49 protein-coding genes (2 of these 49 cut by a window edge) are annotated in these 57,671 nt (G+C 38.3%); 26 read left to right on the forward strand and 23 right to left on the reverse strand.

Annotated elements, in window-relative coordinates:
* A protein-coding gene (locus ACH63V_RS00595) for a hypothetical protein (protein ID WP_002118942.1) crosses the window boundary here: on the forward strand, positions 1 to 71 show its final stretch. Its footprint begins 109 nt before the window's first position; the window shows 71 of its 180 coding nt (coding positions 110-180); the start codon falls outside the window, past its left edge; its stop codon occupies positions 69 to 71.
* A 32-nt stretch (positions 72 to 103) separates the two neighbouring features.
* Here ACH63V_RS00595 and ACH63V_RS00600 read toward each other — a convergent pair whose 3' ends face one another.
* Positions 104 to 1,540: a diguanylate cyclase domain-containing protein gene (locus ACH63V_RS00600; protein WP_396462442.1), complete on the reverse strand. Its 1,437-nt coding sequence runs from the start codon at positions 1,538 to 1,540 to the stop codon at positions 104 to 106.
* A gap of 143 nt (positions 1,541 to 1,683) precedes the next feature.
* Positions 1,684 to 2,475: a hypothetical protein gene (locus ACH63V_RS00605; protein ID WP_396462443.1), complete on the reverse strand. Its 792-nt coding sequence runs from the start codon at positions 2,473 to 2,475 to the stop codon at positions 1,684 to 1,686.
* A 179-nt stretch (positions 2,476 to 2,654) separates the two neighbouring features.
* Between ACH63V_RS00605 and uvrB the strand changes: the two genes are divergently transcribed.
* From uvrB to proB, 8 genes are all read left to right on the forward strand, one after another.
* Positions 2,655 to 4,676 (forward strand): excinuclease ABC subunit UvrB, encoded by a 2,022-nt coding sequence (gene uvrB / locus ACH63V_RS00610; protein WP_016804922.1) that lies wholly within the window; start codon positions 2,655 to 2,657, stop codon positions 4,674 to 4,676.
* 93 nt (positions 4,677 to 4,769) lie between these two features.
* Positions 4,770 to 5,357: a lipocalin family protein gene (locus ACH63V_RS00615; RefSeq protein WP_396462444.1), complete on the forward strand. Its 588-nt coding sequence runs from the start codon at positions 4,770 to 4,772 to the stop codon at positions 5,355 to 5,357.
* Between the two features lie 106 nt (positions 5,358 to 5,463).
* Positions 5,464 to 6,411: an EamA family transporter RarD gene (gene rarD / locus ACH63V_RS00620; RefSeq protein WP_396462445.1), complete on the forward strand. Its 948-nt coding sequence runs from the start codon at positions 5,464 to 5,466 to the stop codon at positions 6,409 to 6,411.
* A gap of 216 nt (positions 6,412 to 6,627) precedes the next feature.
* Positions 6,628 to 8,085, forward strand: a complete 1,458-nt coding sequence (locus tag ACH63V_RS00625) for a glyceraldehyde-3-phosphate dehydrogenase (protein WP_263614343.1) — start codon at positions 6,628 to 6,630, stop codon at positions 8,083 to 8,085.
* A 150-nt stretch (positions 8,086 to 8,235) separates the two neighbouring features.
* The gene (locus ACH63V_RS00630) at positions 8,236 to 8,970 is read left to right on the forward strand and encodes an MFS transporter (RefSeq protein ID WP_263614342.1); all 735 of its coding nucleotides are present in this window, start codon (positions 8,236 to 8,238) and stop codon (positions 8,968 to 8,970) included.
* 11 nt (positions 8,971 to 8,981) lie between these two features.
* A complete protein-coding gene (locus tag ACH63V_RS00635) occupies positions 8,982 to 9,656 on the forward strand; it encodes a hypothetical protein (protein WP_396462446.1) in 675 nt (224 codons plus the stop codon).
* Between the two features lie 164 nt (positions 9,657 to 9,820).
* Positions 9,821 to 11,041, forward strand: a complete 1,221-nt coding sequence (gene cgtA / locus ACH63V_RS00640; RefSeq protein ID WP_191010286.1) for an Obg family GTPase CgtA — start codon at positions 9,821 to 9,823, stop codon at positions 11,039 to 11,041.
* Between the two features lie 15 nt (positions 11,042 to 11,056).
* Complete coding sequence (proB, locus tag ACH63V_RS00645) at positions 11,057 to 12,190, forward strand: glutamate 5-kinase (RefSeq protein ID WP_022575289.1); 1,134 nt, start codon at positions 11,057 to 11,059, stop codon at positions 12,188 to 12,190.
* A gap of 25 nt (positions 12,191 to 12,215) precedes the next feature.
* Here the strand turns inward: proB and ACH63V_RS00650 are convergent, their stop codons facing one another.
* Together ACH63V_RS00650 and ACH63V_RS00655 are read right to left on the reverse strand one after the other, a co-directional pair.
* A complete protein-coding gene (locus ACH63V_RS00650; protein WP_396462447.1) occupies positions 12,216 to 12,872 on the reverse strand; it encodes an HAD-IB family hydrolase in 657 nt (218 codons plus the stop codon).
* Positions 12,839 to 14,047: a DUF1615 domain-containing protein gene (locus ACH63V_RS00655; protein ID WP_191010284.1), complete on the reverse strand. Its 1,209-nt coding sequence runs from the start codon at positions 14,045 to 14,047 to the stop codon at positions 12,839 to 12,841. Before ACH63V_RS00655 ends, ACH63V_RS00650 begins: the two co-directional genes overlap by 34 nt.
* Positions 14,048 to 14,129: 82 nt before the next feature.
* On the opposite strand from ACH63V_RS00655, the gene dusB reads away from it, so the two are divergent.
* Entirely contained in the window at positions 14,130 to 15,155 is a 1,026-nt protein-coding gene (gene dusB, locus ACH63V_RS00660; protein WP_004707580.1) for a tRNA dihydrouridine synthase DusB, read from the forward strand.
* Positions 15,156 to 15,198: 43 nt separating this feature from the next.
* Here dusB and ACH63V_RS00665 read toward each other — a convergent pair whose 3' ends face one another.
* Positions 15,199 to 16,245: an NAD(P)H-dependent flavin oxidoreductase gene (locus ACH63V_RS00665; protein WP_396462448.1), complete on the reverse strand. Its 1,047-nt coding sequence runs from the start codon at positions 16,243 to 16,245 to the stop codon at positions 15,199 to 15,201.
* Between the two features lie 111 nt (positions 16,246 to 16,356).
* Positions 16,357 to 17,058, reverse strand: a complete 702-nt coding sequence (locus ACH63V_RS00670; protein WP_049066550.1) for a VIT family protein — start codon at positions 17,056 to 17,058, stop codon at positions 16,357 to 16,359.
* A 249-nt stretch (positions 17,059 to 17,307) separates the two neighbouring features.
* Here ACH63V_RS00670 and ACH63V_RS00675 point away from each other — a divergent pair, with 249 nt between their 5' ends.
* The gene (locus tag ACH63V_RS00675; RefSeq protein WP_396462449.1) at positions 17,308 to 18,528 is read left to right on the forward strand and encodes a tetratricopeptide repeat protein; all 1,221 of its coding nucleotides are present in this window, start codon (positions 17,308 to 17,310) and stop codon (positions 18,526 to 18,528) included.
* Positions 18,529 to 18,530: 2 nt separating this feature from the next.
* Positions 18,531 to 19,667, forward strand: coding sequence for a non-hydrolyzing UDP-N-acetylglucosamine 2-epimerase (gene wecB / locus ACH63V_RS00680; RefSeq protein ID WP_311069407.1), 1,137 nt, complete (start codon positions 18,531 to 18,533; stop codon positions 19,665 to 19,667).
* A gap of 7 nt (positions 19,668 to 19,674) precedes the next feature.
* On the opposite strand, the gene ACH63V_RS00685 is transcribed toward wecB, so the two are convergent.
* The 9 genes from ACH63V_RS00685 to ACH63V_RS00725 form a co-directional block, all read right to left on the reverse strand.
* Positions 19,675 to 20,580, reverse strand: a complete 906-nt coding sequence (locus tag ACH63V_RS00685; RefSeq protein WP_396462450.1) for a hypothetical protein — start codon at positions 20,578 to 20,580, stop codon at positions 19,675 to 19,677.
* The gene (locus tag ACH63V_RS00690; RefSeq protein WP_396462451.1) at positions 20,558 to 22,402 is read right to left on the reverse strand and encodes a hypothetical protein; all 1,845 of its coding nucleotides are present in this window, start codon (positions 22,400 to 22,402) and stop codon (positions 20,558 to 20,560) included. Before ACH63V_RS00690 ends, ACH63V_RS00685 begins: the two co-directional genes overlap by 23 nt.
* The gene (locus ACH63V_RS00695) at positions 22,403 to 23,653 is read right to left on the reverse strand and encodes a glycosyltransferase (protein ID WP_004700031.1); all 1,251 of its coding nucleotides are present in this window, start codon (positions 23,651 to 23,653) and stop codon (positions 22,403 to 22,405) included.
* Positions 23,640 to 24,536, reverse strand: coding sequence for a hypothetical protein (locus ACH63V_RS00700; RefSeq protein WP_396462452.1), 897 nt, complete (start codon positions 24,534 to 24,536; stop codon positions 23,640 to 23,642). Before ACH63V_RS00700 ends, ACH63V_RS00695 begins: the two co-directional genes overlap by 14 nt.
* Positions 24,536 to 25,276, reverse strand: a complete 741-nt coding sequence (locus ACH63V_RS00705; protein ID WP_263614331.1) for a hypothetical protein — start codon at positions 25,274 to 25,276, stop codon at positions 24,536 to 24,538. The genes ACH63V_RS00700 and ACH63V_RS00705 overlap by 1 nt, the downstream gene beginning before the upstream one ends.
* A gap of 193 nt (positions 25,277 to 25,469) precedes the next feature.
* On the reverse strand, positions 25,470 to 26,912 hold the full coding sequence (gene phrB / locus ACH63V_RS00710) for a deoxyribodipyrimidine photo-lyase (RefSeq protein WP_396462453.1): 1,443 nt from the start codon (positions 26,910 to 26,912) through the stop codon (positions 25,470 to 25,472).
* A 102-nt stretch (positions 26,913 to 27,014) separates the two neighbouring features.
* Complete coding sequence (slyD, locus tag ACH63V_RS00715; RefSeq protein ID WP_002052512.1) at positions 27,015 to 27,497, reverse strand: peptidylprolyl isomerase; 483 nt, start codon at positions 27,495 to 27,497, stop codon at positions 27,015 to 27,017.
* A 135-nt stretch (positions 27,498 to 27,632) separates the two neighbouring features.
* A complete protein-coding gene (locus ACH63V_RS00720; protein ID WP_396462454.1) occupies positions 27,633 to 28,919 on the reverse strand; it encodes an NAD(P)/FAD-dependent oxidoreductase in 1,287 nt (428 codons plus the stop codon).
* Positions 28,920 to 29,017: 98 nt separating this feature from the next.
* Entirely contained in the window at positions 29,018 to 30,337 is a 1,320-nt protein-coding gene (locus ACH63V_RS00725) for a D-alanyl-D-alanine carboxypeptidase PBP6B (protein ID WP_396462455.1), read from the reverse strand.
* 171 nt (positions 30,338 to 30,508) lie between these two features.
* Here ACH63V_RS00725 and ACH63V_RS00730 point away from each other — a divergent pair, with 171 nt between their 5' ends.
* Positions 30,509 to 32,212 (forward strand): M61 family metallopeptidase, encoded by a 1,704-nt coding sequence (locus ACH63V_RS00730; protein WP_396462457.1) that lies wholly within the window; start codon positions 30,509 to 30,511, stop codon positions 32,210 to 32,212.
* Between the two features lie 401 nt (positions 32,213 to 32,613).
* The gene (locus ACH63V_RS00735) at positions 32,614 to 34,851 is read left to right on the forward strand and encodes an NADP-dependent isocitrate dehydrogenase (protein ID WP_263614325.1); all 2,238 of its coding nucleotides are present in this window, start codon (positions 32,614 to 32,616) and stop codon (positions 34,849 to 34,851) included.
* Positions 34,852 to 34,967: 116 nt separating this feature from the next.
* Here the strand turns inward: ACH63V_RS00735 and ACH63V_RS00740 are convergent, their stop codons facing one another.
* Complete coding sequence (locus ACH63V_RS00740; RefSeq protein WP_396462458.1) at positions 34,968 to 35,756, reverse strand: rRNA large subunit pseudouridine synthase E; 789 nt, start codon at positions 35,754 to 35,756, stop codon at positions 34,968 to 34,970.
* Between the two features lie 200 nt (positions 35,757 to 35,956).
* Between ACH63V_RS00740 and icd the strand changes: the two genes are divergently transcribed.
* Positions 35,957 to 37,213: an NADP-dependent isocitrate dehydrogenase gene (gene icd, locus ACH63V_RS00745; protein WP_396462459.1), complete on the forward strand. Its 1,257-nt coding sequence runs from the start codon at positions 35,957 to 35,959 to the stop codon at positions 37,211 to 37,213.
* A gap of 613 nt (positions 37,214 to 37,826) precedes the next feature.
* On the opposite strand, the gene ACH63V_RS00750 is transcribed toward icd, so the two are convergent.
* The 3 genes from ACH63V_RS00750 to ACH63V_RS00760 form a co-directional block, all read right to left on the reverse strand.
* Complete coding sequence (locus tag ACH63V_RS00750) at positions 37,827 to 38,237, reverse strand: hypothetical protein (protein ID WP_396462460.1); 411 nt, start codon at positions 38,235 to 38,237, stop codon at positions 37,827 to 37,829.
* Between the two features lie 227 nt (positions 38,238 to 38,464).
* Positions 38,465 to 38,590 (reverse strand): hypothetical protein, encoded by a 126-nt coding sequence (locus tag ACH63V_RS00755; protein WP_396462461.1) that lies wholly within the window; start codon positions 38,588 to 38,590, stop codon positions 38,465 to 38,467.
* Positions 38,587 to 39,765 carry a YbfB/YjiJ family MFS transporter gene (locus ACH63V_RS00760; protein ID WP_396462462.1) on the reverse strand — a complete coding sequence of 393 codons (1,179 nt, stop codon included), beginning with the start codon at positions 39,763 to 39,765 and terminating at the stop codon, positions 38,587 to 38,589. The genes ACH63V_RS00755 and ACH63V_RS00760 overlap by 4 nt, the downstream gene beginning before the upstream one ends.
* Positions 39,766 to 39,861: 96 nt before the next feature.
* Between ACH63V_RS00760 and ACH63V_RS00765 the strand changes: the two genes are divergently transcribed.
* From ACH63V_RS00765 to ACH63V_RS00780, 4 genes are all read left to right on the forward strand, one after another.
* Positions 39,862 to 40,743, forward strand: coding sequence for a LysR family transcriptional regulator (locus ACH63V_RS00765; RefSeq protein WP_396462463.1), 882 nt, complete (start codon positions 39,862 to 39,864; stop codon positions 40,741 to 40,743).
* Positions 40,744 to 40,940: 197 nt separating this feature from the next.
* On the forward strand, positions 40,941 to 42,335 hold the full coding sequence (locus ACH63V_RS00770; RefSeq protein WP_396462464.1) for an L-cystine transporter: 1,395 nt from the start codon (positions 40,941 to 40,943) through the stop codon (positions 42,333 to 42,335).
* A 149-nt stretch (positions 42,336 to 42,484) separates the two neighbouring features.
* Positions 42,485 to 43,321, forward strand: coding sequence for a PhzF family phenazine biosynthesis protein (locus ACH63V_RS00775; protein WP_396462465.1), 837 nt, complete (start codon positions 42,485 to 42,487; stop codon positions 43,319 to 43,321).
* Between the two features lie 101 nt (positions 43,322 to 43,422).
* Entirely contained in the window at positions 43,423 to 46,185 is a 2,763-nt protein-coding gene (locus tag ACH63V_RS00780) for a M16 family metallopeptidase (RefSeq protein WP_396462466.1), read from the forward strand.
* Positions 46,186 to 46,246: 61 nt separating this feature from the next.
* On the opposite strand, the gene ACH63V_RS00785 is transcribed toward ACH63V_RS00780, so the two are convergent.
* A complete protein-coding gene (locus ACH63V_RS00785; protein ID WP_209048400.1) occupies positions 46,247 to 46,636 on the reverse strand; it encodes a DUF3144 domain-containing protein in 390 nt (129 codons plus the stop codon).
* A 103-nt stretch (positions 46,637 to 46,739) separates the two neighbouring features.
* Here ACH63V_RS00785 and ACH63V_RS00790 point away from each other — a divergent pair, with 103 nt between their 5' ends.
* Positions 46,740 to 47,372 carry a hypothetical protein gene (locus ACH63V_RS00790; RefSeq protein ID WP_001149998.1) on the forward strand — a complete coding sequence of 211 codons (633 nt, stop codon included), beginning with the start codon at positions 46,740 to 46,742 and terminating at the stop codon, positions 47,370 to 47,372.
* A gap of 35 nt (positions 47,373 to 47,407) precedes the next feature.
* On the opposite strand, the gene ACH63V_RS00795 is transcribed toward ACH63V_RS00790, so the two are convergent.
* Entirely contained in the window at positions 47,408 to 48,871 is a 1,464-nt protein-coding gene (locus ACH63V_RS00795; protein ID WP_396462467.1) for a CHAD domain-containing protein, read from the reverse strand.
* Between the two features lie 165 nt (positions 48,872 to 49,036).
* On the opposite strand from ACH63V_RS00795, the gene ACH63V_RS00800 reads away from it, so the two are divergent.
* The 6 genes from ACH63V_RS00800 to rapA all read left to right on the forward strand — a co-directional run bounded on the left by ACH63V_RS00800 (position 49,037) and on the right by rapA (position 56,006).
* Positions 49,037 to 49,420, forward strand: a complete 384-nt coding sequence (locus ACH63V_RS00800) for an Mpo1-like protein (protein ID WP_396462468.1) — start codon at positions 49,037 to 49,039, stop codon at positions 49,418 to 49,420.
* 114 nt (positions 49,421 to 49,534) lie between these two features.
* On the forward strand, positions 49,535 to 50,146 hold the full coding sequence (gene thiE / locus ACH63V_RS00805; RefSeq protein ID WP_396462469.1) for a thiamine phosphate synthase: 612 nt from the start codon (positions 49,535 to 49,537) through the stop codon (positions 50,144 to 50,146).
* Positions 50,147 to 50,188: 42 nt separating this feature from the next.
* On the forward strand, positions 50,189 to 51,487 hold the full coding sequence (gene hemL / locus ACH63V_RS00810) for a glutamate-1-semialdehyde 2,1-aminomutase (protein WP_396462470.1): 1,299 nt from the start codon (positions 50,189 to 50,191) through the stop codon (positions 51,485 to 51,487).
* Between the two features lie 61 nt (positions 51,488 to 51,548).
* Positions 51,549 to 52,253, forward strand: coding sequence for an acyl carrier protein (locus ACH63V_RS00815; protein WP_396462471.1), 705 nt, complete (start codon positions 51,549 to 51,551; stop codon positions 52,251 to 52,253).
* A 132-nt stretch (positions 52,254 to 52,385) separates the two neighbouring features.
* On the forward strand, positions 52,386 to 53,024 hold the full coding sequence (locus ACH63V_RS00820) for an RluA family pseudouridine synthase (RefSeq protein WP_004700090.1): 639 nt from the start codon (positions 52,386 to 52,388) through the stop codon (positions 53,022 to 53,024).
* Between the two features lie 144 nt (positions 53,025 to 53,168).
* Positions 53,169 to 56,006: an RNA polymerase-associated protein RapA gene (gene rapA / locus ACH63V_RS00825; RefSeq protein WP_209048392.1), complete on the forward strand. Its 2,838-nt coding sequence runs from the start codon at positions 53,169 to 53,171 to the stop codon at positions 56,004 to 56,006.
* Positions 56,007 to 56,061: 55 nt separating this feature from the next.
* Here rapA and ACH63V_RS00830 read toward each other — a convergent pair whose 3' ends face one another.
* Both ACH63V_RS00830 and fabR read right to left on the reverse strand, forming a co-directional pair.
* Entirely contained in the window at positions 56,062 to 57,078 is a 1,017-nt protein-coding gene (locus ACH63V_RS00830) for an AI-2E family transporter (protein WP_263614318.1), read from the reverse strand.
* Between the two features lie 168 nt (positions 57,079 to 57,246).
* Positions 57,247 to 57,671 carry the 3' portion of an HTH-type transcriptional repressor FabR gene (fabR, locus tag ACH63V_RS00835; RefSeq protein WP_002052794.1) on the reverse strand. The gene runs 271 nt beyond the window's last position, so 425 of the gene's 696 nt are visible here — the last part of the coding sequence; its start codon lies beyond the right edge, outside the window — the gene reads right to left on this strand; its stop codon occupies positions 57,247 to 57,249.

The following is a 57,671-nucleotide window of genomic DNA, read 5'->3' on the forward strand; positions in this document are numbered from 1 at the left end:
AGCCAGAGCAATATGCAGATAGAACTTGGATGCCACCTCGTGGTACGCGCCGTTCTATGGGTAAGCGTTAATTTAAAAAAACAGGCAATATGCCTGTTTTTTTTTATTGTTGTGGAACTTCTTGATAATAACTTTTTTTCTTTTGATACATACTGTGATCTGCACGTTTTAGCATATCTTCCACTTGTTCATTTTCTTTTGTGGTTGCATGTCCAATAGCAATACTAATTGGATGGCTTGAGTAATATTGATTATCTATATTGAAAAGCTCCTGAATAGTTTGCAGCATCATTAAAACATTCGCTTCATCAGCGCCAGGCATTAAAATCACAAACTCGTCGCCACCGATTCGAGAAGCTGTATATGCAGTATTTGTGATTGCCTGATTTAAAATATTACCTACACGCCGCAATAAACCATCACCAATATCGTGACCAAGTTGATCATTGGTTTCTTTTAAACCATTCATGTCTAAAAAAATTGAAGAAACAGGACGAATAATACTGCGGTTTAAACGATTAAGCTCTTCTGTAAAGAAAGCACGGTTATAAAGCTTAGTCAGCACATCATGCTGGCCTAAATATTCTAAATAATTTTCAGCTTTCTTTCGTGCAGTAATATCTGTAAGTGCAACTTGTACCAATCCCCAAGTCTCTTCATAGCCGGGGAATACGGTAAATTGCAGTAAGACATTTCTAATTTGACCATCTAATGCATAGTTAACGGCTTCACGCTTGTGGTGAATATTTCCTTGCCAGAGTTCAATCAGCTGTTCTCTAAAAGTTTCCACCATCTCTTCAGCAAAAATTTTATGGGTATTTTTTAAGAGAGTCGTTTTGTCAGGTGCTTTAAATAAATCGAGAGTCGACTGGTTAACATCTAAAATTAGAATATCTTCTATACATTGACGCACAAACTCAGGATGTACATCTAGAAAAGTCCTAAAGTCTTCAATACCTAATAGCCTAAGCTGATCAATTCTATTTTTAATACGGCTAAAATCTTCAACCCAAAGCGAAGTCGGGGAGTAAATAAACATTGACTCTGCTAGGCGTCGATTTTTCTCTTCCTGACGAAGTGCATTTTGATAAGGCGTAATGTCTTCGGTGGTAATTAAAATACGGTCAAATGTAGTTTCAGAACCCGGTAAAATTGCTCCACGCAGTTGTACATCAATACGTTTACCAGAGAGCGTGTAATTTATAGTGGTACTCGAGAAATGAGTTTTACCATTCCATAACGCTTCGAGTTCATGAATATGGGCTTCAAACATTTCTTTTTTAAAAATAAGATTTAAGTTGGCACATAATTCTTCTTGGTTTTTTGCTTCAAAAAGTTCTAATACTTTTTGGTTGACCTTAATAATTTTAATTTTATGGGCACATTCAACAATCAAATTTTCATTTTGACTTAGAAATTCATATAGGTCTTCGACCCCTTGATTTCTCCATAGGTCAAATAACTGCTTAACTTCACTGAAGTCTTCAATCCACATTGGAATTGGGGTTAAGTCAAAAATTGAAGAATCTAAAGTTTCCATTTGTTTCTTTAAGTATTCAGTTCGTCTTAAAGTATAATGAGAAAAATTAGGATTTGGGGAAATAATCAGTTTAAATCTTTAGAATAATTAAAATAATGAGAAAGCAGAATTTATCTGCTTTACTCATAAAATATCAAAATAAATTAACGGTTAATTGGGTGGTCGATATTTTTCTCGCCGCGCCATAATTTAATGAAGTCTTGTTCATCGAAATCGTAAAGTTCCATCAGTGCCACAATGACACTGACAAAAATCATTGCGCCTTCTGAGTTACCATGAATATTGAAAATCTTGCCATTGAGCTTACCTAAAATATCACTCAATTCGTGGTCTCGGCCTCTGCCATAGCGGTCACGAGGGTATAACTCTTCATTTAAAACAATCAGTGCTATCGCTTTTTCAGCATTTGATAAATCAGTTTTATCTAACGCGTCTTCAAAAGAGTCACTGCCGTGATTAAAGTAAAAAATAACTTCATCATTAATGAAACTTTGAACCATTTTTTGAGTGAGTGTCGGAAACTGTGAAACAGCATTATCTTCAACATACGGTTTAAATGATTCTGGAAAAATCACGTTGTGATATATGCCTTTAAAAAGCGGAGCGATTTCAGAAACTTTATAACCTGCGATCCCACATCCTAAAGCAGTCACAAAGTATTTCATCTTAGGGTGATTTTTTACATAAATTTTAAAGTCTTCAACATAATGCTCAATTTGGGAGAGTGGCATTTGTTGAATATGTTCATTTAAAGTTGGAATTGCAAAGCTTTGTCCAGCCCAGCCACGTCCTACACCTTCTACAGCCCCAAAATGCTGACTGGCAACACGTGCGGCTCCACTACCATGTTGCCCAGCCATATTACTACCGAAGACAAACACTGTATCTTCAGGGAGTTCAGTTACAATACTTTCATCATGATATTGATAGGTCATGGTTATGCTTTTTATCTAATGGATAAGTCCATGTTGCAACCGTTTAAAGCATTGGTCAAGTATCAAGATGCTTAATATTTTCGCTGTAGATTAATCTGGCTACAGACTTTAAATTAGGGAAAAAATCCCCATTAAGTTGCTAGACGATAAATTCAAATTTTTTATAAAGAGAGAGAACTGTGAACGAAAATCAACCTTTCGATTTGGTCACTCATTACCAGCCAGCGGGTGATCAGCCACAGGCAATTGAAAAGCTGGTGAATGGTGTCGAAAAAGGTTTTCGTAATCAGTTACTGTTGGGCGTGACTGGTTCAGGTAAGACCTATACCATGGCAAACGTGATTGCCCAAACACAACGACCAACCATTGTGATGGCGCATAATAAGACTTTGGCAGCCCAGCTGTATGGTGAGTTTAAAGCCTTCTTTCCAAATAATGCAGTTGAATACTTCGTAAGTTATTACGACTACTATCAACCAGAAGCTTATGTTCCATCTTCAGATACATTCATTGAAAAAGACGCAGCAATTAATGACCATATTGACCAGATGCGTTTATCGGCAACACGTGCTTTGTTAGAGCGCCGTGATGCAATTATTGTTGCTTCTGTATCTGCTATTTATGGTTTGGGTGATCCAAATGCTTATATGCAAATGTTATTGCATGTGGTGCAGGGTGACCGAGTGAGTCGAGACGAAATTATTCGTCGTTTGGTTGAAATGCAATATACGCGTAATGAGCTTGAATTCTTACGTGGTACTTATCGAATTCGTGGCGAAATTATTGACATTTTCCCAGCTGAATCTGACCAACACGCAATTCGTATTGAGCTTTTTGATGATGAAGTAGATTCAATTCGCTGGTTTGATCCACTCACCGGTAAAATGGTACGAAAAGTACCACGTGTCACGATTTATCCGAAAAGCCATTATGTGACGCCAAAAGACAACTTAACGCGTGCTATTGATACCATTAAGGATGAACTTCAAGACCAGCTTAAGTTCTTCCGTGAACATGACAAGTTACTTGAAGCTCAGCGTATCGAGCAACGTACTCGTTATGATTTGGAAATGATGCAGCAGTTAGGTTATACCAATGGTATTGAAAACTACTCTCGTCATTTATCAGGTCGTCCAGCAGGTGAAGCACCACCAACATTATTTGATTATGTACCGGATGATGCTTTACTTATTATTGATGAGTCGCATGTAACGGTTCCTCAAATTGGCGCAATGTATAAAGGTGACCGTTCACGTAAAGAAAACTTAGTGAATTATGGTTTCCGTTTACCAAGCGCGCTTGATAACCGCCCTATGAAATTTGAAGAGTGGGAGCGTATTGTTCCGACCACTATTTTTGTCAGTGCAACGCCTGCTAAATACGAATTGGAAAAATCAGAGCAAGTGGTTGAGCAGGTCGTTCGTCCAACAGGTTTGATTGATCCAGAAATTGAAGTTCGCCCAGTACTTACTCAAGTCGATGATGTTCTTTCTGAAATTAATATTCGTAAGAATTTAAATGAACGTGTGTTGGTGACCACTTTAACTAAACGTATGGCGGAAGATTTAACGTCTTATTTAAAAGAATATGGCGTTAAGGTTGCTTATTTGCACTCAGATATCGATACAGTTGAGCGTGTCAAAATTATTCATGAGTTACGTACAGGTGTATTCGACGTTTTAGTCGGTATTAACTTGCTTCGTGAAGGTCTCGACATGCCAGAGGTTTCTTTAGTTGCTATTTTAGATGCAGATAAAGAGGGTTTTTTACGTTCTGAGCGTTCGCTTATTCAGACCATTGGTCGTGCTGCGCGAAATGTGAAAGGTAAAGCAATTTTATATGCAGATAGAATTACCGATTCTATGCAAAAAGCAATTGATGAGACTGAGCGCCGTAGAGCCAAACAAATTGAGTTCAACGAACTACATGGTATTACACCTCGTAGTGCTGTTCGTCAGGTCATCAAAGAAATTGATGCAGGTGAGGTACTTTCAGATGATCAAATTGATGAGAAGGTATTAGAGCAGGCACAAGCTTTAAGTGCCGATGATCGACATATTCTTTCTGATCCTAAATTGTTTAGTAAGCATATTACTAAGCTTGAGAAAGAAATGTTAAAAGCATCTAAAGACTTACAGTTTGAGCAAGCGGCACGTATTCGTGATGAAATTGTTCGTTTAAAAGCGCAAATGTTGCAATAAATGGATACATAACACTACATGATTTGTTTAAAAAACAAGCTAGTGTAGATATTTAAGTTATTTTGTATTCACAACTAAAAGTTGAGGGCAACAATGGCATTTCGAAATAATGTTCCGCAAGCCAGTTGGCGCTTGGCAAAAATTGCATTGGGCGGGATTGTTCTGACTGGTTTAGCCGTTGGAACATATGCCTATGCTCAGCAAAAATCGTTACCAACTGTCGATAAAGTTGAATTAGACCGTTATTTAGGTGTGTGGTATGAAGTCGCACGTAAACCAGCTTTTTTTCAAAAAAAATGTGCTTACAACGTATCTGCAACATATACCTTAAATGAAAATGGAAATATTGTTGTAGATAACCGTTGTTATGATAATCAAAAACAATTACAGCAATCTATTGGTGAAGCATTTGTGGTGAATCCACCATATAACACTAAACTAAAAGTAAGTTTTTTACCTGAAGCTGTGAGATGGATACCCGTAATTCGTGGTGATTATTGGATCTTAAAACTGGATGAAGACTATCAGACGGTTTTAGTTGGAGAGCCTTCTCGTAAATATCTTTGGGTATTATCTCGAACGCCACATCCTAAAAAAGAAGTAGTTGATGAATATCTCAATTATGCAAAAACATTAGGATTTGATATTCGAGATATTATCCACTCTGAGCACAAAGAATAAAAAATTTGCTTAAGAAAAAACCATGTCTTCACATGGTTTTTTCTTTTGTATAGTGGATAAATCAAGTATTGTATCGCTTCATTTTTATTGAAGTATAAAGAGGTTGGTGATGTTAAAAGGCGTGATTTTCTCTGTCATGGCATCATTAACTTTCGGTGTGCTTTATTTCTATACTCAACTACTCGGCCAGCTTGATAGTGAGCAGACGTTTGGGTGGCGTATTATTGCGACTTTGCCATTTTTAACTGTGTTTATGTGGTGGAGTGGTGACTTAAGTCATATTAAAAATATCTATCAGCGTATTTTGGCAAAACCTTCTTTTCTCTTATTACTCATCACAACCTCCATTTTAACGTCGGTACAGTTATGGCTCTTTTTATGGGGACCAATGCACGGCCGTGGTCTACAAGTGTCTTTGGGATATTTCCTTCTACCGCTTGTTTTAGTGTTAGCTGGCAGTGTCTTATATGGCGAAAAAATATCAAAATTTCAATGGGTCGCTATTGTTCTGGCAATAGTGGGTGTAGGTCATGAGATTTTTCGTCTAGGAAGCATTGCTTGGGAAACTGCTTTGGTAGCCATTGGTTATTCAGCTTATTTCTTGTTACGTAAGAAAATTAAAACGGATAATTTAGGAGGCTTTTGGTGGGACCTTCTGATTATTATGCCAGTTGCAATCTATCTGACACATACAGGGTTATTGCCATATAGTAAGTTCTTCGATCAGCCGACACTCGGGTTGGTTATTGCAGGATTAGGTGTGCTTAGTGCTATAGGCTTGGGATGTTATATATTGGCAAGCCGTTATTTACCTTTAGTTGTGTTTGGACTCTTAGGATATTTGGAACCTGTATTGCTTGCTTTGGCATCGTTGGTTTTAGGTGAAAGCATTGGTCACGAGGAGTGGTTTACCTATATTCCAATCTGGTGTGCTGTTTTTGTATTGGTTTTAGAAGGTGCATTCCATCTATATCAACAGCAACAAAAAGCCAAAAATTTGCAGTTAAATATCGAAAAATATCAAAAAAGATTAAAAAATGATGCTCACGATTAGAGCATCAGAATCTAAAAAGTAAGAAAAAGCAAAAATTTAGCTGCTTTAAACAATAAGATAATAAAAAATAATTATAGGTATTTTATGAATTTATGATGAATTTTAGGAAAATCTAGCCACTAACGTCAGCTTTTGATTCATTCTTGCTAATAATTCCATTACAATTACGGGGTTTTAAAAATCACGCCTAGATATAATTAATTAGAGGACGTATCTGTGAGCAAAGACACTATCATCGCCCTGCACGCTGAACACCAAGGCCGTTGGAAAAACCGTGAAGAAATCGCGGAACGTATGATTGCAGTAATCGGTCAATTATACCGTGAAAAAAATATTGTCGTATCTGTTTACGGTCGCTCTTTAATTAACCGTTCTGTTATTCAAATTTTGAAAACTCACCGTCGTACACGTGTTGTAGATGTTGAGCTTTCTGTTGTAAATACATTCCCAATTTTAGAAGCTTTAGCAAAAGTTGAAAACATTGGTTCTGCAGAAGTTGATATCGGTAAACTTGCAGTTGAATATAAAGAAAAAGGCGGTGATGTTGACGCGTTTGTTGCTCAAGCTGTTGAGTCAATTAAAGGTAGCGCAACTTCTGAACAACCTAAAGACGTAGTTCTTTACGGTTTTGGTCGTATTGGTCGTATCTTAGCTCGTTTAATCATTAGCCAATCAGGTTTAGGTCGTGGTTTAAGCCTTAAAGCGATTGTTGTTCGTAAGTCCTCTGACGGTGACTTGGCAAAACGTGCTTCTTTACTTCGTCGTGACTCAATTCACGGTACTTTCGCTGGTACAATCTCTGTTGATGAAGAAAACGAAGCAATCATTGCGAATGGTAACTTCATTAAAGTGATCTATGCATCTAGCCCAAGCGAAGTAGACTATACACAATACGGTATTGAAAACGCGCTTTTAATCGACAACACTGGTAAATGGCGTGATGCTGAAGGCTTAAGCCAACACTTGAAATGTCCAGGCGTTGCACGTGTTGTATTAACTGCACCAAGTAAAGGCGAAATGAAAAACGTTGTATTTGGTGTAAACAACACTGACATCTTAGATGAAGACAAAATCATCTCTGCTGCAAGTTGTACAACAAATGCAATCACTCCAATTCTTAAAGTATTGGATGACAAATATAAAGTTCTTAACGGTCACGTTGAGACAGTTCACTCATTTACAAATGACCAGAACTTAATCGATAACTACCACAAAGCTGATCGTCGTGGTCGTGCAGCTACATTGAACATGGTTATTACTGAAACTGGTGCTGCTAAAGCTGTTGCTAAAGCATTACCTGCATTAAAAGGTAAGTTAACTGGTAACTCTGTACGTGTTCCTACACCAAACGTATCTCTTGCGATTTTAAACTTAACGCTTGATAAAGAAGTTGATCGTGAAGAAGTGAACGAATACATTCGTCAAATCTCGATTAACTCTAACCTTCAAGGTCAAATCGGTTATACAAACTCTACAGAAGTAGTATCAAGCGACTTTATCGGTTCTCGTACAGCTGGTGTATATGATGCTCAAGCAACGATTACTTCTGGTAACCGCTTAACTGCTTATGTTTGGTACGATAACGAAGTAGGTTATAGCTGCCAAGTATTACGTATCGCTGAACAAATGTGTGGCGTAAGCTATACAAAAATTCCTGCAGAAACTAACGCTTAATTCCATTTAACGTTAGATAAAAGTATGTGACAAAAAGACCCAGTTTAGACTGGGTTTTTTTACAACCGTACAAAATATATGCTGATTATTTTTTAGAAATCAATGAGAATAGAACTTAAGGAACAAAAAGAAATAGTAAAGGGATTGGAATTGCAGCAGTTTAAAAGATTATTAATCGTCTTCTTTTTTATCATCATTGCGAATATATGTGGTGTACTCATCGCCATTTGGGTTTTCAAGCATTTTAATATTTATATTCCGCTGAAAAACCAAGCTGTAGCGATTGATTTACAAGAGCCATTGCAGGTACAAGTTAAAGTAAAAGATGCTTTAAATGTCGATGTAAAAGGCCGAGTAAATGCGAATATTCCTATTAATGAAAAGTTAACGATTCCTCTTACACAGACGTTAACTCCACGTGTCTATTTCGATAATATGGTGCCAATTAGTACCGTTATTCCAGTTAAAGAAACGTTAAAAGTTGATCAAAGCCTACCAATAGACACAAAAGTTCAAGTCAGAGTATTAGGTAGGGATATTACTTTGCCATTAAAAGGTAATATCCCATTAAAGCTTGATGTACCTATTGATATTCAAGTCCCGCTCGATCAAAAAGTTCATTTGAAATTTGATGCTCCAGTAAAAACTGTTTTAAAAGAAAATCTTCATATTCCATTAAATGCTCAGTTAAAAACAAACATTCCAATTCAGGGGAGTTTGAATGTACCTGTAAAAACTGCTTTAAATGCTTCGGTAGATGTGAAAAACACCTTGCCAGTTAGAATTGAGCATGGTGAGTTAAAAATACCTCTATCGAGCATGAGCCTTAATCGAGTTAAAGATGATAATGCTACATCTTTACCTGCTCAGAACCAGAAAAAGTAGGTGGATGGCTTATGTTGGGTTCAATAAAAAGTATGCTCATCAGTTTCTTTCTGATTATGGTACTCACGGCAATTTTATTTTGGCTCTATTTAAACATACAGGCTTCAGTGGTTGTTTCTGCACACGAGTCAGATATTCGATTACCGGAGTCATTAGAAACTAAAATCCATGTTGGTAATAACTTACAGGTACAATCTATAGGTAAACTAGATACATCAATTGATATTGACCGTCAGATTTCGGTGCCATTAAAGGGGAGATATTTGGCTGATTTAGAGTTTGAAGTTGAGACTCCAATTACAGTAAGTGTTGATTATGCCACCACGCTGAAAGTTGATCAGGTGATGCCTTTGGAAACAACCACCGATTTAATTTATCAAAATAAATTACTTCCTAGATTTCCGTTAAAATTAAATATTCCCATCAATCTAGATATTCCATTTCAGTTAAAACGTAGTTATACCATTCCCGTTAAAATTGCTTTTAATGGTCCGGTTTATTTTGAGTTTGATGAGTCGGTAAATTTACCAATTAAACATCAGTTTAATCCAACTTTAAAAATTAACGATGCAATGGAAATGGGTAATATCTCAAGCTTTAATGCGATTATGTATAACTCGGTACAGCACACCAAAGCTAATTTAGATATGAAGATGGATTTGCCCTTACGTAATGTTCATCCTTAAGGGATAAACACATAAAGAGAGGCAATGATCTGCTGTAAATTTTTATCAATATCAAAAGAAATAAAATAAGACCTATGAAAGTAGAATTCTCTCGATTTTCTATTCGAGAATTTTATGAAAATATGGCAGAATAGGCGGTTTTAGAGTTTTTAGAGGATTGGCAAATGCGCTTTGTTGATGAAGCAGTCATTACCGTAGAGGCTGGCGACGGTGGCAATGGCGTAGCCAGTTTTCGCCGTGAAAAATTTGTACCATTTGGTGGCCCAGATGGTGGTGATGGCGGACGTGGTGGAAGTATCTATATTCAAGCTGATGATGATACAAGTACGCTAGTCGATTACCGTTACACCCGTAAATTCCGCGCTGAGCGTGGTAAAAACGGTGCAGGTGCTAACTGTACCGGACGCGGTGGTGAAGATGTGGTTTTAAAAGTACCTGTTGGTACAACAATTGTTGATACAGATTCTGGCGATATTATTGGCGACTTGGTTGAAGACGGCCAAAGAATTCTGGTTGCAGGTGGTGGTGAAGGTGGTTTGGGGAATACTCACTTTAAATCATCAACTAACCGTGCTCCGCGTAAATGTACTACGGGTACTAAAGGTGAATTTCGTGAAATTCGTCTTGAGTTGAAAGTATTGGCAGATGTTGGCTTATTAGGTATGCCAAATGCGGGTAAATCTACTTTCATTCGTGCTGTAAGTGCTGCAAAGCCAAAAGTGGCAGACTATCCATTTACAACCATGGTTCCAAACTTGGGTGTTGTAGATGCTGACCGTCATCGTTCATTTGTAATGGCCGATATTCCGGGCCTTATTGAAGGTGCGGCAGAAGGTGCAGGTCTAGGAATTCGCTTCCTTAAACATTTGGCCCGTACTCGTATTCTTTTACACATCATTGATGTACAACCAATTGATGGTTCAGATCCAGCACATAATGCAAAAGCTATTATGAACGAGCTGGCTAAGTTTTCACCTACTTTGGCGAAACTACCAGTTGTTTTGGTGCTGAATAAACTGGATCAAATTGCTGAAGAAAGCCGTGAAGAGTGGTGTCAGCACATTCTAGATGAATTAGAGTGGACTGGTCCTGTCTTTAAGACATCAGGCTTATTAAGCGAAGGAACAAAAGAAGTTGTATATTACTTGATGGATCAGATTGAACAACAACGTGAACGCGAAGTTGAAGATCCTGAGTACGCAGCAGAAGTAAGAGCTTTCCGTGAACAACTAGAAGTTGAAACACGTGAACAAACCATTGCGGCAAAAGAAGCATATCGTGCGATGCGTCGAGCACAACGTCTCGAAAGTATGATGGACGATGATGACGATTTTGACGATGATGAAGACGACAATGATGTAGAAAGCATCTACGTTCGTGACTAAAAAACCGAGGAAAACATGATAGAAGTGGTCGATGGGCAACGTAAGCTCAGTGAGTGTAAACGAATCGTTGTTAAAATCGGATCATCTTTACTCACAGCAAATGGGCAGGGGCTAGATCTGGAAGCTATTTCGCATTGGGCGAAACAGATTGCAGATTTACACAATGCTGGACACGAAATTATTTTAGTGTCTTCAGGAGCTGTAGCAGAAGGTATGGTTCGTATGAAGCTTGCGAGTCGACCCACCGATCTACCCAGTTTACAAGCATGTGCCGCAATTGGGCAGATGGGCCTAATTCATACATGGTCTAGCGTGCTTGAAAATCATAGTATTCGAACAGCGCAAGTGTTATTAACACATGACGATTTGGCAGATCGCCGTCGTTATTTGAACTCATGCGATGCGTTGCAGAACTTGATTGACTGGCGTGTTATTCCGGTTATCAATGAAAACGATACAGTCTCTACTGACGAGATTCGTTTTGGTGATAACGACACCTTAGCAGCAATGGTTGCTGGTCAAGTACATGCTGATTTACTGATCATTTTAACAGATCAGCAAGGTATGTTTGATTCAGACCCACGTCATAATCCAGATGCAAAGTTGTTATCAACTGTGCGTGCCATGGATGATGTTTTATTTGAAATGGCAGGCGGTGGTGGGCTTCTTGGACGAGGTGGCATGGTCACTAAAGTTCGTGCTGCACGTTTAGCTGCCAAGTCAGGTTGTCCAACACTGATTGCTAGTGGTGAAAGTGACAATGTGTTGTCACGAGTAATGGCTGGTGAAATGTTAGGTACATTATTCACAACAGATAAAGACCGTATGACAGCACATCAACAGTGGCTTGCTGCACATTTACAAACAGCAGGTCGCTTGGTAATTGATGATGGCGCGGTTGACGCGATTAAATCAAAACATCGCAGTTTACTCCCTGTTGGGGTCAAAACTGTTGAAGGACATTTTGATCGTGGTGATGTGGTTGAATGTGTGGATAAACAAGGCAAACGTATTGCGGTTGGACGAGTAAACTTTAGTTCTCGTTCAGCTGAAATTATTAAAGGTCTTTCTTCAGACAAGGTTTACCAAGTACTTGGAGAAGCCCGTTCGCTTGAAATGATCCATCGTGACCATATGGCAATTTATTAGGTTGTGTTCAATTAAAAAGCTCGCTTTATGCGAGCTTTTTTTGTGGTGTTAATGAAGGCAAGATTCGATCTTCACCAACCATAAAAGGATGGGTGGCAAGACTTAGCATGTCTAAATCTTCTGAAGTATTCCCATAAGCATAAATTTGATAATAATCCTGCAAAGAATATTGTTCATGTATTCTTAACTTCTTTTGTTCATTACTACAATCTGGCGTTGAATAGTAACCTGTCATCATGCCATTTTTAACTTGAGTTTCAGTACAAATTAATTCGATATCAAGTAATTTGCAAAGTGGAGCAAGATAGATATCAATTGAAGCTGAAACTAATACCACTCGGTCACCAAGTAATTGATGTTGTTGTAACTGTGCAAAGATTTCAGGTGAAAGCGTCGAGACGAGCTCTTGTGCATATTCTTCACCTAATCTTTGCAGCTCAATTGCTGGGGTATTGCGAAACATGCTTCGGAACAGCTTAGCACGCATCGCATGGGCGGGATAAAAATTAAGATAATAGGCTTGAATCCATGGCAGGATTTTCAAGCCTTGCTTAACGATGTGGCGCTTAGATAACGCATAAAAGATGAACCCTGTAAAACTATCTTTGCTGCACAAGGTCCCATCAAAATCGAACAGGGCGAGATTTTTTATTGTCTTATTCGTTTCGCTCGTTGCATACATGATTCATATCGTCCGTTTACGCGGGTTGCATACCAGTTAGTATTGTAGTCACGACTTAATTTAGGCCCAGAAATTACCACTTGAGGCATAATGGCATAGATCGGTTCTTTGCCAGTTTTCGCCTTATAGAGTTTAGTTAGTGCAATATAAGTTGTTGTACTTTCAAACTTTTTCTCTTTTTCCAATTTCAGGTCATCGCGAAGTTGTCTTGGAGTAATTAAAACATTATTTGCAGTAAATAATTTCATTAACTCTTTTTCTGACTGACTCTGAACTGCGAGTGGATCACCAGATTTATTGTAAAGTAATAAATCACCATCTAAAGTAAGTTTAGTATCAGTAAGGGCATCGAGCATGCTTTGAAAAGCAGCATTACGACTAGAGTACATACCTGAGTTATAATCGGCAAAACGGTAAATCGCCTTATCATAGTCTGCTGGATATACCATCAAGCGATGAATACCATAATATAGACCGCCATATTGCGTATAAAGATCATTTCTAAGGTCTGCAATATTCATGCTAGAACGCTTATGAGCTTTGGCATAATTAATATGAACTTGCATTGAACCTAAAGTCGTAATAGGGTTCATTTTCTCGCCAATATCTTGTCCAACCAGTTTGGCTGCACCTGTTAAAGCACTGACATGATAATGTTGAGTCATAAAATCAAAAATTTGACGATAAAGTAAGTCGAGATCTTTTTCAGTTTTTACTTTACGCATCTGACTCATGTAATTGTTGTCAGGGGAAGGCTGGGTTTTTAATACTTCTTCGAAGTAGCCTGCGACAGTACCGCCAACTTTCTCACCAAGTTTGTCTTCAAACTTTTCATTTAAACGGGTACTGACTTCATCAACTGCTTTTTTACCAAGACCCGGTACCACAGGATTGGCAACAAAGTTAGATTCCTGATCTACAATCGCGACAATACTGCAGACATTTTGCTTGGTTTTAGGAATTTTTAATTCCTGCATAATATCGTCAATATCTTTGGCCCATGACTCACGATCATGCACGCGCGATGGAATTAACTTTTTAATTTGCTGGCTTTCTAAATCGGGCTCATCATTTTTTGACCACCAGGCTTTATCTCCACAAGCAGCTAAACTCATGCATACGGTGACTACACCGAATGATTTTAATAAAAAACGGGAAGACAACGGTTTGTTCATGGAGAGGAAAGCACCTGCAAAAAAGATGAGCTGATCAAGCGGATGAAGTATACTATGTTGATCATCAATTGTATGAATATATATGTATATTGGTCCCTATCAACTGTCAAATAATTTAATTGTTGCCCCTATGGCCGGCGTCACAGACCGTCCATTTAGAACACTGTGTAAGTATTTTGGTGCGGGTCATGCGGTAAGCGAAATGATGACTGCTGACAAAACTTTGCGGATGACTAAAAAAAGTCTTTATCGTGCGAATTTTGATGGAGAGCTCGCTCCTATTTCTGCACAAATTGCAGGTTCTGATCCAGAACAGTTAGCTGAGGCTGCCCGTTATCAAGTTGCAAATGGGGCGCAAATTGTTGACATCAATATGGGATGTCCTGCAAAAAAAGTATGTAATAAATTAGCAGGTTCAGCATTATTACAAGATGAGGACTTGGTAGCTCGAATACTAGATGCTGTTGTTGCAGCAGTTGATGTTCCTGTGACGTTAAAAACCCGTTTGGGATTTTTAAATGGCCAAGAAAATATTTTACGCGTGGCTAAACGTGCTGAAGAGGCGGGGATTGCTGCGTTAGCATTGCATGGACGTACACGTGAAGACATGTATTTAAATACAGCACGTTATGAATTAATCAAACATGTTAAGGAGTTAATCAATATTCCAGTAATTGCCAATGGTGACATTGATAGTCCTGAGAAAGCAAAATATGTACTGGACTATACTGGCGCCGATGCAATTATGATTGGGCGGGCCGCACAAGGTCGTCCATGGATTTTTCGTGAAATTGCCCATTATTTAAAAACTGGTGAGCATTTAGCTGCTCCAAATATTGAAGAAGTCAAAGATGTACTTTTAGGACATTTGTCTGAGTTATATCAATTTTATGGTGAATATTCCGGATGTCGTATTGCTCGTAAGCATATTGCTTGGTACACCAAAGGCTTACGTTCAAGTAACGAGTTCCGACAAAATATGTATAAAGTTGAAACCACTGCTGAACAAGCATTAGTGGTCGAGAGTTATTTTAATCAATTGCTTGCAGAAGGTAATTTGATGAGTGATGTTCAGGTTGAACAAGTTAATTTATTAGCTACTCACTAAAATAAAGCAACCAGTACACAGGCTGGTTGCTTAAAATCTTTATCTATTCATTATCTAGCATTTCAACAACGAGTTGATTGACCAGATCAGATGCGCCTAATTCACGTATTTGTGCAACATTACTTCCTGCCCAAAAAGCACCAAAACCATAGTCATGGTGTTTACTCGCAAGAGCATTGAGTTGCTTTGCTAAATCGTAAGCGTATGGATATTCTGGTTGGGCAGGTCGAGTAGGTGAATCGATTTTGGTATGCCAATGGTTGAATAAACCGCGAGCAGGACGCCCAGAAAGGCTAGCGCTAATTTGCGTTACAGGTTCAGTAAATAATGCTTTGCGATATTCAGCAGAAGCATTTGAAGTTTGGCATTGAACAAATGCTGTACCTAACTGGACTGCGGTTGCTCCTAAGCCCAGCATATGTTTGGCTTGTAAGCCAGTCATGATGCCACCTGCAGCCACAACAGGAAGCTTACAATGCTTCACAATCAATTGGACCAAGTCACTGGTTTTAATCGATGCGTCAAAAGTCTGGTTGAAAATTCCTCGATGTCCACCAGCTTCAATACCTTGAGCAACAATAATATCGATACCTGCTGCCTCAATCGCTTGGGCTTCAATCAGGTTGGTGGCCGAAACCATGGTCAAAATACCAGCTTCTTTCAAAGCTTTAATTTGATGCGGATGCGGAATACCAAAATGGAAGCTCACCGCTTTAGGTTTAGCTTCTAAAACAACATTTAAAAAGTCATCATTGTCTAAAAAACTTGGATAAATACAGTGCAATTCTTGAGGTGGTTGAACACCAAATTTTTCGAAATGAGGACGTAGATATTCAATCCATTGTTTTGCTTTTTCTAGATTAAGTTCTGTAGATTGATGACAGAAAAAATTAACCTGAAATGAGTTTTCAGTGAGTGCGTGAGTTTTTAAAATTTGTTCACGTGCACTTTGCGGAGTATTTGCTCCCAAGCCTAATGATCCAAAGCCTCCTTGATTTGAAACCTCGGCTGCTAGTTCTGGTGTAGAAACCCCTGCCATGGGAGCCAGAAAAATTGGATGTTTAATTGCAAGTTGTTGTAATAGGCTCATTTTATTCACCTCACTTCTTTCACTTCACCATAACGTGAAAATAGAATGAAGAGCAAATAATATTGGCTATTTAATTTTTAAATATTCTAGAGGACTATTTTAAAAATCTTTTTATAAAGGAGTGACGTTAAATAAAGAACCGATCCAGCTTGAAAAAGCCATTGCTAAAATTCCCCATAACGTAATACGTAAACTACCTTTAAGTTTAGATGTACCTGCAAAATAACTAGAAAGTGCACCTAAAATCGCTAATGAAAGAATACCGGTAGCCAAAACCACAGGCATAATCCATTGATTCGGGCTCAGTAATATAGCGAGCATGGGGAAAAAAGCCCCAAAAGAAAATGATGCAGCAGATGATAATGCAGCTTGTACAGGATTGGCTGCCGTATTTTCATGGATACCTATTTCATCACGGGCATGTGCACCCAATGCATCATGAGTGGTTAGCTGCAAAGCAACTTCTTGAGCCAATTCTTTAGACAAGCCTCTAGAAATATAAATTTGAGTTAATTCATCTAATTCTTTTTGTGGGTGCTTTGAGAGTTCTTTTGCTTCAATAGCTAGATCAGCTTTTTCAATATCTTCCTGAGATTTCACGGAAATATATTCGCCGGCGGCCATTGATGTAGCCCCAGAAATTAGTCCAGCAATGCATGTAATTAATAGAGTATGTGAGTTGGCTCCACTTGCTGCCATGCCCATAATTAAGCTAGTGACAGAAATAATTCCATCATTGGCTCCTAATACCGAAGCTCTTAACCAACCTGAACGGTGAATTGCATGATGCTCTGTATGATGTGGAAAAGCCATGTGTTTTGCCTTATAAATGTTTTATAGATGCTATGAAATTTTACAATTTATTGATCAAAAAATATGTCATCATTATAGGAAATTTAGGGATACTAAAGAATAGATCAATAATAAAGATGGAGACTAAATTATTTATATTAAACCATCCTTAACCTAACTTAACGATGTAAATCATTATTTTTAATTATGATATTTATTGATTATTCCAAAAATTGCTCCTAATAACTCTAATTTACTGCAGAGGTGAAAATGAAAAATAGCAAAAAAATAAATTCTATAACGCATTCAATATTACTTATGGGAGCAGTGATCTCTTCTTTAACGGTAGTGAGTATGGGCTGTGTTTATGCACAGGACCAAGTAGCTTCAGACTATAAACCTGGAAACCTCATTTATGATAAGTGGGACAGATTTTATAAAATAGAGCAGTCTCAACCTCAAGAAGCAGAAAAAATATTAGTTGAGCTGAGTAAGTTGACCCCTACAGATATTAAAGTCTGGAAAAGCCTTACTTATTTACAAATTCGGCTCGAAAAAAGAGATGAGGCTTTACAAAGTTTAAGACAAGCAAGAGCTTTAGCTCCTCAAGACGACAATTTAAAATTACAAGAAGCATATTTGCTGAATCAGCAGAAAAAAGATCGTGATGCATTGGTTTTATTTAAAGAATTAACTTCATCTTCAGATCCAGCAATTGCAGCAAAGGCAACTCAAGCGGTTAAAAATTTAAGTGGGGGTGAGGTTAAACCATATTTTGGTGATATTTATTTTGCACCCTCTTATGAGTCACGTTATGACGATGTTATTTTTCCCTTAAAAGTTCGGTACGGTAAAAACATCGATAACGGACGAGCTCAAGTATATGGCTTTCTTAATTTAAACCGTGATACTAAATCTCAAGGTGGAGTACGACCTGAAATTATTGATGAAAATGCGGTTACTCTTGGGGTAGGTGCAAATTATCAACCATGGACTTCAATTCCTGTTCGAGCTTATGTCGAAGTTGGTGGAAGTTATGACTTGATTGATCGAAATAGAAAAAAATTTCGTGAAAGTGTTGTAGGTGGTGTAACGGGTTATCAGGAATGGTATTCGCAGTCTAAATGTAATCATACACTTTGTTTAGATAATTACTTTACGGATCTCTATGGTAATGTCGCGACTTATTCAAGAGAAGACTATAACGTTATTGGAGATTTACGCTTACGCACAGGTTTAAATTTATATAAAGGAGATGAGGGAACTGTGCAGGCTTATGTGAAATTGCATGGCTTAGCAGACAGTAAAAATGAATATTACAATAATTTATTTGAATATGGCCCAGGGATTTCATGGCAGCCTTTTAACTATCAACCAATAAAACTACGTGTTGAACGTCTATATGGCAACTATTTTAAAGACGTGCCTGTTAATACAAAAGATCATTACAACAATACCCGAGTAGAACTTGTTTTTTATAAGGACTTCTAATAATGAAAAAAATTTTTATTTCGATTGTTTTTGGTACCCGTCCAGAGCTTATAAAGTTGGCTCCAGTAATTCTATTAGCAAAACAAGACTCACGATTTCAGGTAGAAGTTATTTTCACGGGGCAGCATGATGAATTAGTGCGAGATGCCATAGATTTCTTTGGGGTTGAAATTGACCACCGACTTAAAATTATGAATGCAGGGCAAAGTCTAAATCAGCTATTAATTCATGGTTTGACACAACTTGAACATGTCTACACCGATGGTCAAAAAAGAGATGCGATTGTCATTCAGGGGGATACTACGACAGTATTAGCTGCTGGGTTAGTCGCTTTTTCAATGAAGATACCTGTTGCCCATGTCGAAGCAGGTTTACGTTCGTATGATTTAGATCATCCGTTTCCTGAAGAAGGAAACCGCCAGTTAGTTTCTCGTATTACCAAATGGCATTTTGCCCCTACAGAACAATCAAAGCGTAACTTGTTAAATGAGCAGATTCCACCTTCGTTGATTACAGTGACAGGCAACACTGTAGTCGATGCTGTGTATTTAGGTAGAAAATTAATTGCTGAAAAAACTGGTTTAAAAAATCAGCTTGAACCTTACGGAATTGAATTAAAACACAATGATAAGGTTGTACTTATTACCGCTCATCGCCGTGAGAATTTCGGTGAAGGAATCAAAAATATTTGTAATGCAGTTGAATATTTAGCTAATCATCATCCTGATTTACATTTTATTTGGCCTGTGCATTTAAACCCAGCTGTACATGATGTAGTACATGATAAGTTTAAAAATCATGCTCAAATTCACTTGGTTAAGCCACTTGATTATCCAAGTTTATTGGCCGTTATAGACCGTTCAAGTTTTATTTTGACGGACTCTGGTGGTTTACAAGAGGAAAGCCCATCATTTAATAAGCCTGTCTTAATTTTACGAGACACCACTGAACGCCCAGAAGTGGTAGAGGTGGGAGCTGGAGTACTGGTTGGAACAAATCAGCAAAAAATTATAGATGAAGCTGAGAAACTTTTAACGGATTCACAGCATTATCAAAAAATGGCAAATGTTGAAAATCCGTTTGGTGATGGGCGTGCTGCTCAGCGAATATTGGATGAAATTGCTAAAACTTATGAATAGAAGTTATTTATTTTGAAATTTCCGATTCGTTTATGGCGGTAGATGTGCCGCCATAAGCGAGACGATACCACAAACCGACGATGTAAACCGACCAACGTCCCATGTAGTGTGGACCATCAAAAATATAAATTTTCTTGCCTTCATAAGCTTTAATCTGAGAAATAATTTCCCAAGGATATGCTGCTCGGAATTGTCCATTTTTCTTGGTTCGAAAGGCTTCTAGCACAATCACCGTTTTATCTTTTCCAAGAGTTTGCTCAAGTTGATCTAAAATACGTCGAGCTTGTTGTGGAGTTCTTACTCCCACACCTACGCCGTCTTGAAAAAAGATACCCGCTTGTTGAGGCAACCAACTTTTAACCCACAAATCATAGTTTTCGGGTTCGCTTTCACCACTGTAAATACTAACCCAGATAGGTGAAGGGAGCTTTTCTAAAACATGACCTAATGTACTGACTCTTAGCCATGTTGGATCGGCTTCTACTGGAAAATAATAACCTTTTAATGGTGCATCTTTTTGTTCTTGAATAATTTGCGCAGATTTTTCTCCTAAAGCAACCACATTTGCACGTGCTTCACGTTCGTTATATTCACCTGCTAAGCCTAATATGAGATTTTTAGCCCAAGGTTGTTGTTTAATTTTTTGTATATCAATGGCATTTTCCCATTGAGGAAGAGTGGAGTTTTTCCACCAAGATTTAGATTCGACGACTGACCATTGAGGAACAAAAGTGTTCACTCCTAAGTAATGCCAGTTTCCTTTAGGAGGAGTGGTATTATTATCGGGTTGCCAGAAAATACCTTCAATAATTGGAGGTTGTCCATGATTTTTGAACAACCCAGCATACGCCACTACACTACATATAATTAAAATAATAAAAGCAGTTATTTTAATTGGTATCTGTTTTCTCATTATTTCGTCGTAACCAATACCACAAGAAGATCACTATTATCATAATTGCAGAGATAATCACAACTAGTAAAAAGAATGATGATTGCTGAACTAGTGGTGCTTTTTGGTTGCCTACAATTAATTTCTGGAGAACATAAATATTGCCATTTTCAGAAACCAGCATTTTGGTGACATTGTTTGGAATTTTATGTTGTATTTTTCCCCATAAGTGCATAAAGCTGAGCGCACCATTTTCAGAGTCAGTAATCACATCAAAGCGGTTATTGTTATAACTCACAATAAAACCATTTGCTGCCGCAGGTGCATAAATAATGTTTTGATGCATTAAAACTTGTTGTTGATAAATCTCTTTATTGACTCTTACATTAACTGCTTGTGGAGTATTGGGTGAAAAACGTACTAGATTTAGTGGCATTGGTGCTTGTGTAAGCAACATATTTTTAGCGACTTGCCCTAAAATAATAGCCATATTTAGTGCCCCTGATTGGTCATCAATTGCAATTGTTGGCTTGGTCGCTAACGTCATGGAGAGTGCTGCAACACCATTTTTGAGCTTATGTGGAAGTTTTACCGTTGACTTGGCGGTATCAACCCAAAGTGAACCATGAGCATTTGGTAAACATTGAGAGTTGGCAATGACCGAGTTTTCAAGTTTTAAGCTAAAGTTTGTTGTATTTGAAATTTCCTTGGCAAAGATGTTGAACTGTCGGTTTACGGGGTCAGAAGCAAGATCTGCCGTTTTCATACTACCAGCGAGGCCGCCATCCAGCCATGCAGTGATACTCGAGCCTTGTAATAAACCACTTTGAATACGAAGTGCAATTTGTCCTTGTAGGATATCAGTTGGTTGCCATACTGCTGGAAAATCAAGGAAGAGGTTCTTTTCAGCATGGTTGAGTCTGAAGTCACTAATACCCAAATCTGCAAGCGTATCAATTTTTCTAAATTGCGCCCACGCTGGTGTTGAAATTGTGGTTGGGAAAATTGCACTATCAGTATCAAGCTGTTGTACATAGGCTGGGTTGATCAGCCCATTAATAGCAGAACTGAGCTCTTGAGGTGTGTGGTAAGTAATTGATAATGTCGGTACACCTTCTGCTGGTTTTGCAATTTGTACTAAAGCACCACCTTTAAGGGGATTGGCTGAATGAATCACTTCAATAATAAAGTTTGTTTCAGTGTTTAAATTAGTTTGTCCTGAGTCGACCCATTCAATAGGAGTTACAGAACTCCAAGAGCTTGCCAAACGAGCTAGCATGGATGCTTCGGTAATTTCCTTACGGTTATATTTTAAAATTCCAACAAATGGCGTAGGACGTCTAGTTTGTGGGTTAAATAGAGCATCTGGTAAATCTTTTAGACGATAAACATTACGAATAGGCGTAAAGTCGAGTTGGGAATTACTCAAATAAGTTAAATGGTCGATATCTTCTGTACAGAATGTTTCTTTTGTCTGGTTTAGAGTTGTAGGTTTAGCATATTGTTGAATAATAAAATCTAAACGGTGAAAACCACTTGGGCTAGCAGGAATATTAAATTTAAATTGGCCATCCCCATTTAAAGTGGTGTTATAGATGAGTTTATCGTCATATTTCACGAGTAATGTTGTGTCATTTTCAGTGGAATAGTCAGTAGAAAACTGTATATTTTGCCATTCAGCGCCTTTTCCCACATAGAAAAAATGAGGCTCGACAGTATATTTAGTTGATGTACTAATATCATCTAATTTCCATGTGTTGGTATGAGCAGGCACGGCTAACATAAGGCAGCTGCTAGCAAGGAGTGCTTGTATGAGTGGATAGAGTTTGAAAGTCTTTTTCATTTATTTTTTCTCCTTGCTACGTTCCGTTTTATACCATTGAAGGGAGTTGCCCTGTATTTTATTTTTTAGCATGTCAAATGCGGCTTTAAATACAATAAATAAGAAGATTTGTGAGTAACTTACGTAAGATAAAACAGAGTAAAAATAGAGTTCTGGTTTAACTTTTTCTAAAGATAACGTAAACCACATTTGTGCTACATATAGGCAAAATGAAAGGCCCCACAGTAACGTAAATGGACCCGGAACTGAAATGCCTGCAATATCAAGTAAGCCAAGCGTTAAAGTGATATGACTCCAGAACAAAGCCGGTACGAAAAGGATGTAGCACATAATGTTATTCAGAATTTCAATTCCGATAGGAAATGGCGTTCTAAGTGCTACAGGTAAATATTTACGTGTCACATAAAAATTACCTTGAGTCCAGCGTGAGCGCTGTTTAACAAATACACTTAATGAAGGCGGGTCCTGCTGCCACCCAATTGCATAGGGAACCCATTTAATTCGTTTTTGTCCGATAAAAATTCGGAAACTCATTTCTGTATCATCGACTAGCGACTTTTCATCAAAACCACCTAAAGTTTCTAATGCATCACGCCAGATAACGTAGTTAGTGCCCATCAATGTTGAGAGTTCAAAACGTTGCCAGCGCCCACCTTGAAAGATCCATTGGAAAAAGATGAATTCAATCGCAATAAAACGAGTCAAAATACTATCTTGCCAGTTACGGGTTCTTACTTTGCCATTTACAGCGACTAGTTTTTTGTCTGCAAGTAGTGTTTGTGCGAGTAATCGAACGCAATCGGGTTCAGGAGTACTATCGGCATCATAAACAACAATTAACTCACCTTTAGCATGAGGAAGCCCGTTATTGAGGGTTCTTGATTTCCCTTTGCCCCCCATACCTTTTGGAACATTAACAATTTTTATGCATGGATAAATTTTTGCGAGGCTTTCTGCAATTTCAAGGGTGTTGTCTTTAGATCCATCATTAATCAGTAGAACTTCATAAGCTTCAGCTGGATAATCTTGTTGAGCAATGGCATGCAAAGTATCTTCAATCACCACGCCTTCATTATAAGCAGGGATTAAAACACTTAAGACTGGCCATCTTTCTGGTATTGGCAGATTTTGTAGTTCCTTTTCAGCCGTTTTGGAATACTTCCACGCTTGATAGCTCAACCATGCCCAAAATGCCTGTGGAATCCAAATACCTAGAAAGCCAAATAAAAACAGAATATCAATTGGAGCCATTTTTACGAACCCTCCTAATAATAGAAGAGATGAGTAGTAATAATAGAATTAATCCCACTACTAAGGAGATCCATGAAATATAACTACCAAATGTACCGAGAAGATCTGGATAGGTCGTTGTTAAAATCAGATCAAGAGGGACAACAACTATACTTAAACCAATAAATATGTAACCAATAAGATTGGTACTGACATGTTCAGGGGTGCTTACATAATCAATATTATTAAATTTCCACGAAATACCGAGTTGCGGATAGCGAATATTGGAGAGGGGTAAATCGGCAGGAGGATTGATAATAATTTCATAACCTGAAACATGACCGTTAAAACCTTTGGCCGAATAAAATAAATGTTTACCTTGTTTAACCTCTCTTGAGGGTATAGGTAAGTTTGTCGAATTTAACTGGATAATATAACTACCCGCTGGTTGTGAAATTAAATTTTCATCCCACCCTGTACTCACAAACGCAGCCATTGGCCGTAAACCAATAGCTGTTGAAAATGTTGCCTTAGCAGCAAAATATTGAGGTTGTTCAGTTTTAAAAAGTACGATCGGAATAGCGCCTTGGCTTACTGCTTCTTTTAATAAAAAATAGTGGGGGAAACCAAACACTTCATCTGGCAAGATAATGCCGGGTCGAATTCCATTATGGACAAACTTTTGAAAGCTTTCTGAACTAATCTGATCAATGGTAAAGACTGGCCACCATGTATCTTGATAAGGAAAAAACATGGAAAGATCATTAGAACTTTGTATTTCGGCTTTTGTTTGTTCAGCTTTAATTTCACAATGATAATATTGCCGATAAAACTGTTGTAGAGTGGCATCTGGATATTGGCTAGAAGCAATCACAATTCCACAAATATTAAGAAGATTGGACATTAGCTCATCTCCTCAGGTGGAATTGGAATAATTTTATATTCCACCTCAAGGCGTAATGTCATAATTTCTCTTAATTTTTTAATAAAGTCAGGTTCTTCTTCAGTTTTTTGCTGGCGAATGACAATACTGTATATATTTTCCAAGTCATCATCTGCAAATTGGAAAATAATCTCATTAGGTTCATGTTGGCTCAAAATCTTAATCATTTCATTTTGAGTGGTTTTCCAAACATCATCACCGAGCATTTCTTTGATTAAACTACGATTAAGAATCTTGATCGCAAAGACCTCATAGTCTTGTACATTATGGCGATCAAGAAGTTTAAAAAAGCTGCGCTGGAAATATTTTAAAGCACTGATCGGGAAAATATCGCGGCGATAATTTCGGTCATAGCTTTGAATATCTCGATATTTTTGAACATTAATTTCGATATTGTGGCGTACAGCGCTTAAAAAAAGCGGAATAAGGGGAATAATAAAAAGTAAAAGAAGCTGCCGCTCAATGTGCGTTTGCGCTCCTAAGTCGAGTAGAAAATATACGGCAACTCCAATAAATGCGAGTAAACCGACAATTAAAGACAAGCCGACTTCTAAAAAAGCACCGGAAATTAAAAGAAGAAGAATAAAAATCCAGCTTCCTCTAAAACTCACAGGCAACCACTCATATGCAACCATTCCCATAAATAGGTGAGCTGCGATAATCCATAAGACGAGTGTTCTACCTGGGTTTTTTTGTTGCATGCGGGTTAAGCTACCTTTTTGTACTGTTAATTTTTTTATACTTTTATAATGAAAGGTGTGGATTTGCGAAGTTGTTGTTGTTTATGTCCTTTTTAAGTATCTAATATATTTATTTGTAGTTGAAAGTCCCTTTATAGTCAAATCCTGTTGTTAATTGTTAATCAAAAATAAACAGATAAGACTCAATTCTTATCTAAATACTCTTGAATGTTTCAATTGCTTTAATACGCGATTCTTTTAAGTCTACAATTGGTTTTGGATAATTTAAGTGAAGACTCGTTTTGGTTGAGTAAGGTTCATGAATGGATTTATTGTCCAGATGAGCTAATTCTTTCACCCACTTGCGAATATAGTCTCCATTCGGATCAAATTTTTGTGATTGGCTAACGGGGTTAAAAATCCGAAAATAAGGTACAGCATCGGTACCAGTTGAGGCACACCACTGCCAGCCACCATTGTTCGCCGCTAAGTCCCCATCAATTAAATGTTGCATAAACCATTGCTCACCAATACGCCAATCGATCAGTAAGTTTTTGCATAAAAACATAGCTGTAATCATTCGTACTCGGTTATGCATCCAGCCTGTCTCTAAAAGTTGACGCATGCCGGCATCAACAATAGGGATACCCGTTTGGCCAGTTTGCCATGCTGTCAGGTGTGCTGGATTATGATTCCATTGAATTTTTTGAGTATCTTTTTTAAATGGGATGTGTTTAGACACATACGGAAAATCAAATAAGATATGTTGATAAAACTCTCGCCAAAGAAGTTCATCTAACCATGTTTGTTGGCCTTCATCGACTAAGTGAAAGTTGCCGTGTTGAGCACGAAAGAGCGCTTGTAAACACTGTCGAATAGATAAAATGCCAATATTTAAATAAGGCGAAAGTTTGCTTGTACCTTCTACGTGAGGAAAATCTCGCTCGACTTTATAGTGAGACACAGCGTCTTTAATAAATTCATCTAACTGTTCTAATGCATATGATTCGCCAATAGGCCATAAATCTTGCTGTTCTTTAGAAATAGATGAACAAAATAGTTTTTCAATTTCTGATAAGTCTGCATTTTCCACATTTAAGAAATCAGTTGGAACTTTAGTTTGTTTATTGGGTAAAGGGTAGCATTGAGGTAAACCACTGGTATCTAGTTTTGCATAACATGCTTTTTTGAATGCACTAAAAACTTGATACGGTTGTTCTGATTTGTTGCGAACTGAGCGCAGGGGAAAAATCGTGCGGTCATGAAATAAAAAAAGTTCTTTACTGCCTTTATTTAAAGAATCTTGTACTGTTTTATCTCTTTTTAATTCATTTACACCTATTTCAATATTGGCATAAACGTTTTCAATATTATATTTCTGGCTGAAATCAGAAATAAACTTGGCGATATCTTTCCAATTGGGAATGACTTGGATAACAAGTGGAATATGAAGTGCTGCTAATTTTTTTTGAAGCTCTTTGAGTTGTCGTAAATAAAAATTAATTTTTATTGGAGCATCGTCGTGTTGTTTCCATTGCTCTGGCGATAAGATGACTAATCCAATTGAAGGTCCTTGCTGACAGGCATGCCATAAAGCTGCATGATCGCGTACTCGTAAATCTTGTCGGAACCAAATCAACTGATAAGTATTTGACATGCATCGTCCAATAATAAATTAACTCTCTGAATATTATATAAAATAAAGGCATAAAAAAAGCAAAGCCGAAGCTTTGCTTTTTATCATCTTGTGAAAGATGAATTAGTGGTGGTGACCACCTGCACCGTGTACGTGACCGTGATCTAATTCTTCTTGAGAAGCTTCACGGATTTCTACGATTTCAACTTCAAAAGTTAAATCTTGACCAGCAAGTGGGAAGTTAGCATCAACTACAACGTTGTCGCCTTCAACCGCTTTAACAGTAACGATTTGAACGCCGTCATCTGTTTGAGCTTGGAATTGCATACCAGGTTGAATGTTATCAACACCTTGGAACATTTGAGCTGGAACTTCTTGTACTAGGTCTGGGTTGTATTCGCCATAACCTTCAGCAGCTGGTACGTTTACAGTGAATTTATCACCAACAGTCTTACCTGTTAATGCATTTTCTAAACCAGGAATGATATTGCCTGCGCCATGCAAATAGGCAAGTGGTTCACCTTGAGATTGATCAAGTGTTTCACCCTCAGCGTTTGTTAATTTATAGTGGAATGAAACCACGTGGTTATTTGCAATTGCAGTCATGTTTTTGATCCATTCAATCAATTAAAGCGTACATCATAAAGTGAAAAATAAATTTTGTAGACTACAAAATCTCAATCTTTAACACTTTTTCTAATGCGTTTTTGTCTATATAGGGATGAACTTAAAAAATTCAACTCAATACAGCTTAATTTTTGGACGTACTCGTCTTGTAAGTAAATCTTTCACTGTGAGTAGTCCAGCTTGAGTGTATCCGTGAATTGTTGCTTGATGTAAACGGTATAAAGATACATACATCGTTTTAGCAATATATCCTTGTACACTGACATCCCCAAGCAATTCTCCAACGGCTTTATTACGACTTAAAGACACAAGTGAACCTTTGTCATTAAAAGTGAACATTGGCTGTGAACGGCCATTAAGTCTGGCAGCCATCGCATCAACTAAAAAGCTTGCTTGTTGGCTGGCAACTTGAGCACGTGGTCCAAGAGGCGGGTTTCGTGCATCAAGCTGGCAATGTGCACAGTCACCGAAAGCGAAAACATTTGGGTCAGAATAAGTTTGCAGGGTTGCATAGACCATTAAACGGTTAATGTTGTCACGTTCGAAATCGGTAAAACTTTCAAGAACTTTGGGGGCTTTTACCCCAGCTGCCCATACCGTAATATCACTTTTGAGCTGATTACCGTTACTGAAATAGATGCAATGCTTATCAACTTTTTCAACACGGTGTTGAGTTAAAATTTCGATACCCATTTTTTGGAGCTGTTTTGCACTATGCTCAGCCGTTTTTTCATTTAGTGCAGGAAGAATTCGTTCTGATGCTTCAATCAGTGTAATTTTGACTTGTTTAGGATGGATTTTTTTCAAACCATAGCGATAAAAGTTTTTGGTTGTTTCAATAAGTTCAGCTGCAAGTTCGACACCAGTTGCACCCGCGCCAATGATTCCAATATTTAAGGTACGTTGATCTGGTTGATTTTGCGCTTCAATGTACAAATGCAAAAGATCTTGTTGGAAAATATCAGCTTGTTTTCGACTATCGAGAAAATGACAGTTTTCACGTACCCCCGGTGTATTAAAGTCATTTGATACTGAACCAAGCGCCAAAATAAGTGTGTCATAACTCAGTTGTTGAACATGATTGTTTTGTTCTTTAGACACTTGAGGTGGCACTAAATCTATTATTTTTTTCTCTTTATCAATAGCAACAAGCGTTCCTAATACAAATTCGTAATGATGTTTTTCTGCATGGGCAAAATAATTGGTTTGTTCTTCGTGAGGATTTAAAGAACCTGCAGCAATTTCATGCAGTAGAGGCTTCCAGATATGAGTCAAATTTTGGTCGACTAATGTAATTTTAGCTTTACCACTTTTCCCAAAAGTTTCACCGAGTTGTGTGGCAAGTTCCAAACCACCCGCACCACCACCGACAATAACAATATGATGTAAACTTTGGGCCATTTTTATCACCTAATTATTTTTCTATAAAAAAAGATGGCTAAATTATGCCATCTTTTATTTATAAAATTTATTGTGCCTCTGTGCACAATTTGATGTTTTTAGTGCGAATCTACAGGGTAGAGTTTTGCTGCACTATGGTTACTCGATGAAAAAATAGAGAAAAGATTAGAGAACCACATCATGATTCTTTGGAAAATGTTCGCTTCTTCAATATGCACATCATTTTCAATTTGTAGGCTGCGAATCAATTGATTATTTTGATAAATTGAAACAGTTGCCAAGTTCATCGCCTTCATTAACGGTGCAGTTAACTTTTGCTCATTTAACTCAATGTTTATTCGTGTTTGAGTGGTTTCAAGTGGAGCAATAGTTTTGGGCTGCTTGTTACTATCAAGAACTTGAATACGCTGTGTAGCATAATCAAACGTATTTAAATCGATTGCAGCTGGCTCTGCATATAAAGAAGTCGTGACAATAGTTGGCTGCTTAGTTTCAACCTTAAACATTTTTAAAGTTGATTTAATGACTGGTAGCTCAGCAATAAGTTTTTGCTGTGGAATAACCACTTCATCACGTGTATAAGCATAAGCAAGATTCATTAACTTATCGGCAATTTCAGCGCGTTTCACGGCACTTGGTGTACCTAAAACAATAACCAGTAAACGTCTTTGCGGTAAGTTTGGTGAAAATGAAGGACGCGAAGCTGTGAGAGCCAAGTTATAACCCGCTGCTTTGGTATAGCCAGTTTTTAAACCATCTACAGATGGATCATATTTCAAAGCAAGGTTGGTCGCATGGTGAAAACGTTGATTGTAGCTAAAGCTTGGCATTTTTGAATAACGTAAATATTCAGGTGTTTGGTGAATCACTGCCTGACTTAATAAGCTCAAATCATGAGCTGTAGTGTAATGGTCTGGCATTGTAATCCCGGCAGGGTTACTAAAATGCGTGTCTTTCATACCTAATGCTTGAGCTTCTTGATTCATACGTTGTACGAAATGAGGCACATCACCAGAAATTTTTTCTGCCAAAGTCACAGCTGCATCATTTGCTGACATCACAATTAAACCAGCCAAAAGCTGATCAACTGAAATTTGTTCACCCGCTTTGAGGTACATTTGTGATTCGTCCCACTGAACCACACCTACGACAGGGGTTGCAGTAATGACTTGATCTAGCTTTAATTTTCCAGCCTTAATCTCTTTTAATGCAATGTAGGCAACCATCATTTTGGTTAGGGATGCTGGTGCACGTTGTACATGACTATTATGCTCAGCAATGATTTGTCCAGATTGAGTGTCTACAATTGTCCATGCAGCGGCTTCAACACTTTCAGGAGCAATATTAAGTAGAGCAGCATTGGTAAGAGTAGTACAGAAAATACTAAACAGCGTAAAAAGAGATAGGAAGAATTTCACTAGGTGACCTTGACGTTTACTGGCAAATACGGAACACAGATGCCCAGCATGCTATGCCTTTTTTTTGTAGAAGGCTAGTCTGAATTGTTGCCAAAAAATACATCTACGCAAGTCGATACAAAAAAGTGATAATCTAAGGTGAAACCGTTCTTATTTTAAATTGAAGAATTTATGTTGCATTATCAAATAGAGTTCGATGATTACAAACAGCACCTTGTTCACGTAACAATTCGTTTTTTAGCGAATCCAAATCAGGAACTATGGTTACCAACGTGGATTCCGGGCAGTTATTTAATTCGTGAATTTTCTAAGCATATTGAGGCTGTAAAAGCTTACGATGAAGCTGGACGTATGCTCAATATTAAAAAAACTGAAAAAAATCGCTGGCGTTTATTTAACACCGATCATGAGTTAATTACTGTTGAATACGATGTCTATGCTTATGATTTATCAGTGCGTGGTGCTTATGTAGATCAAACACGTCTATATATTAACCCAGCCTGCGTATGCTTAGGTTTAGAAGGCCAAGAACAATCTGCTTGTGAATTAGAAATCTTTTTGCCTGATGAGTTGAAACATTTTCAATTAGCAACCGGCTTAGCTTCAAAAAGCTTAGTTAAGGGACGTTTTACCTTAAAAGCTGATCATTATGATCAACTGATTGATAGCCCATTTGAACTGGCTGATCAAACACGTTTTAGTTTCGAAGCACATGGAATTGAACATGAGTTTGCAATTTCAGGACAGCACAGTACCAATGTGGACCGTTTAAAAGCGGACATTGAAAAAATCTGTGCAACCGAAATTGAAATGTTTGGTTCAGCGCCATTTAAAAACTATACGTTTATGACGATGGCAACAGGGAATAGTTATGGTGGCTTAGAGCATTGCAACAGTACAAGTCTGATTACACCACGTGATGATTTACCAAAATCAAATGAACCCACTGAACCATCAAAAGACTATCAACGTTTCTTAGGTTTATGTAGCCACGAGTATTTTCATTCTTGGTTGGTGAAGTTTATCCGCCCAGAAAATTTTGCAAATTATAATCTTCATAAAGAAGGCTATACCTCGCTACTGTGGATTTTTGAAGGTTTTACTTCATATTATGATGACCTCATTTTATTACGTAGTGGCGTGATCTCTCAAAAGTCTTATCTAGATTTGTTGAAGTCACAGCTTGATCGTTATTTACAAAATCCAGGTCGGTTTGTTCAAACAGTAGCTGAATCAAGTTTTGATGCATGGATTAAGTTTTATCGTCCAGATGAAAACACCAATAATGCGGGCACCAGCTATTACAACAAAGGTGCATTAGTGGCCCTATGTTTAGATTTAGGCTTGCGTTTACGTGGTTCTAGTCTTGATGCCTTAATGCGTCGTTTGTATGAAAACACCCAAAACGGCATTCAGGTTAATGAACGTACCGTTTTTGATTTGTGCGAAGAGTTAACAGGTGATAGTTGGGTTGAGCAAATTAATCATTTGATTAACACGACTGAAGAGTTACCGCTAGATCAGTTATTCCCTGAATTTGGTTTAAGTTATACGTTTAAAAATGATAAGACATTAGCTTATGGTTTAAAGCTGACGGATAAACCTGAAGGTGTGTTAGTACAAAATGCTCACCGTGAGGGAGTGGGTGCAAAAGCTGGTATTTCTGCCAATGATGTCATTATTGCAATTGATGGATTAAAAGCGACCACAAAACTTATTGAGAAATATGCTAAACAAAAGGGTAGTTACCAAGTTTTGGCTTTCCGCCGTGATGAGTTATTGTCGTTTGAAGTTACAGGTGACAGCATAAACTTAACTGAAGTTGAACTTATTATTGAAGATCAAAGTAAAGCTGATAAATGGTTAAAAGCCTAAATAACAGTGAATTAATTTATAAAAAACCGATGTTTCGTACATCGGTTTTTTACTTTTTAGTAGATTTTGAAAATTGAAACAGGTGTTATCTTTGAGTTTATTTTGAATGAAAAGTATAATATTTGTCAGAACTCTGAAAGATATCTCATGTAATTTAACAATGTCCTATACCTAAAAAGTTGGTAAACGTACATGTATTACCATAAGTTAGGTATAAGATTATTATCAATAGATTTAAATTATGTATTATTTCGCTGCGAAATGTCGTTATCACTGGATATTTCGTTGACTGAAAGCCAATGAGAGCCGATACTCTCAGGGTTTTATTTAAGCATATCGGTTCGTAGGCACTGGGCCAAAAGCTCGGTCCTCAAAACTCAATTCAACGGAAGGGGCTATATATGGCTGGTGAAAAGTCAACTATCATTTACACACTGACTGACGAGGCGCCATTATTGGCGACTTATTCGCTACTGCCGATCATTGAGACCTTTACTAAGCCAGCAGGTATCGAGATTGTTAAAAGTGACATCTCTGTAGCTGCACGTGTGCTCGCAGAATTCGCTGACTACCTAAGTGAAGAGCAAAAGGTATCCGACAACCTTGCTGAGCTAGGTCGTCTTACACAAGATCCAGATACTAACATTATCAAACTCCCAAATATTAGTGCCTCTGTTGCGCAATTGACAGCATGTATTAAAGAACTTCAATCTAAAGGTTTTGCAATTCCTGACTATCCGGAAAACCCAGCGACTGAAGAAGAAAAAACTATTAAAGCTCGTTATGGCAAATGCCTAGGTTCAGCAGTAAACCCGGTTCTTCGTGAGGGTAACTCTGACCGTCGTGCTCCTGCTGCCGTTAAAAATTACGCTAAGAAACACCCTCACTCAATGAGCGAGTGGAAACAGTGGTCACAAACTCACGTTTCACACATGGAAGAAGGTGACTTCTACCACGGTGAAAAGTCAATGACACTTGACCGTGCACGCAATGTAAAAATGGAACTTATCACAAACAGTGGTAAGAGCATTGTTCTTAAGCCAAAAGTTGCGCTTCAAGAAGGCGAAATCATCGACTCAATGTTCATGAGCAAGAAAGCACTTTGTGATTTCTATGAAAAAGAACTTGATGATTGTAAAGAAGCTGGAATTTTATTCTCTTTACACGTAAAAGCGACAATGATGAAAGTTTCACACCCGATCGTTTTCGGTCACTGTGTGAAAATTTACTACAAAGAAGCTTTCGAAAAACACGGTAAGTTATTTGACGAGTTAGGTATTAACGTTAATAACGGTATGGCTGGGTTATACGAGAAAATCGAAACTCTTCCTACTTCATTACGTGAAGAAATCATTGAAGACTTACATGCTTGCCAAGAACACCGTCCTGCTCTTGCAATGGTTGACTCGGCAAAAGGCATCACTAACTTCCATTCACCTAACGACATCATCGTAGATGCTTCTATGCCTGCAATGATCCGTGCTGGTGGTAAAATGTGGGGTGCTGATGGTAAGCAATACGATGCTAAAGCAGTAATGCCAGAATCAACATTTGCCCGTATTTACCAAGAAATGATCAATTTCTGTAAATGGCATGGTAACTTCGATCCGAAGACTATGGGTACAGTACCAAACGTTGGTTTGATGGCTCAAAAAGCTGAAGAATACGGTTCTCACGACAAGACTTTTGAGATTTCAGAAGCTGGTATTGCAAACATTACCGATCTTGATACTGGTGAAGTGTTATTGACTCAAAATGTAGAAGAAGGCGATATCTGGCGTATGTGTCAGGTGAAAGATGCTCCGATTCGTGACTGGGTAAAACTTGCAGTAACTCGTGCACGTAACTCAGGCATGCCTGCGATCTTCTGGCTTGACCCATACCGTCCACACGAAAACGAATTGATCAAGAAAGTACAGAAGTACTTGAAAGATCACGACACGACTGGTCTTGACATCCAAATCATGTCTCAAGTACGTGCAATGCGTTACACACTTGAGCGCGTAGTTCGTGGCCTAGACACAATTTCTGTGACTGGTAACATTTTACGTGACTACTTAACAGACTTGTTCCCAATTATGGAACTTGGTACTTCTGCGAAGATGTTGTCTATCGTTCCGCTTATGGCGGGTGGTGGCATGTACGAAACTGGTGCGGGCGGTTCAGCACCTAAACACGTACAACAACTTGTTGAAGAAAACCACTTACGTTGGGATTCGCTTGGTGAGTTCCTTGCACTTGCAGTTTCTCTAGAAGAAATGGGTATTAAAGAAAACAATGCTCGTGCGAAGTTACTTGCGAAGACACTTGACGAAGCGACTGGTAAATTGCTTGACAATGACAAGTCTCCATCACGTCGTACAGGCGAGCTTGATAACCGTGGTAGCCATTTCTACTTGTCACTTTACTGGGCTGAAGCACTTGCTGCTCAAGACGAAGATGCTGAGTTGAAAGCGAAGTTTGCTCCACTTGCGAAAGCTTTAGCTGAAAACGAAGAGAAGATTGTTGCTGAGCTTGCTCAAGTACAAGGTAAAGCTGCTGACATCGGTGGTTACTATGCAGTTGATCCTGCAAAAGTAAATGCGGTAATGCGTCCAAGCGCTACATTTAATGCAGCACTTTCAAGTGTTCAAGCTTAATTACTGATTCGTTAGTAAATAGCTTAAAACCGGTGCCTATGCACCGGTTTTTTTATTGCCAAAAATAAAAGACATTAAAAAAGCCCACTGACGTGAGCTTTAAAACTTAAATGTTTTTATCGACCATTGCGGCCACGACCACGTGGTGCCTTGGTATTTGGACGAGTTGTACCATTGGTCTTACGACGTGGTTTTTCACTTTCATCCATTTGCCAAATACGTTTTGTACCAGACTTTTTAACAGAACCATCTTTATTTTTACGAACCATTGGTTTGCCACCTGTACCACCTGGTTTTTTCACATAAGAACGTGAACGATAAGGTTGCTCGGCTGGAACATCTTTAAAGTCTGGGTAGAGTAGAGGTTCGATTTCTTTGGTGTCGCCTGGTTGTAATCCTAATTGGACTAAATCAATCGAACCAATTTTAGTACGAATGAGACGTAAAGTCGGGAAACCTACCGCAGAGGTCATGCGACGAACTTGACGGTTACGACCTTCACAAATAGAGATTTCAATCCAAGAGGTTGGAATGTTGGCACGGTAACGTACAGGAGGGTCACGGTCCCATAACCATGCAGGTTCACTTACCTTAATCGCTTTAGCTGGTAAAGTCATACCATCATTAAGCTCTACACCTTTACGCAGTTGCTCAAGCGCTTCTTCGGTTACATCGCCATCAACTTGAACTAAATACGTTTTGTATTTTTTATTTGCAGGGTTGGTAATGAACTGATTCAAACCACCATGATCGGTTAAAAAAACTAAACCCTCAGAGTCCATATCAAGACGGCCTGCTATGCGTAAAGTCGGGTCATCTATAAAGTCAGAGACCGTCATGTGCGCTTCGTCTTTACGAAACTGGGAGAGCACGTCATAAGGTTTGTTAAGAATGACGATTTTCATAAAAAATGACTTCTTCTTTCAAATAAGCGGTAAAAACATTGAGCTATATTTAAGTGTGAAATTTGCTTATTTCCCACATAAATCTCAAAAAGGATTAAATTCGATTAAGCTATTATGCGTTAATAAAAGTTGAAAGTATTGTTTATCGATAATTATTTTTGTTTGGTTAGTTAAATATTATAAAAGGGAGAATCTACACAATGGGTTATCAGAAGATCGTGGTTCCTGTCGACGGTGATAAAATTAAAGTAAAAGCAGACCTGTCACTGAATGTACCAAATCATCCAATTATTCCTTTTATTGAGGGTGATGGTATTGGTGTAGATATTACACCAACAATGAAAACAGTCGTCAATGCGGCTATTTTAAAAGCTTATGGCGGTAAACGTTCCATTGAGTGGATGGAGGTCTATTGCGGTGAAAAGGCCAATAAAATTTATGGCACCTATATGCCAGAAGAAACTTTTGAAGCCCTGCGTGAGTTTGTTGTTTCAATTAAAGGCCCTTTAACCACTCCAGTTGGTGGTGGTATTCGCTCACTTAATGTGGCATTACGCCAAGAATTAGACTTGTACGTATGTGTACGTCCTGTACGCTGGTTTAAAGGCGTTCCATCACCTGTTCAGCACCCTGAACTAACCGACATGGTGATTTTCCGTGAGAACTCAGAAGATATTTATGCTGGTATTGAATGGAAAGCAGACTCTGAAGAAGCGAAGAAGGTAATTAAATTCCTTCAAGAAGAAATGGGCGTCACAAAAATTCGCTTTCCAGAAGGATGTGGGATTGGAATCAAACCTGTATCTAAAGAAGGATCGCAACGTTTAGTTCGTAAAGCCATTCAATTCGCGATAGATAACGACAAACCATCGGTCACCCTTGTTCATAAGGGAAATATTATGAAATATACCGAAGGTGCATTTAAAGAATGGGGATATGAGTTAGCGCTAGATCGTTTTGGTGGTGAACTCATAGATGGTGGCCCTTGGGTTAAAATTAAGAACCCTAAAAATGGTAAGGACATCATTATTAAAGATGTGATTGCAGATGCTTTCTTACAGCAAATTTTGATGCGTCCTGCCGATTACTCAGTGATTGCAACCCTGAATTTAAATGGTGACTATATTTCAGATGCATTAGCAGCAGAAGTAGGGGGGATTGGTATTGCACCTGGTGCAAATATTGGTGGTGCAATCGCAGTTTATGAAGCAACGCATGGTACGGCACCTAAATATGCCGGGCAAGATAAAGTAAATCCGGGATCAATTATTCTATCTGCTGAAATGATGCTGCGAGACATGGGATGGACTGAAGCAGCTGACCTGATCATTAAAGGAATTTCAGGAGCGATTTCAGCTAAAACGGTTACTTACGATTTTGAGCGTTTAATGCCAGGCGCAACCTTATTGCGTTGCTCTGAATTTGGTGACGCCATTATTAAGCACATGGAAGATTAATCTTTTATAGAAAAGCCCTCAATTGAGGGCTTTTTAAATTACTTTGAAGAATTATTATTTATAGATTTTTTATAGTATTGAAATGAATAAAAATAAGTTTATGGAATAGTAGAATTTAAGCTAAGAGTGAGCGGTAAATGCCCATAGCATACAAGCCAATATTGTTAAACTTAATAAGATTCCACCCTGACCATGCTGAGTTGCATACAGTGGAATATTGCCCATCGTATGCGTCATTTTGTAGTTCAGAATGGGTCTGATACAAAAGAAAAAAAGAGGTAATGATAAGATCACCGTATTACTAATTTTAATGGTATAGCGAAAATAGTAACTAAATAGACCTATTGTGGCTGCATATAGCAGCGTTTTAAAAAGTACTTCTCCACTGGTATATATATCTATGCCAAGATAAAAATTAAACTTCCATATAAGAAGGCTAACTGTAGCAATTATTGTGATAATACCTATAACAACGGCATTTGCTGGGTTTGATACATTAAACATTTTTAAAAGTTTTTAATTGGTATAAAGTAATTTGTTTAAAATATATATTATAAAAACATAGAGTACAGTGACTATTTTTAACTTTATAAAACTCCTAAAAAAAACCTATTTAGACATTTTGAGACTCAGGCGAAATTGAGCTTGTTTCTTTAAATACCCATAGGGCAAAACAGAATATAATGACGATCAGTAGACCCAAACTTTGACCATGACCTGACAGATAAAACGGAACATCTGGTATAGTTTGAATGGCCTTGTAGTCAAGAACTGGCTCGAGCCAAAAGTATGCGAATGGAACAGCAATTAAAAATTGTGTTGTAAACTCAATATGATCGCGTGTTAAAAAACCAAGAATAGCCGCCGTGCCAATATAAATAATAATCTTTACAGAGACCTCATATGATGTAGTCATATCCAGAGCGAAAACAGTCCGGCATTTAAATGCCAATAATGAAACACAGATAAAAGCGAACATCGCCAAGAGCTTTAAAAGCTCATCAATATAATTGTTATTGCTCATGTCTTACTCTATTTTAAGTATTAAAAATTATAAATTTTTATTGAATATAGATCAGAAAATTACACTCTACATTGACATAATGTGACATTTTTTGTCAGCTAGGTGTTCTTAGTAAGACTTAAAATTATAGTTGCTATGTGATTTTGACTGTTGATGTATTCATCAATTTCTACTTCAGAAATATTTGAGTGCTCATCGGAAAAGCCCCTGATATATCGGGGCATTTTTTATTGCATAAATTCGGGATGTTTAGCAGTTTTAGGTAGCCCGATTTTCTTTTGATAACTTTGGTCTAGGGCTTGAATAATAAGAACGAAAGCAACTAGAAATAGAGCAAAGAACAACGGTTTCACGATTCGGTTTCTCCGAGAGTAGTAGGTATAGAAGAACGGGTGCGAACTAAAAGGATTAAAGCGAATAGCAAAACAATGCCACCCATTAAGAACAGGTGTGCATAAGACCAATGCAAATGATACAAAGTACTAATCACTACGCCACCTAGCAGTTGGGTACTGGCAAAGCCAATGGTGGCAAGGCTCCAGATTTTTTGATAACGCTGTTCATAAATCTGTAGCAGGCTATAAGAGCTAATAAATACGGTGGCAGGTGTGAGTAAACCTGTAAGAAAGGACGATAAAGTGAGCAAAGCAGTAGCATGTGAAAAAAAAGGTAGGGCAACTGCCAAGCAATAGACACCGTATAGACATTTAATTGCCTGCAAATATCCAATAAGGCGGCTTAAACAATACGCCACAAAGGCGCCAATACAACTTCCAACCCCATAAAGAACCCAAAATAAGTTTCGTTGTTGCAATGGAAAATGTAGGGTTCCCGATAAATAGTCCATCCAAAATAAAGAGTGTGGGATATATGCAAAAGCACTGCACATATAAGCAATAATAATGACCAGTCCTAAACGTGAATGTTTGAAGTTTTGAGGAGCTTGATTGGCCGTTTGAACGGACTCGGTAGGTGGGTGCCTTAATAACTGAAAAAGTACCAAACTGCCAATAATGGAAATGGCGGCAAAAATTTCCCAGACATATTGAACAGGCATATTTTTAAGTGCAGGAATAATGAGAGTGGCAGATAACACGCCTGCGCCAATACCGCTAAACCCTAAAAAATTGACTTTGAGCCTTTGGCTAATTGCAATATTTTTCATGGCAAAGCTGGGCGCTAAAATCATGAGTAGGCCACCTGCGATACCTGAAATGGTGCGCCAGAGAATAAACCAAGCCAAAGGCATGTGTATAAAAGAACAGCAGAGTAGGCTTAAGTTACCTAAAACCGCCGAAGTTATAATCAAAGCGGGTATAGATTTTTCTTTAATGCTAAACAGTGCCAATAATGCGCCAACCAGATAGCCCAATAAATTTGCACTTCCTAAATAGCTTGCAAAATCATGAGTCCATCCATATTGCACAATCATAATAGGCATGAGTGCGGTATAGGAAAATCTAAAAATACCAATTCCTAGGCAAGTCGCTAAAAAGACAAGTAGGCTCATTCGATAGAACGTAGACATGAGAAATCTCTCAATTTTTTTATTATTAAAAGCGAGTTTATTTATCATTAGAAATGATTTAATATGATATTAATTATCTTGTTTTGAGATAGTGGCATGTTGCTTAAGTCTTTAGAGTTTTTTTTAGCGGTTGCAGAGAGTGGAAGTTTTTCATTGGCTGCACAAAAAATGTGTACGGTTCAATCCAATATCACGAGCCACGTGAAAAAGCTTGAAGAAGAGTTAGGTGTGATTTTATTAAATCGTCATAACCCCGTTACATTAACCAATGCAGGACACCAGCTACATAGTTATGCTGTGCAAATGATCGCACTGCATAATAAAGCGAAGACAATCTTCCGAGAAGGTGATATTGACCCGAATGAAACGATTCGTTTGGGCAGTATGGAAACGACAGCAGCGATAAGACTGCCTCAATTGCTTAATGAATGTATGCAGCAATATCCGAATTTGCCGCTTGAACTTCAAACTCACCCGACAGGATATTTGTTAAATGCTGTGCAACAGGGCGAGGTCGATTGTGCTTTTGTTGCTTCTAAATATGTGATTCCAGAGCTATATAGTTTACCCGTGTGGCAAGAACAATTGGTTTTGGTTTGCCCAAAACAACAAACTGAATTTCCCGACATTGCTACGCTTGCAAAGACCCGATTTATTGCGTTCCGACAAGGGTGTTCATATCGCCATGCAATTGAGCTGTTTTTAAATGATCACAGTGTGCCGCCTTCGCAAATTATGGAAATGGGCAGCCTAGATGGGATTGTAAGCTGTGTGGAATTAGGTGTTGGTTTTGCTTTATTGCCAAAGTCATATTTGACTAAAGTGGCCGATAAAGTGGCGTTAAGTTGTTTTGAAATTAACACTGAATCAGCACATTTCACCACCTATTTAGTTGCCCAGCCTGTTGACACATGGGGCAGTAATTTAAAGCAATTTATTTGTTTTATTGAGCAACAATTTATACAGAAATGCGCTTAATTTTTATACATAAATATCCTACTTAACTTATGTTTTAAAAGTGATATATATGTATTTAAAAGTCATTTTATATTCTCATTCAGATCGGTAATGATCTGCATGCTAGAAAATTGTTGAAAAGGGTAGTTTATATAGACTGGCTATGGTCAAATATGCCCCCTTAAAAGATGACACAAGCAATAATTTGGAGTTTGGGAATGAATATACCCTTAATCATCAATATTGTGGTTTTTGTCGGGTTAATATTTTTACTCGCCCAAACACGTAAAACAGACTGGAGCTTATCTAAAAAAGTTCTAGCTGGCTTAATTTTAGGTGTAGTGTTTGGTTTAGGACTACATTTGGTTTATGGCGGTGGCCATCCGATTCTTGCTGAATCTATTAGCTGGTTTAATATTGTTGGTAACGGCTATGTAAAACTTTTACAAATGGTCGTGATGCCTTTGGTCTTTGTTTCGATTTTAGGCGCGGTAGCCAAGTTGCACCAAGCTTCCTCTTTAGGAAAAATCAGCGTCTACACTATCGGAACTTTGTTATTTACAACACTCATCGCTGCGTTAGTTGGGGTATTTGTGACGAACCTATTTGGCCTAACTGCCAAAGGTTTAGTACAAGGTGCCGCTGAAACAGCACGTCTGACTGCAATTCAGACAGACTATGTGGGTAAAGTAACAGACTTAAGCGTACCGCAATTTATTCTTTCCTTTATTCCAAGTAACCCTTTTGCTGAGTTAACGGGTGCAAATCCAACTTCAATTATTAGTGTGGTTATCTTTGCTATCTTTTTAGGGATCGCAGCACTCAACCTAATGAAAGATGACGCAGAGAAAGGTCAGCGTATTTTGACTGCTATTCAGACGTTACAGTCTTGGGTAATGAAGCTAGTTCGCTTAGTCATGACGCTTACGCCGTATGGTGTTTTTGCCCTCATGACTAAGGTTGTGGCAAGTTCAAATGTTGCAGATATCTTAAACTTAGGCGGTTTCTTGGTGGCGTCTTATTTAGGCTTGGCGATTATGTTTGCCGTACATGCCATTATTTTGACTCTAACAGGTGTTTCTCCACTTAAGTTCTTTAAGAAAGTTGCTCCGGTTTTAACATTCGCATTTACGAGTCGTTCAAGTGCAGCAAGTATTCCACTGAATATTGAGGCACAAACTCGTCGTTTAGGTGTACCTGAGTCTATTGCAAGCTTCTCTGCTTCTTTTGGTGCCACTATTGGTCAAAATGGTTGTGCGGGTTTATATCCAGCCATGCTCGCAGTCATGGTTGCGCCAACGATGGGTATTAACACCCTAGACCCAATGTGGATTGCTTCGTTAGTGGGTATTGTGACTTTAAGTTCAATTGGCGTAGCAGGAGTAGGTGGTGGTGCAACTTTTGCAGCATTGATCGTGCTTCCTGCCATGGGTTTACCTGTAACGTTGGTTGCACTTCTTATTTCAATTGAACCGTTAATTGATATGGGCCGTACTGCGTTAAACGTAAATGGTTCAATGACTGCGGGTGTAGTGACGAGCCAATTTATGGGTCAGACCGATAAAGACATATTAAATAGTGAAGATGAAATTGAGTTAACTCAACATCATTAAAAGTTAATATGAAACGGCTCTCCACTTTGGATGAGCCGTTTTTTTTATATGCTTAAATTGCCGCTGTGATGTTAATTTTTAAAAAACTGTATCTGTTTTCCTTTTAAATAATTTTTGAAAATGAACCTATTACAAAAGAGAGCACTATCATGAAAATGTATCAAGTCGATGCTTTTACCAAAGAGTTATTTCGTGGCAATCCGGCTGCTGTGATTGTTGAAAAAGAATGGCTAGATGCAGATTTAATGCAAAAGATAGCACTTGAAAATAATTTGTCTGAAACTGCTTTTGTAAAAATCATAGACGCTGAAAACTATGAAATTCGTTGGTTTACGCCAACGGTTGAAGCTGATTTTTGTGGGCATGCGACGCTTGCCAGTGCTTTTATAATATTTAAAGATTTTACTGATAAAAAGACCATTAATTTTCATGTTCGAAACTTAGGTCTTTTTATCATTCATCAAGATGATGATGGTAAAATCAGAATGAATTTTCCAATTCGTAAGGCTCATCAAGTTGAAGATTATCCGGCTGTTTTACGTCAAGCATTAACGAAACCCTTTAAAGCGGTTTATCAAAATGTTCAAGCTTATATTGTTGAATATGAGTCAGTTCAAGATGTATTAGATGAGCAGCCTGACATGAACCTCCTCAAGACTTTAGGTAAACGGGCTGCTATTACAACTACAGGCATGGAGGTTGCAATTACCTCAAAAGCCGATCAGCAATATGACTGTGTATCTCGTTATTTTGCGCCTATTGCGGGTATTGACGAAGATCCCGTTACTGGTTCAATTCATACTGCAATAGCACCGCTATGGGCAGAGAAACTCGCTAAGAATAATATTGTGGCGTATCAGGCTTCTAGCCGTGGAGGCGTCTTATATTGCAATATCCTAAATCAGGAACGCATTGAAATTTCAGGCTATGGCAAACTTTACATGCAAGCAGAAATTTTTCTTGAAAATATAAGGCCGTTTAAATAAACGGCTTTTTTTTCAAATCTTTACTATTAATGTCAGCTTAAATTTCCTACTATAGTTCCACAACTATTGATTTTTTATTATTCAAATTAATTGGTATTTATATGTTTATGCAGTTTAAACAACTGACTCTCTCCCTATGTATTCTTGGTTTAAGTGCTGCCTCATTTGCACAAACGACATTAGTAAAAAGTAAGCAAAATATTGAGGAATATAAATTAGATAATGGTTTTCGGATAGTACTTGCGCCGAATGACAAAGAAAATAAAATCTTTATTAATACCATCTATTTGACAGGTTCTTTAAACGACCCACAAGGTAAAGGTGGCTTAGCCCATTTACTTGAACATTTGGCGTTTAAAGGCACGCAAAATGTGAAGGGTGAAGAGTTCCAGCGTCGTTTAGACCAATATACATTAATGACTAACGCGAGCACGGACTACTATTCAACCAAATACACCAATATCGTCCGTCCAGAAAAAAATGCGCTAGATCAAGTGTTGTACCTTGAATCTGAACGTATGGATAAATTGGTACTCCAAGAAAAATTTGTTCCTTCTGAAATTGAAATCGTAAAACGTGAACGTGAAGTCCGTATGGATCAGCCTTTTGCTGTCTTAATGGATCAAATGTGGAAATCGGCTTATGGAAACAAGTATTTAGGGCGACTACCAATTGGTGATTTACCTGAGCTTAAGTCTATTAAAATGCCTGAATTAAACCAGTTCTACCGCAGTTGGTATGCACCGAACAATGCGGTTATGGTGATTTCAGGTAAGTTTGATAAAACTGATGTTTTAAAGACAATTGACCAATATTTTAGCCCAATTCCTGCGCGAGCTGTACCGAAGCCTGTTCAGGTGCCGGTATTAGATTCCACAAAAATGAAAGATCGTGAATTTGTGGTGAAAAAGGGCAGCGATTTAGCCAAATTCCATATCTATATGAATGGAAAAAACATCAAAATTCAGCCGACACTCGCTTTAGCACCAATGTTATATACCATGCAGCCAAGTGGTCACTTGTACCAAAACATGGTTGAAACAGGTATTAGTACAGACGTTCAGGCATCAACATGGTTAGACCAAGATTTTAACGTCGTATTTTTAGGTGCGGTCTACTCACCAAAAAATGACCCTAATAAAGTTGAAAGCGCTTTGCTCTCTGGAATTGAAAAGGGTAAACCTTTTACAGAGACTGAGCTAAATCGTGTAAAAAGCTTAATGAAAACGCAAGGTGAGTTAGTCAATAAAGACGCTGTTGCGTTGGGTTCTCGTTTAAGTGATTACACTGTAGCGGGTGGGCAGTGGGACCAATATTTTAAAGATTTAGATGCAGTTGAGAAAGTAAAACTCAATGAAGTCAATCAAACCTTAAAACAGTTCCTTGTTGCTGGGCATCGTATTGATGGCGATATTTTGCCGACACCTGAAGATCAAAAGAAAGCATTGCAACTTGACCCTAAAGATAAGCCTAAAACTTTAGATCAAACCGATGTTAAACCAGAGCCTTTAAAAGACCCGAAAGTTTATCAACAAGAAGTTAACGAGTTTTTAAAAACCTCAAAGCAATATGCCGAAACTAATGAGAAAAAGATTAGCCGCGGGAAACTTAAAAATGGAATGAAGTATGCTTTGTTCCCTGTAGAAACTCGTGATGACCGTACTTATGCCACTATTACTATGGATTTTGGTACAGAAAAATCTTTATTCGATAAAGGTACAGTTGTTGATTTAACTTCATATTTATTACTTCGTGGTTCTGATAAATATAGTTTGCAAGACATTGCAGATAAATCGATTGATGCTGGCGGTGCAGCTTATGCAAGTGCCGACGGTAATGGTATGACTATTAATATTCAATCTAAAACTGAAAAGTTTGATGAGTTCTTCAAGTTTGTTTTAGAGGTCATGAAAAATCCTAAATTTGAACAATCTCAATTCGATCTAATTAAGTCGCAAAGCTTATCTAGCCTTGATCGTCCATATACTGAACCGGATGTCGTGGCAGGTTTAACATTGTCGCGTTTAATTGAAGAGTACCAACCAGGTGATTTGCGTTATCACTTTGAACCTGAGCTGGCTAAAAAACAATTAAAGAATGTGACTCAAGAACAAGTGAAAGAGCTATATCAGCATTTCTTTGCAATGAATCATGCGCAAATTGCGATTACGGGTGCATTTGATGCCAAGAAAATGAAAAAGTTATTGAATCAAGAGTTTGGCAGTTGGAACAGTAAACAGCCGTATGAAAAAATCTTGATTCAACATGTCGATTTTCCTGCTCAACAAGTACATGCTTTATCTGAACAACGTGAGTTTGGTAGTTATCAAAGCGTACTCGCATTACCTGTTGGGAAAAACCATCCTGATGCTTCTGCATTAATTTTAATGAATTATATTTTAGGTGATTCTCAAATCTCTTCACGTTTGGCTCAAGAGCTTCGCGAGAAAAATGCATTGGTATATGGTTTTGGAACAGGGCTGCAACTCGATCAGGACACCAATGTTGGTACATTAAGCATTAGTGCAAACTATACGGCTGGTCGCTCGTCGCAAGTTTCTGCTTCTGTTCATAAGGTACTTAATGACTTATTAACCAATGGTATTACCGAGCAAGAACTTGCAGCCGCGAAAGCAGATCTCATGAAAAAACGTGTTACTGCATTAGAAGACGAACGCAATATTCATGGTATGTTAAACCTTGAGCTTGAGTCAGGTAAAACCTTACTTGACCGTGTTAAGCATGATCAAGATTTAACAAAGCTGACCGTTGCTGATGTGAATGCTGTCATTAAAAAATATATTAAACTTTCCAACCTTGTGGAAGTGATGGCTGACCAATATGGTCAACCCCAAAAGCAATAAATGACTTAGCAAATAAAAAAGCCACTTGAAGTGGCTTTTTTATTTGGATATTTAAAATTTATTAATGATCATGATCATGTTTGTGAGTATGAAAATCTTCATTCTTACGGAAACGTAAGTAGTTATCGAACTGTTCACAGTACTCATCAAAGTTATCTTCAAGCATCATTTGGAACTGTTGAAGAAGATAAGACATGACTTGCTCTTTTGCATCACGCATTTCGTTGCCATCTTTGAAATTATTGGCAGCGACCCACGTATTAAAACGGGCAGTTGCAAATAACATGGCTGCACTTACTTGGCCGCGAAGCTCGGCAGGGTCAGGTTTTTGACCTTTAGGCGGGCGACAAAAATCATTCGCTTGTTTAATGAATTCATCCGCACGCTCAAAGAAAACAGCATTTAACGCTTCTTCTTCAGTAATATCTGTTGCATTAATCTTTTGAGACATGACATATTCCCGCAAAAATAGAGCTGCTTATTATAGGCAAAGCCTTGCGGAAACAAAACCTTTGCCTTAGTCTGTAAATAGCCTAAGTGTGGGGAGTTTTAATATGCAAGATGCAATTGCCGTTCAAAGTTTAAAAACAGATATTGCTTTATTACGCCAGCATATTTTTCCACCCCAATATTTGGAGCATGTAGAAGGGCTGCCAATTTATTATGGTTTGCAAGAAGAAGTCTTGGCCTATTACCAACAATGGAAAGATTTAATAGAAAGGGCACAAGAGCTTTTTCAGCCTTTTATGGAAGATGAATTACCAGATGCGATTCATTTACCGAGTCACTTAAACCTACCTTTATTCTTTTTTCATGTAGACCGAATTCGGATTAATAAAACACGGGCTAAAGAATCGAAAACTTTCCGTGGTGTGGCCAGTCTTATTGAAAAATGTGGGCAGTTTGAAACAGATCAGATATTTACCATGCAAGAATGGTTGCAGAGTGACGATACGGCAGCATTAGTTGCACACCGTGAATTTATCGATTTAAGGACTTATGTATTCCAGCATGGTCAAAGTGAATATACGCGTTCACGTTTTTATACCAATGGAATTGTGTTGGGAGTAGAGCCACACTTTAAACTCGTCGATGCCCGTGATAAGCCAAGAAAACAGCGTAGTGATAGTTATAGCGATCCGTTAGCAGATAATGGGGTATGGAAAGTATTTGGTAAATACCGATAAAAAGTCGCGACATATGTGTCGCGACTTTAAGATGCTTACCAAAAAGTTTTTGCTTGTTTAAATTTTTGCAAAGCTTCGGCAGACTGATTTTGTAAATAAGGTTGTTTAGCCTTAATCCATCCTAATGCAAACCAAAAGTGCGGGTCGTGTTCAATTGCTTTATTAAATAGATCTTCGGCAATAAACAAGTCGTTATAAAGTCCTAAGGTATTTTGCACGGGTTGTAATTGTTTTAAAAACTGCTGAACATTTTTGCGAGGGTATAAGCTCGATATAAATTCGATGCAGTAACGTAATTGCTTCGCTTTTTTGCGTATTTTGTGCTGCTCAGTGACTTCAAGTTCGGTGAAATGCTCGGCATGACTCACGACTTGATGATGTAACTTATCTAAGCTTTTTTCTATCTGTTTTTTTAATTTTCCTTTGGTGTTTTGATCATCTTCTTCAGAATAAGCAAATGCTAGCAAGGCAAGTATAAGCTTAACGGTTTCTGCCGATTTAAACAGCGTGGCAAGGTCTTTTAATGGCTGCTCAGAAATCGGAAGTAAAAGCTCAGGTGAACCATGCTGCACAATCATCGGTAAAATTTCAGTACGGATAGCATCTTCATCGCGCGTGTCTCCAAGCTTATGGAAAAGCTCGGCAATTTGTTCTTCCCAAGCAGGGTTTAAATCGTCTGACCATGCTGAAAAGTGATGAAGTGCACTGCGTAAACGACGTAAGCTCACGCGTGCCTGATGAATATGCTCAGCTTCGGCAACGCCATCGGCAATTGCAGCCATATTCGGTAAGAATTGTCCTAAACAGTTTTCTACAATCTTTTTGAGTGCCTGTTCTGCTGAAATGTTCTTATCTAAGCTCAAACCTTTTGCGTGAACAGCAGGTGAAGCAGCTTGTCCTAAGGCTAATAAATTACCACGCTCGGCTTTACTTCTAACATCGAGCCATAACTCATAACGATTAATCCATTGCTGTGCAAATTGAATTAGTGTTTTAACAGCACCTTGTTTAAGTTCAAACTCAACTTCACAAATTTTACTTTGGGTGGTTGCCGTTTTTACTACACCGTCATCAAGACAGACTTCAATAGCGGTGTCGTCGGCTTCAAACACATGATAAGTACGATGTACATCGGTCTCAAACTGCAAGCTTAGCTTTTCAACTTCAGTGCCTAAAGCTTGAGTAAGTAAATCGGTAACTGCTTTATTATCTTTGTATAGCTCAAGGTTTAGTTCGGGTTCTTGTTCGCATTTACCCAAAAAAACTTCTTCTTCGACACGGTGTAAATGGCTTTGACCCGCAGCTTTAAAGGTTTGTACCCACAAATCATTTTCTTTACGTAAACGTAAGGCCATACCATTTTTCGCGAGTAGGCGATTTGGTGTGTCGTAATATTTGGCCTGCAAATGAATATTCTGCGCTTTATGCTTTTTTAAATACTGCTGAACAGTTTTTTTCTTCGATTCAGGTAACTGAAACTTAAGCTCAACTTCAACCATAATGGATCTCCCTGAATCAGGTATTTAAACTATCTTGAATAAGTATAATAGCTTAGAGCTAAAAGTAGTGCTTTTGATAGAGAAAGTTACAATCAAACATATGACTTTAGGCTTTCTTTTAGGTGTACAATCAGGTGATGTTTTGATCAAATAAAAATCAGGAAGATGATCGTGAATGCACCAGTAAACTTCAATCATGAAGCTCAGCCAGAGTTTGAATTACCGATTAAAAACTATCAGGAATTTTATCGTTTTTATTTAACCGAACACCGTAACATTATGAGCAGACGCTTACATGTGGTGGGTAGTAGCGTTGGCATATACTTTTTTTCAAAAGCCATTCGTAAAAAACAGGCCAAATACGCACTTTATGGTTTAGTGTCTGGCTATGCATGTGCATGGGTTGGACATTTCGTATTTGAGAAAAATAAACCTGCGAGTTTTAAACAGCCTCTTTATAGCTTTATTTCTGATTGGCGAATGCTGTCTGATGTTGCGACTGGTCGATTAAGTTTGATTGATCGTGAGCACGATAAAATTCCGAGTTAATTTTTCATTTCTTTTGAATATACCGATTGGTACTGGTAAGCCTATATCAATCGGTACTTATGATGACTTATAAATCCGTTATACTAGCGAAGTTTTTTAAAGCGAGAGTAGAGTATGCGCGGTTTATATCTCATTACCAATGATGACCCAATCCAATTATTATTAGAAAAATTAGACGCCGCACTCGCAACCCGTCAAATCGCAATTTTACAATACCGCCGTAAGAAAGTAGACAAAGCCGACCAGTCTGCTGAAGTTGAACAGATCAAACAGTTATGTGAAAAATATCAGGTTCCTTTTGTCATTAATGATGACCTAAAACTAGCTGCAAAGTTTGGTTTAGGTGTGCATTTAGGCCAAAGTGACGGTGAAATCACAGATGCAAAATCACAGTTACCAGAAGGTGTCATTATTGGCCGTACTTGCCTAAACTCATTAGAACTTGCCCAAAAAGCAATTGCTGATGGCGCAACTTATATTGCCTTTGGCGCAGTGTATGCAACTGCCACAAAACCAGAAGCAGGCAATGTGGGTATCGAAGTCATTAAGCAAGCAGCGGCTCAATATGATTTACCTATTTGTGCAATTGGTGGTTTAACTGTTGAAAACTCAAAACCCGTGATTGAGGCTGGAGCTGACCTCTGCGCAGTCATTAGTGATATATTAGGTCGATCAACTGCTGAAATTCCTGCCCGTGTACAAGCGTGGGCACAATTATTTTCTTAAGCTTTCAAAATTATTTTTTAGATATTTAAGACGAGCATTTCCATGAGTTTATCTCCAAAGCAAGAACAGTTATTTAAACAAGCCAGCAAACACATTCCAGGTGGTGTGAACTCTCCGGTACGTGCCTTTAATGGCGTTGGAGGAACACCTGTTTTCATCGAGAAAGCAAAAGGTGCGTATTTGTGGGATGTCGATGGCAAGCGCTATGTAGATTATGTTGGCTCTTGGGGACCAATGATTTTGGGCCATGCTCATCCGGATATTATTAAAGCTGTACAAACAGCAGCAGAAGATGGTTTAAGTTTTGGTGCACCGACTGTTCATGAAACAACATTGGCAGATATTATTTGTGAAATCATGCCATCTATTGAATTGGTACGTATGACCAACTCTGGTACAGAAGCGACCATGACGGCTATTCGTTTAGCGCGTGGTTACACTGGCCGAGACAAAATCGTGAAGTTTGAAGGTTGTTACCACGGGCACTCTGACTCTTTATTGGTAAAAGCAGGTTCTGGTTTATTAACTAAAGGTGAGGGTGAACCAACATCGAAAGGTGTACCAGCTGACTTCGCTAAACACACTTTAACGCTGCCATATAATGATATTCCAGCATTAAAAGAATGCTTTGCTAAATTCGGTCATGAAATTGCGGGCGTTATTATTGAACCTGTCGCAGGTAACATGAATATGGTGAAACCAATTGATGGTTTCTTACAAGCGATTCGTGATGTGTGTGATGAATATAAATCTGTATTTATTATTGATGAAGTAATGACAGGTTTCCGTGTTGCTTTGGGTGGTGCGCAATCGGTTTATAACGTTAAGCCTGACTTAACGACTTTGGGTAAAATTATTGGTGCTGGCTTACCTGTAGGTGCCTTTGGCGGTAAGCGTGAAATCATGGAATGCATCGCACCTTTAGGTGGTGTATACCAAGCAGGTACATTGTCTGGAAACCCACTTGCTATGCGTGCGGGTATCGAGATGTTTAAACATCTTCGCCAACCAGACTTTTACAGCAAATTATCTGCTCAACTTGAAAAGTTACTTGCAGGCTTACAAGCCGCAGCTAATGAAGCAGGTATTCCATTTAAAACTCAGCAAGCTGGTGCAATGTTCGGTCTTTACTTTACCGACCAAGAAGACATTACAAGCTTTGACTCAATGTTGGCATGTGATATTGAGGCTTTCAAAAAGTTCTTCCATGGCATGTTAAAGCGTGGGGTAAACTTAGCACCTTCAGCATTTGAAGCAGGCTTTATTTCATCTGCTCATTCAGATGAAGATATCGAATATACAATTCAGGCTGCCAAAGAAACTTTCGCTGAAATGAAGTAAGCAAAAAGCCCGTGTTAAACGGGCTTTTTAATTTGAGCTATTTTTATATTTGTAGAGAACAATGTTTTATCCCTTACCTCGAAAAATCCAATTAGCAGCAAATACTTCAAATTGGCCTATTGAGTCTACGCATAGCATCTTGCTCATGGTTGGGTTAAATGAACTTGAAAATGCCCCTGACTGGATGAATCAGCCATTAGCCGATCATTTAGAATTACTAAGCAAAAGAGCACAGGCACTCGAAATTCCAGTCATGATGATTCAGTCATCTCAACTTCAACAGACCATGTTGCAGCTTGGACAACAGTTGTCATCAAACACTCAGGCACAGGTGATTATGGCGGGGAATTTATCACCGCTATTTAAGCAAGTCATGCAGCTTGTTTTATCCATTACAGATTATGTAGCTGTTGTAAATGATGCGATTTTGGCGAGTAGTTTAGAGCAGCATATACAATGGATTGAAAAAATCAGTTTTGACTCCATTCAACATATAAACACACAGAGTTTAATGCGCTTATGGTCTTTAAGTGCACCGTCCTCACAGGTGTTATCCGAGAAAGGAATTTTATTGGCAGTTGCTGAACAGGTAGGGCGACATCCAATGGAAATTCATCCCGAAATAGATTTAAGAAACTATGGCTTAGACACTGCTGGCGTCAATTATGTGGTGGAATTATGGCGTGCGAACGGTGCGAGTCTAAGTGCTGAAGAGCTGATGCAAACACCTACCTTGCAACATATTATGCAGTTATTGAAGCACTAATCGGCTTTAGCCATAAACTGAATCATAATATTTGCAAATTCTGTCGTTAATTTACCCGAACGGCATTGTAATTCGGACGTAAGCTTTTTATTATTGCCCGCTTGTTTTTCATCTTGCCTTGGGAATACAACTTTGAGTGATTTTCTAAGTGAACATCTGATCTATCGTGATGATGATTTTATGGTGATTCATAAACCTTCGGACATTTTGAGTGTGCCAGGGAAAGGTGATTTACATGACAGCGTTTTGACAAGACTGGTGGCAATTGAACCACGAACTTTGCTCATTCACCGCCTTGACCGTGATACCTCAGGTATTTTGGTTTTTGGTTTATCTAAGCGTGGACAAAGTGCGATTGCACGCCAATTTCAAGACCGTCAAACTTCGAAAATATATGAAGCGTTAGTCGCAGGCCATCTAGACGGCGAAGGGACAGTTGATATTCCTGTCGTCTATGATCCGAGTCGACCACCTTTGCATATTGTCGATGCTTCTCATAACAAACCTGCTTTAACACATTGGCAGGCGATTGAACATTTCCAGATTCAGGGACAACCGGTTACGCGTGTCAAATTAACACCGATTACCGGACGTTCTCATCAACTCCGTGTACACATGCAATATCTGGGACATCCGATTGTAGGTGATACATTGTATGCAACACCGGAACAATTACTTGTTCCTCGTCTGTGCTTGCATGCTAAACAGTTAAGCTTTAATCACCCTGTTACAGGGGAATCATTAACGTTTAACTGTCCTGTACCGTTTTAATGTAAAAACTTTCAATGAGTAATTTTTGTAGCGAAACAATTTAATTGGTTTCTGCTGCAAAATTTTGCTTTAAAGACTACATAAAAAGATGCAAAAATAAGCTAATTTGCATCGTACAATATGTAGTGCGAACTTGAGAAAAAGGTGGAAAAATTGCAGCAGTATGCTATTGGTCAACGTTGGCTATCAGATACAGAGACTGAGCTCGGTTTAGGCGTTCTTATTGATGTAGATGAAAGATCTGTCAGCATTTTATTCCCCAAAAGTGATGAAACGCGTGTCTATGCACGTAATAACGCACCGCTATCTCGCATCATCTTTAACACAAACGATGAAGTTCAAGACCAAGAAGGCCAGAAGTGGATTGTTGAGTCGGTTGAAGACCGTCATGGTGTTTTGCGTTATAACGTGGTTCGTACTTTAGAAAATGGCGAACAAGAACGTAAAGCGCTCAATGAAACTCGTATTGGTGCACAAATTCAGTTGTCAAAACCTTTAGATCGTTTGCTGGCAAGCCAAATCGATTATAAAGAATGGTATGACTTACGCATTGAAGCAATGCTGATGCAATCGCAAATGCAAACCAGCCCTTTACGCGGCTTGGTCGGTGCACGTGTAGGTTTAATCCCGCATCAACTTTATATTGCGCATGAAGTAGGTAAGCGTTTCGCCCCGCGTGTTTTACTTGCCGATGAAGTAGGTTTAGGTAAAACAATCGAAGCTGGTTTAATTATCCACCAACAGCTTAAAACTGGCCGCTCTGAACGTATCCTCATTTTAGTCCCTGATTCACTGCAATATCAGTGGATGATTGAAATGCGTCGCCGTTTCAACTTGCAATTTTCTCTGTTCGACTTAACCCGTACTGCATCTATTAAAGAACATGATCCGGAGCTTAACCCGTTCTTAACTGAGCAATGTATTATTGCCAGCGTAGATTTGATGGTGGACCATGATGATTTACGTGAGCAAGCACTAGAAGCTGGTTTCGATTTACTCGTTGTCGATGAAGCGCATCACTTAATGTGGAGCGAAGAAGAAGGCGGTAATGATCGTTACGATTTAGTTGAAGAGCTTGCTGAAAACACGGCTGGTGTATTACTTCTTACAGCAACACCTGAACAGCTTGGTGTAGAAAGTCACTTTGCACGTTTACGTTTGTTAGACCCTCAGCGTTTTAGCAGTTTAGAACGCTTCTTGGATGAAGAAGCGCAATATCAGCAAACAGCTCAAGTTGCAGAAGTATTGATGTCAGATGAACCTTTAACTCAAGAGCATTTAACTGCTTTAGAAGGTTTATTGGGACATTCAATTGAAGATCAGCCTGAGCAACGTTTCAGAGCGATTCATGAGTTGTTAGACCGTCACGGTACAGGTCGTATTTTATTCCGTAATACGCGTGAAGCGATTCAAGGCTTCCCTGGCCGTGATTGCCAACCGGCACCTTTACCAGCGCCAGAAGATTGGTCAAAAGACGGTAAATTACGTGAGCAAATGTGGCCAGAAGAAGCACAACTTGATGGTTCATGGATGCAAAATGACCCTCGTGTGCCATGGTTAATGGAAATTCTACGTAAAGAACTTAAGCATAAAAAAGTTCTTTTAATTGCACGTAGTGGTCCTGTTGTTGAATCTTTAGAAAGTGTACTTCGTTTGCATGCTGGTATTCGTACTGCAATGTTCCATGAAGGCATGAGTCTACTTGAGCGTGACCAAGCGGCTGCTTACTTCGCAGAAGAAAGCTATGGTGCTCAAATTTTACTGTGTTCTGAAATTGGTTCAGAAGGCCGTAACTTCCAGTTTGCAAGTGATCTGATTTTATTTGATTTGCCTGCAAACCCAGACGTTTTAGAACAACGTATTGGTCGTTTAGACCGTATTGGTCAAGAAAACCGTATTCAAATTCATGTACCTTACTTAATGGGCACCGCGCAAGAGCGTATGTTCCGTTGGTACAATGAAGCGTTGAATATTTTCAGCAATATTTCTCCGACAGCTCAAACGCTGCAAGAAAACTTTATTGTTGAATTAAAAGACTGCTTACTTTCAGACCAAGGTCAAACCTTTGAAGATTTACTCGAAGAAGTCAATGTTCAACGTCAAGCTTTGGAAACAGAGTTACAGGCTGGTCGCGATCGCTTGCTTGAATACAACTCATGTCGTCCTATCGTTGCACAAGAAATTGTTCAAGCCTTAGAAGACTACGATGACAACACAACATTACCTATGTTTGTGAAGCGTTTTATGTCTTCAACTAACATTGATTTTGATGAGCAAAGTAACGGTACTGTTATTATTCGTCCGACAGACCAGATGCAAGTACAAGGTTTGGCATTAGACGAAGAAGGCATGACTGCGACGTTCTATCGTGATCAGGCGCAAATGCGTGAAGATGCTCAATATCTAACTTTAGAACATCCGTTCATTGAAAGTGTTATGGAAATGATCCGTACACAAGCGTTCGGTAGTACCAATGTTGCAGTTCTTAAGTCAAATGCATTAAAGCAAGGTTCTGTATTACTTGAAGTTTGGTTTAAAGTTGATGTGGTTGCACCAAAAGCTTTGAACTTGCCATCAAGCTTACCGAAACAGCTCATTCGCGTGTTGTTAAGTGAAAATGGTCAGGACTTATCTGAAAAGATTGATCCAACCATTTTAAAACCATATTTGCACCATTTAGATGGCAATAGCTGCCGCCAAGTGGTTAAAGCTCGCCGTGAAGTGATTGAAGAGCGTTATAGACAAGCGCTTGATATCGCTAAAGTCGGTTTGCCTCAGCTTCAACAGCAGGCAAAAGAGCATTATGGTAGTAAATGGCAATACGAGATTGATCGTTTAACGTATTTAAAACAGTTCAACCCAAGTATTCGTCAAGATGAAATTGAACGCTTACAGAAGTTGCAAAAAGAAGGCTTGAGCTTGCTTGATGGCTTAACGGTAACTCCGGAAGCAATTCAAGTACTTGTGGTGGTTAAGCCATAAGTGTTGAATCATAAAAAAGCGCCTTTACGGCGCTTTTTTATTGAGCAAATTTTAATTAAATCATTCTGGCATCTTTTAGTTCTAGTTTTAAATAGGCATAAAAGATTGGCGCTGCAATAAGGCCGCCTAAACCGAAAATTGACTCAAAAATTAACATGGCTAATAAAATTTCCCATGCGTTGGCATTAATTTTATGTCCAATAATTTTCGCGTTAATAAAATATTCTAACTTATGTACTAATACGAGGTAGAGCAGAGCAACACCTGCTAGACCCAGTGAAACCGTAAGTGCAGCAATAAAAGTAAGCGTATTTGAAATTAAGTTGCCTAAAATTGGAATGAGACCAAACAAAAAAGTAAGAATGGTTAAGGTCTTTGCGAAAGGTAGGTGAACACCCCAAATCGGCAATAGTACAAACGCAAATAAGATAAAGAGCAGTGTATTAATTGCCGAAATTTTAATTTGGGCAAAAACTACATTCCTAAAAGAAATTGATAATTTTTGAATACGTTGAATGAGTAACGACTTAAAAATAGGCTGTGGTGTACGACGGTGAAAGCCATGAATAGCCACCAAGATACCAATAATAAGGCCCATAATCATCGTTACAAAGTTATGTAAGATATCGGAACTGGCATTTTTTAATGTCGTTACGTTATCTTTCATAAACGCGAAAATTTCATCTTTTAGTTCAGTAACGCTATCTGGAATATAACCTGGAAGATATTTGCCAATCTCGGTTTGTAAGTGTAATAGCGTTTGATCGACTTTATTGTTGATATTATGGATGCCTACACCCTTTAAGTCATAAACCACAAAGCTAATTAAACTTGTAATGAAAAAGGCAATAAGTGAAACCGTGATAATACTGAGTAAAATACTAATAAAAATGCGGGCTCTTTGACCATCAATATAACGTTCAACAATAGAGCTTAAACTAATAATAATTTCATAAATGAGAAAGCCAGCAAAAAAACTTGCTAAGAGATGCAAGGGGATAACCGAAAGCAAAAAAATGCCCATCAGAATATAGCTTGCAATCAGGCTTTGACGATTACTCAAACTTTGCATGTGAATCCCTAAATATCGTGGGGAAATATGGGTATGTATTGCTAGAATAATAATTACTTATACTCTTGCATGTTGGTTGCTTCAATCTGTGAATTATATTTTTATCAAGAAATAGGTATGTCTGTATAAAAAATGGCTTGTACAATGACAAACCATTTTATGTTGAATTTATCGTATTTTTGCTTCGTCTAAATGACGGGCACCTTCTAAAATCATTCTGATCATGATCATGGTTTGTTCGGCGACTTCCGCACGTTGATGAACTGGAAGATCAATCACCTTAGCCCCCATATGAAACACCAGTTGCGTAATTGCTTTTGCAACAAGTTCCGGATGGTATAGGTGGTTGTTATTTAATCGCTCTAGACGGATTAAATCTTCTTGTAGCTCTTGCTGGAAAAAGTTGAGCTGACGGTCTACCGCAGCTTTATAAGAAGCTGAACCTGTAAAGCCTTCGCGTAATAACAGACTTAAATTACCTTCATCTGCATCAAGCTGTTGAAGAAAAATTTCTACCGAACTACGAATAATGCTGTCTTGAAAAGATGCACGCAAACGAGCTTGACGAATAATCTTACGTAAAACGATACCAG

It is taken from the genome of Acinetobacter sp. ABJ-A23_2 (assembly GCF_044538765.1).
Taxonomy (GTDB): Bacteria; Pseudomonadota; Gammaproteobacteria; order Pseudomonadales; family Moraxellaceae; genus Acinetobacter; species Acinetobacter nosocomialis_A.

Bases quoted from the DNA above. Each gene is read 5' to 3' on its own strand.
- hemL (WP_396462470.1), top strand. From the start codon at position 50,189: ATGAGTTTATCTCCAAAGCAAGAACAGTTATTTAAACAAGCCAGCAAA.
- ACH63V_RS00830 (WP_263614318.1), bottom strand. From the start codon at position 57,078: ATGCAAAGTTTGAGTAATCGTCAAAGCCTGATTGCAAGCTATATTCTG.
- ACH63V_RS00700 (WP_396462452.1), bottom strand. From the start codon at position 24,536: ATGTCCAATCTTCTTAATATTTGTGGAATTGTGATTGCTTCTAGCCAA.
- ACH63V_RS00770 (WP_396462464.1), top strand. From the start codon at position 40,941: ATGAATATACCCTTAATCATCAATATTGTGGTTTTTGTCGGGTTAATA.
- ACH63V_RS00650 (WP_396462447.1), bottom strand. From the start codon at position 12,872: ATGTATGCAACGAGCGAAACGAATAAGACAATAAAAAATCTCGCCCTG.
- wecB (WP_311069407.1), top strand. From the start codon at position 18,531: ATGAAAAAAATTTTTATTTCGATTGTTTTTGGTACCCGTCCAGAGCTT.
- ACH63V_RS00605 (WP_396462443.1), bottom strand. From the start codon at position 2,475: ATGACCTATCAATATCATGATGAAAGTATTGTAACTGAACTCCCTGAA.
- ACH63V_RS00690 (WP_396462451.1), bottom strand. From the start codon at position 22,402: ATGAAAAAGACTTTCAAACTCTATCCACTCATACAAGCACTCCTTGCT.
- cgtA (WP_191010286.1), top strand. From the start codon at position 9,821: ATGCGCTTTGTTGATGAAGCAGTCATTACCGTAGAGGCTGGCGACGGT.
- ACH63V_RS00695 (WP_004700031.1), bottom strand. From the start codon at position 23,653: ATGGCTCCAATTGATATTCTGTTTTTATTTGGCTTTCTAGGTATTTGG.
- ACH63V_RS00750 (WP_396462460.1), bottom strand. From the start codon at position 38,237: ATGAGCAATAACAATTATATTGATGAGCTTTTAAAGCTCTTGGCGATG.
- ACH63V_RS00790 (WP_001149998.1), top strand. From the start codon at position 46,740: ATGCAAGATGCAATTGCCGTTCAAAGTTTAAAAACAGATATTGCTTTA.
- ACH63V_RS00675 (WP_396462449.1), top strand. From the start codon at position 17,308: ATGAAAAATAGCAAAAAAATAAATTCTATAACGCATTCAATATTACTT.
- proB (WP_022575289.1), top strand. From the start codon at position 11,057: ATGATAGAAGTGGTCGATGGGCAACGTAAGCTCAGTGAGTGTAAACGA.
- ACH63V_RS00760 (WP_396462462.1), bottom strand. From the start codon at position 39,765: ATGTCTACGTTCTATCGAATGAGCCTACTTGTCTTTTTAGCGACTTGC.
- ACH63V_RS00795 (WP_396462467.1), bottom strand. From the start codon at position 48,871: ATGGTTGAAGTTGAGCTTAAGTTTCAGTTACCTGAATCGAAGAAAAAA.
- ACH63V_RS00740 (WP_396462458.1), bottom strand. From the start codon at position 35,756: ATGAAAATCGTCATTCTTAACAAACCTTATGACGTGCTCTCCCAGTTT.
- ACH63V_RS00635 (WP_396462446.1), top strand. From the start codon at position 8,982: ATGTTGGGTTCAATAAAAAGTATGCTCATCAGTTTCTTTCTGATTATG.
- ACH63V_RS00735 (WP_263614325.1), top strand. From the start codon at position 32,614: ATGGCTGGTGAAAAGTCAACTATCATTTACACACTGACTGACGAGGCG.
- icd (WP_396462459.1), top strand. From the start codon at position 35,957: ATGGGTTATCAGAAGATCGTGGTTCCTGTCGACGGTGATAAAATTAAA.
- ACH63V_RS00780 (WP_396462466.1), top strand. From the start codon at position 43,423: ATGTTTATGCAGTTTAAACAACTGACTCTCTCCCTATGTATTCTTGGT.
- ACH63V_RS00685 (WP_396462450.1), bottom strand. From the start codon at position 20,580: ATGAGAAAACAGATACCAATTAAAATAACTGCTTTTATTATTTTAATT.
- ACH63V_RS00800 (WP_396462468.1), top strand. From the start codon at position 49,037: ATGATCGTGAATGCACCAGTAAACTTCAATCATGAAGCTCAGCCAGAG.
- thiE (WP_396462469.1), top strand. From the start codon at position 49,535: ATGCGCGGTTTATATCTCATTACCAATGATGACCCAATCCAATTATTA.
- ACH63V_RS00600 (WP_396462442.1), bottom strand. From the start codon at position 1,540: ATGGAAACTTTAGATTCTTCAATTTTTGACTTAACCCCAATTCCAATG.
- ACH63V_RS00785 (WP_209048400.1), bottom strand. From the start codon at position 46,636: ATGTCTCAAAAGATTAATGCAACAGATATTACTGAAGAAGAAGCGTTA.
- slyD (WP_002052512.1), bottom strand. From the start codon at position 27,497: ATGACTGCAATTGCAAATAACCACGTGGTTTCATTCCACTATAAATTA.
- dusB (WP_004707580.1), top strand. From the start codon at position 14,130: ATGTATATTGGTCCCTATCAACTGTCAAATAATTTAATTGTTGCCCCT.
- phrB (WP_396462453.1), bottom strand. From the start codon at position 26,912: ATGTCAAATACTTATCAGTTGATTTGGTTCCGACAAGATTTACGAGTA.
- ACH63V_RS00815 (WP_396462471.1), top strand. From the start codon at position 51,549: ATGTTTTATCCCTTACCTCGAAAAATCCAATTAGCAGCAAATACTTCA.
- ACH63V_RS00775 (WP_396462465.1), top strand. From the start codon at position 42,485: ATGAAAATGTATCAAGTCGATGCTTTTACCAAAGAGTTATTTCGTGGC.
- ACH63V_RS00705 (WP_263614331.1), bottom strand. From the start codon at position 25,276: ATGCAACAAAAAAACCCAGGTAGAACACTCGTCTTATGGATTATCGCA.
- ACH63V_RS00655 (WP_191010284.1), bottom strand. From the start codon at position 14,047: ATGAACAAACCGTTGTCTTCCCGTTTTTTATTAAAATCATTCGGTGTA.
- ACH63V_RS00670 (WP_049066550.1), bottom strand. From the start codon at position 17,058: ATGGCTTTTCCACATCATACAGAGCATCATGCAATTCACCGTTCAGGT.
- ACH63V_RS00665 (WP_396462448.1), bottom strand. From the start codon at position 16,245: ATGAGCCTATTACAACAACTTGCAATTAAACATCCAATTTTTCTGGCT.
- ACH63V_RS00730 (WP_396462457.1), top strand. From the start codon at position 30,509: ATGTTGCATTATCAAATAGAGTTCGATGATTACAAACAGCACCTTGTT.
- ACH63V_RS00615 (WP_396462444.1), top strand. From the start codon at position 4,770: ATGGCATTTCGAAATAATGTTCCGCAAGCCAGTTGGCGCTTGGCAAAA.
- ACH63V_RS00720 (WP_396462454.1), bottom strand. From the start codon at position 28,919: ATGGCCCAAAGTTTACATCATATTGTTATTGTCGGTGGTGGTGCGGGT.
- ACH63V_RS00765 (WP_396462463.1), top strand. From the start codon at position 39,862: ATGTTGCTTAAGTCTTTAGAGTTTTTTTTAGCGGTTGCAGAGAGTGGA.